Annotated in this window: 37 protein-coding genes and 1 other RNA gene; 25 read left to right on the top strand and 13 right to left on the bottom strand. The window is 42.2% G+C overall.

What is annotated here, in order from left to right; translation table 11 throughout:
• Nucleotides 1–240 precede the first annotated feature (240 nt).
• From JXL83_02305 to JXL83_02290, 4 genes are all read left to right on the top strand, one after another.
• Entirely contained in the window at nt 241–522 is a 282-nt protein-coding gene (locus tag JXL83_02305; GenBank protein MBN2362944.1) for a BrnT family toxin, read from the top strand.
• A complete protein-coding gene (locus tag JXL83_02300) occupies nt 515–796 on the top strand; it encodes a hypothetical protein (protein ID MBN2362943.1) in 282 nt (93 codons plus the stop codon). The genes JXL83_02305 and JXL83_02300 overlap by 8 nt, the downstream gene beginning before the upstream one ends.
• 73 nt (nt 797–869) lie before the next feature.
• Nucleotides 870–1487, top strand: a complete 618-nt coding sequence (locus JXL83_02295; GenBank protein ID MBN2362942.1) for a hypothetical protein — start codon at nt 870–872, stop codon at nt 1485–1487.
• 30 nt (nt 1488–1517) lie between these two features.
• Nucleotides 1518–1670, top strand: a complete 153-nt coding sequence (locus JXL83_02290; protein ID MBN2362941.1) for a T9SS type A sorting domain-containing protein — start codon at nt 1518–1520, stop codon at nt 1668–1670.
• Between the two features lie 17 nt (nt 1671–1687).
• On the opposite strand, the gene JXL83_02285 is transcribed toward JXL83_02290, so the two are convergent.
• Nucleotides 1688–2506 (bottom strand): hypothetical protein, encoded by an 819-nt coding sequence (locus tag JXL83_02285; protein ID MBN2362940.1) that lies wholly within the window; start codon nt 2504–2506, stop codon nt 1688–1690.
• 204 nt (nt 2507–2710) lie between these two features.
• Between JXL83_02285 and JXL83_02280 the strand changes: the two genes are divergently transcribed.
• Complete coding sequence (locus JXL83_02280) at nt 2711–3691, top strand: diguanylate cyclase (GenBank protein MBN2362939.1); 981 nt, start codon at nt 2711–2713, stop codon at nt 3689–3691.
• Nucleotides 3692–3707: 16 nt separating this feature from the next.
• Here the strand turns inward: JXL83_02280 and JXL83_02275 are convergent, their stop codons facing one another.
• On the bottom strand, nt 3708–4760 hold the full coding sequence (locus tag JXL83_02275) for a class I fructose-bisphosphate aldolase (GenBank protein ID MBN2362938.1): 1053 nt from the start codon (nt 4758–4760) through the stop codon (nt 3708–3710).
• 94 nt (nt 4761–4854) lie between these two features.
• Here JXL83_02275 and JXL83_02270 point away from each other — a divergent pair, with 94 nt between their 5' ends.
• Nucleotides 4855–5535: an SOS response-associated peptidase gene (locus tag JXL83_02270; protein MBN2362937.1), complete on the top strand. Its 681-nt coding sequence runs from the start codon at nt 4855–4857 to the stop codon at nt 5533–5535.
• An 81-nt stretch (nt 5536–5616) separates the two neighbouring features.
• Here JXL83_02270 and JXL83_02265 read toward each other — a convergent pair whose 3' ends face one another.
• The 3 genes from JXL83_02265 to JXL83_02255 form a co-directional block, all read right to left on the bottom strand.
• On the bottom strand, nt 5617–5832 hold the full coding sequence (locus tag JXL83_02265) for a hypothetical protein (GenBank protein MBN2362936.1): 216 nt from the start codon (nt 5830–5832) through the stop codon (nt 5617–5619).
• 4 nt (nt 5833–5836) lie between these two features.
• A complete protein-coding gene (locus JXL83_02260) occupies nt 5837–6412 on the bottom strand; it encodes a biotin transporter BioY (protein ID MBN2362935.1) in 576 nt (191 codons plus the stop codon).
• Nucleotides 6413–6510: 98 nt separating this feature from the next.
• Nucleotides 6511–6795, bottom strand: coding sequence for an RNA-binding protein (locus JXL83_02255; GenBank protein MBN2362934.1), 285 nt, complete (start codon nt 6793–6795; stop codon nt 6511–6513).
• A gap of 427 nt (nt 6796–7222) precedes the next feature.
• Here JXL83_02255 and JXL83_02250 point away from each other — a divergent pair, with 427 nt between their 5' ends.
• The gene (locus tag JXL83_02250) at nt 7223–9010 is read left to right on the top strand and encodes a chloride channel protein (protein MBN2362933.1); all 1788 of its coding nucleotides are present in this window, start codon (nt 7223–7225) and stop codon (nt 9008–9010) included.
• A 21-nt stretch (nt 9011–9031) separates the two neighbouring features.
• On the opposite strand, the gene JXL83_02245 is transcribed toward JXL83_02250, so the two are convergent.
• Entirely contained in the window at nt 9032–11020 is a 1989-nt protein-coding gene (locus tag JXL83_02245; GenBank protein MBN2362932.1) for a hypothetical protein, read from the bottom strand.
• Between the two features lie 156 nt (nt 11021–11176).
• Here JXL83_02245 and JXL83_02240 point away from each other — a divergent pair, with 156 nt between their 5' ends.
• From JXL83_02240 to JXL83_02170, 15 genes are all read left to right on the top strand, one after another.
• Complete coding sequence (locus JXL83_02240; protein ID MBN2362931.1) at nt 11177–13390, top strand: DUF3160 domain-containing protein; 2214 nt, start codon at nt 11177–11179, stop codon at nt 13388–13390.
• 29 nt (nt 13391–13419) lie between these two features.
• Nucleotides 13420–15024 carry a bifunctional metallophosphatase/5'-nucleotidase gene (locus JXL83_02235; GenBank protein MBN2362930.1) on the top strand — a complete coding sequence of 535 codons (1605 nt, stop codon included), beginning with the start codon at nt 13420–13422 and terminating at the stop codon, nt 15022–15024.
• Nucleotides 15021–15722, top strand: a complete 702-nt coding sequence (locus tag JXL83_02230; GenBank protein MBN2362929.1) for a gamma-glutamyl-gamma-aminobutyrate hydrolase family protein — start codon at nt 15021–15023, stop codon at nt 15720–15722. The genes JXL83_02235 and JXL83_02230 overlap by 4 nt, the downstream gene beginning before the upstream one ends.
• A complete protein-coding gene (locus JXL83_02225; protein MBN2362928.1) occupies nt 15719–16213 on the top strand; it encodes an NAD(P)H-dependent oxidoreductase in 495 nt (164 codons plus the stop codon). The genes JXL83_02230 and JXL83_02225 overlap by 4 nt, the downstream gene beginning before the upstream one ends.
• Nucleotides 16210–17133, top strand: a complete 924-nt coding sequence (locus JXL83_02220; GenBank protein MBN2362927.1) for a hypothetical protein — start codon at nt 16210–16212, stop codon at nt 17131–17133. The genes JXL83_02225 and JXL83_02220 overlap by 4 nt, the downstream gene beginning before the upstream one ends.
• Nucleotides 17118–20366 carry a UvrD-helicase domain-containing protein gene (locus JXL83_02215; GenBank protein ID MBN2362926.1) on the top strand — a complete coding sequence of 1083 codons (3249 nt, stop codon included), beginning with the start codon at nt 17118–17120 and terminating at the stop codon, nt 20364–20366. Before JXL83_02220 ends, JXL83_02215 begins: the two co-directional genes overlap by 16 nt.
• On the top strand, nt 20353–23241 hold the full coding sequence (locus tag JXL83_02210; GenBank protein MBN2362925.1) for a PD-(D/E)XK nuclease family protein: 2889 nt from the start codon (nt 20353–20355) through the stop codon (nt 23239–23241). Before JXL83_02215 ends, JXL83_02210 begins: the two co-directional genes overlap by 14 nt.
• Nucleotides 23242–23279: 38 nt before the next feature.
• On the top strand, nt 23280–24689 hold the full coding sequence (locus tag JXL83_02205) for a PqqD family peptide modification chaperone (protein ID MBN2362924.1): 1410 nt from the start codon (nt 23280–23282) through the stop codon (nt 24687–24689).
• Nucleotides 24670–25113, top strand: coding sequence for a radical SAM protein (locus tag JXL83_02200; GenBank protein MBN2362923.1), 444 nt, complete (start codon nt 24670–24672; stop codon nt 25111–25113). The genes JXL83_02205 and JXL83_02200 overlap by 20 nt, the downstream gene beginning before the upstream one ends.
• A 186-nt stretch (nt 25114–25299) precedes the next feature.
• Nucleotides 25300–25695 carry a DUF402 domain-containing protein gene (locus JXL83_02195; GenBank protein MBN2362922.1) on the top strand — a complete coding sequence of 132 codons (396 nt, stop codon included), beginning with the start codon at nt 25300–25302 and terminating at the stop codon, nt 25693–25695.
• Nucleotides 25676–26320: an endonuclease V gene (locus tag JXL83_02190; protein MBN2362921.1), complete on the top strand. Its 645-nt coding sequence runs from the start codon at nt 25676–25678 to the stop codon at nt 26318–26320. The genes JXL83_02195 and JXL83_02190 overlap by 20 nt, the downstream gene beginning before the upstream one ends.
• A 36-nt stretch (nt 26321–26356) precedes the next feature.
• Nucleotides 26357–29734 (top strand): tetratricopeptide repeat protein, encoded by a 3378-nt coding sequence (locus tag JXL83_02185; GenBank protein MBN2362920.1) that lies wholly within the window; start codon nt 26357–26359, stop codon nt 29732–29734.
• Nucleotides 29735–29751: 17 nt separating this feature from the next.
• Complete coding sequence (locus JXL83_02180; protein ID MBN2362919.1) at nt 29752–31470, top strand: metallophosphoesterase; 1719 nt, start codon at nt 29752–29754, stop codon at nt 31468–31470.
• 15 nt (nt 31471–31485) lie between these two features.
• On the top strand, nt 31486–33855 hold the full coding sequence (locus JXL83_02175) for a TonB-dependent receptor (protein MBN2362918.1): 2370 nt from the start codon (nt 31486–31488) through the stop codon (nt 33853–33855).
• A 45-nt stretch (nt 33856–33900) separates the two neighbouring features.
• Nucleotides 33901–34047, top strand: a complete 147-nt coding sequence (locus tag JXL83_02170; GenBank protein ID MBN2362917.1) for a DNA alkylation repair protein — start codon at nt 33901–33903, stop codon at nt 34045–34047.
• 24 nt (nt 34048–34071) lie between these two features.
• Here the strand turns inward: JXL83_02170 and JXL83_02165 are convergent, their stop codons facing one another.
• The 5 genes from JXL83_02165 to JXL83_02145 all read right to left on the bottom strand — a co-directional run bounded on the left by JXL83_02165 (nt 34072) and on the right by JXL83_02145 (nt 39380).
• Entirely contained in the window at nt 34072–35400 is a 1329-nt protein-coding gene (locus JXL83_02165) for a T9SS type A sorting domain-containing protein (GenBank protein ID MBN2362916.1), read from the bottom strand.
• 12 nt (nt 35401–35412) lie between these two features.
• Nucleotides 35413–35955 (bottom strand): hypothetical protein, encoded by a 543-nt coding sequence (locus JXL83_02160; GenBank protein MBN2362915.1) that lies wholly within the window; start codon nt 35953–35955, stop codon nt 35413–35415.
• A 115-nt stretch (nt 35956–36070) separates the two neighbouring features.
• Entirely contained in the window at nt 36071–37399 is a 1329-nt protein-coding gene (locus JXL83_02155; GenBank protein ID MBN2362914.1) for a T9SS type A sorting domain-containing protein, read from the bottom strand.
• Nucleotides 37400–37411: 12 nt separating this feature from the next.
• The gene (locus JXL83_02150; GenBank protein ID MBN2362913.1) at nt 37412–37954 is read right to left on the bottom strand and encodes a hypothetical protein; all 543 of its coding nucleotides are present in this window, start codon (nt 37952–37954) and stop codon (nt 37412–37414) included.
• Nucleotides 37955–38018: 64 nt separating this feature from the next.
• Nucleotides 38019–39380 (bottom strand): MATE family efflux transporter, encoded by a 1362-nt coding sequence (locus JXL83_02145; GenBank protein ID MBN2362912.1) that lies wholly within the window; start codon nt 39378–39380, stop codon nt 38019–38021.
• A gap of 100 nt (nt 39381–39480) precedes the next feature.
• On the opposite strand from JXL83_02145, the gene JXL83_02140 reads away from it, so the two are divergent.
• The 3 genes from JXL83_02140 (at nt 39481) to JXL83_02130 (ending at nt 42677) form a co-directional block, all read left to right on the top strand.
• On the top strand, nt 39481–39795 hold the full coding sequence (locus JXL83_02140; GenBank protein MBN2362911.1) for an MGMT family protein: 315 nt from the start codon (nt 39481–39483) through the stop codon (nt 39793–39795).
• A 15-nt stretch (nt 39796–39810) separates the two neighbouring features.
• On the top strand, nt 39811–41508 hold the full coding sequence (locus JXL83_02135; GenBank protein ID MBN2362910.1) for a sodium-dependent transporter: 1698 nt from the start codon (nt 39811–39813) through the stop codon (nt 41506–41508).
• Nucleotides 41509–41741: 233 nt separating this feature from the next.
• Nucleotides 41742–42677: a DNA recombination protein RmuC gene (locus JXL83_02130; protein MBN2362909.1), complete on the top strand. Its 936-nt coding sequence runs from the start codon at nt 41742–41744 to the stop codon at nt 42675–42677.
• Here the strand turns inward: JXL83_02130 and JXL83_02125 are convergent.
• On the bottom strand, nt 42617–43006 hold the full coding sequence (locus JXL83_02125; protein ID MBN2362908.1) for a DUF1232 domain-containing protein: 390 nt from the start codon (nt 43004–43006) through the stop codon (nt 42617–42619). The two genes, JXL83_02130 and JXL83_02125, sit on opposite strands and share 61 nt — an antisense overlap.
• Nucleotides 42958–43306, bottom strand: a transfer-messenger RNA (tmRNA) gene (ssrA, locus tag JXL83_02120). The genes JXL83_02125 and ssrA overlap by 49 nt, the downstream gene beginning before the upstream one ends.
• Between the last annotated feature and the right edge of the window lie 175 nt (nt 43307–43481).

Below are 43481 nucleotides of genomic sequence, written 5' to 3'. Positions count from 1 at the left end.
GCCGCTTTCATCCAACCTTTTTTTGGGATAACAATAGACCAATCCATTTATACTGTCCATTAAAACTAATTTTGAACCAACAGCCCCTGTTATTCTACTTATTAAACCTGTCCCTTTTATACTGTTTTGTCAAATCGTTTTGGAACCAACGTCCCCCTTTTCGAAAGAATAAACCTTAAGATTAATGTATATTGAATTTAATAACATTGACAATGTATATACATAGTAATAAAATAATATATGAATGTTTATAATTGGAATCAAGAAAAAAATGAAAAACTTAAATTTGAAAGAAATATAAGCTTTGAGGAAATTATATTGGCAATTAATGAGGGAAATTTAGTTGATGTATATGAACATCCAAACCAGAAGGATTACATAAATCAAAAAATTTATGCAGTGAATGTTAATAATTTTATATATTTAGTGCCATTTGTTAAAAATGATAATGAAATATTTCTTAAAACTATAATACCAAGTAGAAAAGCAACTAAGATTATTTTAGGAGGTAAACATGAATAGTAAATTAAAATATGATAATGAAGAATTAAAAATATTAAATAACTATGAAAATGGAAAATTAAAACAATCAAAATCATTTAAAGAAGATATAAAAACAGCAAAAGAATATGCTAAAAATACTATTTCAAAATCTAAGCATATTAGTATAAGACTATCCGAAAAAGATATACAAAAATTAAAAATAAAATCAATTGAAACAGGAATTCCATATCAAACATTAATAGGAGCATTAATTCATCAATATACTGAAAATAAAATTAAATTAAAAATTTAAGAAGCGGGTGAACTAGATATAAAAAAGCAGCCGTGATACAACATTAAGATCAACTAAACCGAAAGAAAAAAAGATTAAACTCACAAAGAAAATAACCGAAACTGAATTTGATAATGGATATTGGTATTCTGACGAGATAAAAGCCTTTGCCAGAGAAATCGGCATAAAATATATCGGCAAACTTCGCAAAGACGAATTAGAACAACTAATAAAATATTACATCAGGAATGGACGGGTAAAAAAATCAGACAGAAAGAACGTTGTAAAACGTGGGAAAAAAGACATTGAAATCGGACTGACAGCTTCATTGCCGGTTATCAATTATACGAGTAACAAACAGACAACGGATTTTATAAAAACAGAAGCAGACAAACTTGTAAGAGGACTAAAAATAAAATCAGGAGTCTGGTATCGTCTAAACCGTTGGCGTGATCGACAAATTACAAATGGAAAAAGAATAACTTATGGAGACCTGATCAACCAATTTATTATACTCAATCAGACAGAGGGGAAATTTGAAAAGGTTGATGTCGGAAGATATATAAATTTTATTTCTGACTATTTGGCAAACGAAAAACGTGCGACAAGACAACAGGCTATTGACGAATGGAAAAAACTAAAAAAATTGAACGCCGAAAAGAGCTATAAATCCTGGAAGCAACTAAGGAAAAATATACGCCCGAACCGCTAAAATCCGGTATGAGTTTACCGTCGCAGAAATTTGGGGTCAGGAAGAGAAATTGAATCCTCTTACAGAGTCCAAACAGAAAACAACAGAACAAGCATTGTCGTCAGAAATCTGAATCCCGGTGTTTACTTTTTCAGGATAGAGGGTGAAAGAAAATTACATGAGGGAAAGTTTGTAATTTTATAGTTATTCCAAGAGATATTTCAAGGAACTATCCTGATTCCCCTTGATCTCGGTGAATTGTCAAAGACTTCTATCACATGAAAGACGAGAGCCATTGATTTTTCAGGTGAAATACCGTGTATGAAGTCGTGGACGGTGTTTATGTATTCGACCGTATTTCTTTCGTATTCGGAAAGGTTGGGATCTTCCGGATGTATGATCTGAGCGACGGCTTTTATCTCATAAGACGGTATGTCGAGAAAGACGATTGAAACCAACGGGCATGCAATTATGTTAAGGAAAGTGTGGGTCCTGAATTCTTCAGTGGTGTAAAGTTCGAGACTGACCTGTTTAGTTTTGTCGAAGATGTCCGGATTGCTGTAAAGTGAATCGAGGATGTCGAGTTTACGGATGAAAGAAGAATCGAAATTATCTGTCAGAAGTTCTGACACTTCTTCAATGAATTCCTCTTTCGGAAGGAACCCGAGACCTTTTACGGCGTTGTTAATGCTGATTCTGGTGTCTTCCCTTTTTCCGCCGTATGAAGCGATCATACCTGAATGAGGGCCCGAAAGAGGCGGCATCTCCCCGTTTTTCCACATTTGAAGGGCTTCTCTCCTGCTCGCGATGTTCCACTCCATAAATTTTTCAGACAGGTTATTTACAGTTAATTCGATCCATTCATTTTCGGTCAAGACTCTGATAGTACCCTCCGGGAGCCTTGTGAGGTCAAGGTTGTCCTGAATGTAATATGGATGCAAATTTTCAGAAATATCGAGCGATGTCGGCATGCCCGATTCTGCCTGCGAAACAGTGGCGAAAATCATCAAAACAGGGAAAAAACAAAATACTTTCTTCATTGCACCCTCCAATGGAAAAGTTTTCGTTATTCTATCACACAGTCAGGTCTATTTCATGTTTAACATAAACTGCTGAAACGGAAAATAAAATATTTTTGAAGAGACTGTTTCCCAATTGACGATAAAAAAGATAAAATTTACAAAATAATGTGAAGTCAATTTTTACGACTCACGCCGGTCAAATATAATTATTGATTGGATACGATGGGCATAGAAAAAGATATATTCGAATTCAGAAACTTTTCTGTCCTTCTGACAGATTCGGAGTTGACAGTACTGAATTGCGGCAAAGACTTTCTAAAGATAGCCGAAGGAAAGTCTGAAAGCGGCAAAAATGTAAAAATTTCGGATTTGTTCGGACCCAAGAACAAAGAATATATTGAGACAGCTCTTGAAAAAATCATGGCGGATGGCAAAGAATCCCAAATCGAAATAAAATATGAAAAAGACAACCGCGAAATGACCGCGATCATGAAGATTATTCCTTTTAAAATTGAAGCAGGTTTTTCAGGCTCAGTATGCTTTATTATTGACGCCACTTCGATAAACAGAATGTGGACTAAAAATTTAGAAGAACTTAAAAGCACATTGAATGAAAGAGTGGAAAGAAGGGCATCAAATCTCGCCAAGACCAATCAAAAACTGCAGGAAGAACTGAACAGAAAAATGGAAATAGAAGAAGAACTTAGATTTTTCGCCTCTACGGACGACCTGACAGGCATTTATAACAGACGCGCGGGTCTTTTATTTCTCGAGCACAGGATAAAGGAATCTTTTAAGGAAAACCTTCCATTTTTGATATGTTTTGTCGACGTCAACGGACTGAAAAACATCAACGATGATTTTGGACACAACGAGGGAGACAATCTGCTTGTCAAACTCACAGAGATTCTCAATGCTTCGATAAGGGAATCTGACGTCGTGTTCAGGCTCGGAGGAGACGAATTCATAATAATTTTTCAGTCCCTGGCGCTTGAAAAAACCGATCTTATCTGGAAAAGGATTAGAAAAAATTTAGACACTCACAACGCAAAAGAAGAAACGAAATACAACATAACAGTCAGTTACGGATTCGCAGTGTTCGATCCTCAGAACCCAAGGAGCATTGAAGAGCTTATCTCGTTCGCCGACCTTCAAATGTACAGAAAAAAAGAAGATTTTTACAAAAACTACGGGCAGAGATGAAAGGGAGAAAATCTCATCACGCTATGGAGACGTCTTCGCACAGATAGACGTCCTGTATGGCGTTCAGCAGACTGACTCCTTCTTCCGAAGGTTTTTGAAAAGCTTTTCTGCCTGAAATCAGCCCCATACCTCCCGCTCTTTTGTTTATTACGGCAGTTTTAACTGCTTGAGACAGATCATTCTCGCCTGATGCTCCGCCCGAGTTGATAAGCCCGATTCTGCCCATGTAGCAGTTGGCGACCTGATATCTCGTCAAATCTATTGGATGTATTTTTGCGAGAGTGGAATAAACATCTTTGTGGGTTTTTCCGAATTTTAAGTCTCTGAATCCGCCGTTGTTCTCAGGTTGTTTCTGTTTGACTATGTCCGCCTCAATGGTTACGGCGAGATGGTTGGCTTGTCCTGTAAGGTCTGCGGAAACGTGATAATCTGTTGACTGGGTTTTAAAGCTCTCATTCCTGAGATAAGCCCACAAAATAGTGACAAGGCCAAGTCCGTGGGCGTGTTCGAACGCCTCGGAAATCTCGGTTATCTGTCTTCTCGATTCCGCGGATCCGTAATAAACAGTTGCTCCGACAGCGATTGCTCCCATATCGAAAGCCTGTTCGACGGAGGCAAAAAGCGTCTGATCGTGGATGTTTGGATATGTCAAAAGTTCGTTGTGGTTAATCTTTACTATGAATGGAATCTTGTGAGCGTACTTTCTCGCCACGGAACCGAGGACTCCGAGAGTGGAAGCGACGGCGTTACATCCTCCGGCTATCGCGAGTCGGACAATGTTTTCAGGATCGAAGTATTCGGGATTCGGAGCGAAAGAAGCGCCGGCAGAATGCTCTATACCCTGATCTACGGGCAGTATGGAAAGGTATCCCGTTCCGGCCAATCTTCCTGTGTTGAAAATCTGCTGAAGATTTCTCATTACGGTCGTTGGTCTGTCGCTTGCAGAAAACACTCTGTCTATGTAATCGTTTCCTGGAAGATGAAGGTTCTCTTTTGGGATGCCTGAACAGCGGTAGTTCAGGAGGTTTTCCGCTTCGCCGCCGAGACATCGAATTATTTTTTCAATCATGCGGCCTCCTTTTATTTTGAAAATAACCCTACATTTCGGTTAAAATTCTAATACGCTTTCTGATACAATTCAATGACTTAAACCGGAGATGAAAATGTGCGGAAGATTTGCTGTAAAAAGCTCGCTGGCTCAACTGAAAAAGGATTTTGATGCCGCGATGGCTGAAAGTTTTGACGCCCAATCCGTCAAAACACCGTCTTACAACGTGGCTCCCGGACAAAATGTTCTGATTTTGGTTTTTGAGGGAAACCGGAAAATAAAGTCTGCGAAGTGGGGGCTTGTTCCTTCCTGGTCGAAGGAACCGAAAACGTCTTACAGTATGATAAATGCCAGAGCGGAATCTCTGGCCGTAAAACCTTCTTTTTCCGGAGCTTTCAGAAACAAAAGATGCATAGTGATGGCTGACGGATATTACGAATGGAAAAAAACGGGAAAAGAAAAAACGCCGTTCTATTTGTTTAATAAAAACGGTGAAACCATGGCTTTCGCGGGTATATTTGACGTCTGGACAGACGGGAAAGGTGTTTTTTTGCAGACTGTTTCAATTGTAACAGTCGAAGCAGGTGCCGGGATAAGATTCATTCATGAAAGAGCGCCGGCAATTCTCGGCAGAAAAGACCTGGACGTCTGGATAGACAACGGAATTTTCGACAGGGGGAAGCTGGACAGTGTGTTGAATAATGAAGAAGGAAAAAGCCTGGTTTTCCATGAAGTGTCGAAAAAAGTCAATTCACCTTCATTCGATTCACCCGAATGCATCGCCCCGCTGGAGTGAATATAAAGGAAATGCGACCCAACTGATTCGATTTACGGGCAAAGGATAAAATACCTCGTTACAAATTGATCGCAATTAATTTTATTTGTCCTTTTTAATGTCTTCGAATTTGCCTTCCTCGGCTTTTTTATCAAGATTTTTAAATATGCTCAAAGTTTCATCGTCATTGTTCCGGCGTTTAATTTTTCCGGAAGCGTCTTGTTTTATTCTCGATGAAAAGAGAAAATACAAGAACAAAAAACCGATGATAAATAGAATGATCGCAATGACTGTAGTACAGCTTATTATCGCCGGCATTTTGTTATATACGTTCTCCTCTGCCGACAAGTTTCCACGCTGAAGGCAGGATCAAAGACGCCAAAGCTATTTTAAGAAGGTCGGAAACGACAAATGGAAGGACTCCGATTTGCAAAGCCCTGGAGTATCCGGTGTAAATTCCAAGCCAAGCAAAGCCGAAAGCGTAAATAACCGCGTTTCCTGTTATCATCAGGGCGGCGGTTTTGAGGATGTTCCTGTCGAATTTTTTCTCGGCGAGATATCCTGCTGCGTAAGCGGCGAAAGCAAAACCCGCCAGATATCCGCCGGTAGGACCCGCCAAATGAATAAATCCGGCCGTCCCGCCGGAAAAAACAGGCAGGCCGAGGACTCCCTGAGTTATATATAAGATGACGCAAGATGCGCCTCTTTTGGAACCAAGAGCGGCGCCAAGCAGGAGGACCGCGAAAGTCTGGAACGTGAATGGTACGGGGCTGAAAGGGACAAAAACGAAAAACTGAGCGCTGGCTGTCAGTAACAGTGTTCCTGCGATCAAAAGTGCTGTTTCAAAAAATATTGCCCTGACGTTAGTCTTTTCTTTAATAATTCCTGCCAGTGTCATTATTTCCTCCGTATTGGTTGAGCTGATTTTTAATTATACACAAAAAAAAAGAGAACTCAATTTTTTTGAGTTCTCTTTGATATATTTAAATACCGGAATCAGTTTCTGTTGTAATTCCTCCTGTAATTATCTCTCGTCGGCCTTTCTTTTTTCATCGGCCTGGCTTCATTGACCTTTATGACTCTGCTTTTGAATTCTCTTCCATCAAGAGAATCCTTGGCGTTCCTGGCTGAATCCGGATTAGCCATTTCCACAAAACCGAATCCTTTGCCTTCGATTATACTGACCTGCTTGACTTCTCCGAATTGCTGGAAAAGCTCCTGCAGTTCTTCTTTAGTAGCCGAATAAGCCAGATTACCAACATACAACCTGCATTCTTGCATCAAAACCTCCGTATGCAAAACAACATAACCTGTTTAAAATGTTTTCAAGGGAGAATATTGGAGATTACCTGACTTAAAAACATAATTAAACTTGCCTACAATATGTAATTTCTACCATTTAATGAAATGTTTGTCTAACTGTATTTTTAAGACCCCCGAAGAATTTTCAAAAATTCCATTTCATCAAACATCTGAAGCCTTTTCCCGGTTTCCGCCTTCGTGTGCGGATGAGACATAAATATTTTTGAAAATAATGAAGATTCCCAGCTCGCTTTTATGTTTGTTTGGCGGATTTCATGTGTTATCCTGTAAATTATCGTGTTGCTTGGAAAATGACTTTAAAAAGCAGGCAGAAACGAAAAGAATAGGTTAATTAACGTAATGTCTGAAAGATGAGGTTTTAAATTTTATTGCGGGAAAATAGTAATTGAAGAAAATTACAGTTAACCTTAAATTGATAAAAAGAAAACTCACCGGAAAAAAGAGCCGCTCAAAAACCTCAAAATACGTCGGTATGAATATTATGGCGGCTATAACCGGTATTGTATGCGGAATCATTGCCGTCTGTTTCCGTTTTCTAGTCAATGTTTTTACCGATCTGTTTCAGGTTAAAATAAATGCCTCTCTGAATTCCTTCTATCCCTTTCACATAATTTTTCTTCCGGCTCTGGGAGGAATTTTGTCGGGTTTACTGGTTTATTTTTTTGCGAAAGAAGCAAAAGGGCATGGTATCCCGCAGGTTATGGAAGCTTTTGAAATGTTCGGCGGAAAGATAAGAAAAAGGATTGTCGCTGTAAAAGCTCTGTCTTCTGCCGTGACTATCGGATCAGGTGGGTCGGCTGGAAGAGAGGGACCCATAGTCCAGATGGGAGCAGGAATAGGATCGGCTTTCGGCCAATTTTTTAAGCTCAACGTATATCAGACCCGCATTCTCCTCTCGTGCGGTGTTGCCGGTGCCGTATCCGCGACGTTTGACACTCCTGTCGGAGGCGTGCTGTTTGCCATTGAGCTGATAATAAGGGAATTTAAAACAAAATCTTTCGTCCCGATAGTTATCTCATCTGTCTTCGCGAGCCTTACGTCCAAATTATTCCTTTCTCTTATAGGTCAAAAACCTGAATTGATTTTTACTCTTCCTCCATACAACATCGTCAGCAATTGGGAATTTTTATTCTATATAATTTTGGGTCTAATATGCGGAGGAATAGCTTTTTTATACGTGAAGTCCGTTTACCTGTCTGAAGACGTTTTCGGAAAAATGAATTTCTCAGAATTCCTGAAACCGGCTGTAGGCGGATTATTTACAGGAATAATTGGCGCCATTTTACTCGTGAAAACAGGACATCTTCTGGTTTTTGGCAACGGATACGACACTATAAATCTTTTAATGAATGCGCGTTTGTCGCTTTTTGTAGTAGCATCGCTTGTTTTCCTTAAAATTGCAGCCACTTCTTTTACGATAGGTTCAGGGGGATCCGGCGGCGTTTTTGCCCCTTCTCTTGTAATTGGAGCCATGGCCGGAGGCAGTTTGGGAATCGTTCTTAATCAGGTGTTCCCTTCGATTACAGCAAGTTTCCAGGCTTACGCGATTGTCGGAATGGCGGCCGTTTTCGCCGGAATGAGCAGAGCGACGATGACGGCGATAATCATGGTCTTTGAAATGACGGGCAACTACAACATAATAATGCCGCTGATGCTGTCTTGTGTCATAAGTGATATTGTCGCCATCGTGACTCTTAAAGGCAGTATATACACAATAAAGCTCAAAAGACGGGGAGTGAACATCGAACACGACATGGAAGTCAACGCTCTTGAGACCGTAACGGTGGAAGAGGTGATGAAAATTGATGTCGTCACCGTTAATGAAGACTCCTCGATCGAAGATGTGGAAAAATTGATAATTGAAACAGGTTACGGAAAATTTCCGGTTGTCAAAGATAATCGGGTTACGGGAATCATCACAGAAAAAGAGATGGCGTCCGTAAAAGAAAACAAATCTTTAAAAGTATCAGATATTATGAGAAGGGAAATAATTGAAATCTATCCGGATGACACCCTTGAGGACGTACTTACTAAAAACGAATTCAGGGCGTCTCCTCTCTACATAGTAGTGAGCAGAGATGAAGGCGCGAAATTCGAGGGAATTTTGACGCGATCCGACATATTTTCAGCTTACAGAGAAAAAAAAAGATCTCTTTTCAAAAAAAACTTCTGATTGTTTTCCGTTTTGACTATTTCATGATTTTGTAAAAGAGACGAACCACTGGCGTTTTTTGCGTGCAGGGTGGAGTGAAGTCCAAAGAACGTCCGGAAGATACTGAACCGTTTCACAGTAACCGCAGACGGCATTTCTCGGCGTTTCAACAGTTATGGTAAGAGGAGCGCCGCACTTTACGCACGTAATTGAAACAGGTTTTGTCTGACCAAGTATTTTTGTTTCGTCGCTCTGTTTTTCAGCGCAAAACAGCTGATTGGCGTCTTGTATCCAGTTGAATTGTTCGGGGAGAGGGAATGAAGGATTGTGCTCCCTGCAGGACGGACATTCGACGAACGAGTCTTTTCCGGCAGGATACAATTCGACGTCGAGTTCTGTTCCGCATTTCAGGCATTTCGGCAAAGACGCTGTTTTCTCGACAGTCAGATCGTTATACGTCAGCTGTCTTGTTATACCGGTGGATGACGTAATAACAGTTTTCCAGAAATGAACGTCGAGATCTATGTTTGAAAGACATGATCCGCATTTTATAGAACTGAACAATCCGTTGACGAATACCGGCTGACTGCAGTAAGGGCATTTCATTTCTATTTTAAAACCGAAATATCCGGGTTTCAAATCTTCAAACCTCGATCTCGCCTCCTCTTTGACTTTAGGGTCTGTCGCGTTCCGGAATATGTCCCACAAAACGTGTCTTTGAGTTATTGCTCCCACGGCGAGGACGGAAATGGATTTCTTCGGGTAGTTCATGGCGAGGTTTTTCAGCTGGTCCGTATCGGCAATCTTCATTATTGCGGCTTTACATACGTAAATGTCATTTTCTTCCCTGACAAGATCGGTCAAAAAATCATCTCCGGGAGACGTCAAGGTTTCGACAGAGGCTATGCGTCCCGAGGGATGTGCCGCCGTTCTCGACAAGTACTTTAGAGTGTCCTGGTCGTCTATCAGTGAAGCCAGACTGCGGGCGGAGGAAAGAAAAACTTCTTCGGCCAAAAGCCGCGATATGACCGGAATGTTTTCCTTTTTAAGTTTTTTCGCGGCAAAGGTTTTGACGTTTTCATTCGCAGATTTCTTTATTATGTCAAACAAAGTTTCCTGGCGCGCGGTTTTTTCGGCTATTGACATGAGAATCGAGTCGTTTGTTTCCCTGTCGGCCCGTTCTGACAGGAAATTTTCGTCCGGTTCGGTTTTAAGGATGGCTTTGGCTCTGATTTCATCGTTTTTCGCTTCGCGGGCAATTTTTTTAAGGTGTGTTTGCAGGGGTTTTTTTGAAAAAATGTCCCCTGCAATAGAGTGGTTGTCGGTATTGAGAGCTATTTCGAGCAGGACGTTTTCGTCTTCGATTTTCCTGACGGAGTGACTGTGAATGGAGCTGAGGGAGTTGTCGAGCGCGAAAGAGCGGAGAGTAGCCGGGTCCGAAATGTTTGCTATGGCCGCTATTTTAGCATCCGTTACCGGGTCGTTCAGGACAATTTCTTCAAGAATCTTCAAATTGCCGATTTTTGATATATTTTTTATTCTGTATTTTAAAGAGCTGTGTTTCCACTTCGGCCTGAAAAAATCCCTGAGCTTCCAGTTGCCCGTGAATTTGCTTTTCTGCATGTAGAAGAAAAGAAAGATTAACAGCCACGAAGTTGTCCATGCCAGAAAGGGCAGGGGGTCAGCTGAAATCTTTGAAAACAGAGTTTCCAAACCCGACATGAACGATGCGGGTCTGATGACGCTGTAATAACCTAATCCCCCCAGAGCCATAACTGCAAAACCTATTGCGCCCTGCCCGATGGCGACGCAAAGCGCCGCGGCGAATTGTCCCATTGAAAAAAAACCCGCGGAAAACTGCGCCAAGGTGAATAATCCTATGCCGAATTGGCCTATGAAAATGACGCCGGTGCCGAATTGCGCTATGGTTATGACGCCGGTGCCGGCAAAACCTATTGAAAAAAAGCCCCTGGCGAAAAAGCCCGCCGAAACAAGAGGCATTCCGAATATTTTTACCTTTGAGCTCCACATTTGATCCTCGTTTGTGAAAGTACCAAATGATTATATAACAAACCTGCTAAAAAAAAATTAAAACTCGGTTTCATAAAAAGCGGCTGTAATTTGAAAACCTATGATTTATAATCTTAACCGGAGTTATATGAAAATAGTTAAAATAAAGGAGAATGTATGCTCAAACGAGGATTCGTATTTTCCGCCGCAGTCATTTTCTTCTTTTCTTGCAGTAATAACATTCCCGAAACCAATCTCCACGCTCTCGATCTCAAACCTGTGAAAGACGTCTCTGAAAAAACCGATTTCACCGAAATAGGTATATCTTCGGATTTCGGAGAAACGTTTTACGAAAAAGTTTCCAGCGACGTGAACCCGCGCATGATGGGAGCCGGACTTCCTTTCGATGAAAACGCGATTATCAACTTGAACGAAGTGCTGTTATTTTCAGGGCTGTCCGGTGTACCGGCTGAACTTCTTGAAAACGGATTCATTGTTACTTCTTCCCTGTATCTGACGGACAATCCGGTCAGTGCTTTCGAGGTTATCGAAAGCTCGAATCAGCCTGTTTTCGTTTCATCGGGAATTGCACTTCACCTGATGCACATATTTTTTGACAATTCATTGAAACACGTCGAAGAAAATTTTCTTTACGCTGACCTCGTAAAGATATTGATTTATCTCTACGAAACAAACTTGCGCAGGGAGAACTTTTTAGCGGCCGCTTATTCAGGAGTGGCTCTGAAACTTCTCGAACCGTCGCATGAACTGGACCCGATCATCGCAGAGATAGTGGAAAAGGAAGTACAGCTGATTGAAGCTCATGAAGGTTTTGCCGAGAGCAATGTTTTCGGTTACAAAGAGGATTTTTCTCAGTACGTCCCCAGAGGGCATTATCCGTCGAGCGATTCCCTAAAAAGATATTTTAAGGCGATGATGTGGCTCGGAAGAATGACTTTCCCTCTAAAAGGAAATCAGAGCGGACAGGAGATGTATCTCGTCAGCGAAGAAAAAGCGATTTACATGACGGGCACCGCGCTTCAGATGGTTTCGGACCTCTGTTCGGGGACGGCGCCGGACGGCGAAAAGTATATAGACAAATGGTGTAAAATATATTCTGTTACGGCTTTTTTCGCCGGTTTTGCCGATGACATGTCTGTTCCAGAGTATCTCGGAGCGGTCAAGGAGACTGAAAGCGGCGAATTGACAGCGGGAGATTTATACAACCGTGATTTTTACGGAAGATTTTCGGGTATTTTGATTAAAAATTATCTTGATTCAAAAATTTACAGCGGAACCGGGGCTCTTGTCGCCATGCCTGATGAAACCGGAGAATTCGACACGAATGAACTGATGAAAACACAGGAGATAACAGCCGGCTTCAGGCTTTTCGGTCAAAGATACGCTTTCGACAGCGAAGTGCTCGGCAGAATGGTGTTTCCGACAATAGGACCGAACAGATCAGGTGAGAGAAGGTTTATGCCGTCAGGGCTGGATGTGGCCGCCGTATTCGGAAGTCAGGCGGCTTACAAAATACTGTGCGAGAACGGAGACACTTTCTATTCAAATTACAATAAGAACCTGAATGATCTGAAGGACAGAATTCTCGGATTCGAACAGAAGGTCTGGCATGAAACGCTATACAATAACTGGCTTTTGTGTATTTATCTGCTGATGAAAGAGAGAGGGGAAGGATACGCGGATTTCATGACCACTGAATTCTGGCAGAAACATTCTCTGTCGAATTTTCTGGCTTCATGGGCGATGCTCAGGCACGACAATATTTTGTACGTCAAGCAGAGTTACACAATGGAAGCCGGATGCGCACCGAACAACGGGCATGAACCGCCGCTGCCGCCTTCGGCTGGATTTGTCGAGCCTGTTCCGGAAGTCTATGCCGAAGTCATCGCTGTGCTGACTATGCTCGAAAAAGCTTTAAAATCGTACGGCTATTTTGACGAGGCTTTGACGTGGAAATTCAGCAGGGCTCGGTCAGTTATGGAAAGAATAAAAGAAATATCCGAGAAAGAACTCGCAGGAAAACCTTTAAGCGCTGAAGACGCCGATTTCCTGAAATATTTTTCTTCGAGCCTTCAAAACGCCCTGTCCGACGGAGGGGACGTAACAGAAGGAGTGGAAACAAGCCTGATAGCAGATGTTCACACGGATCAGAACAGTTCGTCCGTCCTCGAAGTCGCTTCAGGCGATCTCGACCTCGCAATAATAGTGTACGCAAGGCCCGACGGACACATTGAAGCTGCCCTGGGTCCGGTACTCAGTTACTGGGAATTCACGTGGCCGATGGGAGACAGACTGACTGACGAGAAGTGGAGGGAATTGACAGGCGATAAAGCAGTGGAAAGACCTGATTGGATTTATATAACTCGATGAAATAAACGGTCTATAACGGAGGCTGATATATGAAGAGATTTATTGCGGCCCTCGCGCTTTGGGTTTTACTGACAAGCGCAGCTGCTTCAGAAACTGTAAAAATTGCCATTGCGGCGACTTCGGATCTCCAGAGCGTAATTTTGCCTTATGAAATGACCAAAGATGGACAAAAATTCACTGTGGGAGGTTTTGAGAGGATATCGGCTTTCAAAAGTAACCTCGAATCCGACACTTGTTTTCACGGAGTTCTTTTGGTGTCTTCAGGAGACGATTTTATAAATCCTCTTTTTTCCATGTTCAATGGAGAACCCGAAGTTACCGGCATGAATATGTCGCGTTACGACGTATATTGCCCGGGGAATCATGAGTTTGACAACGGAGCGGAGGTCTTCGCAGAAGCGATGAGAAAGGCTGATTTCGATCTGATTTGCGCCAATATGACTTTTTCAGACACAAGTCTTCAATCGAGAATAAAACCTTACACGATAAAAGAAATCGGAGGAATAAAAATAGGATTTTTCGGACTGATGACACCGGATTTTTTCAAACTGACAAACCCCGGCGATTCACAGGTTTTTATGCCGTTTGACCTGCTTGATGCAGCCGAAAAAGCTGTCTGTGAGTTAGAGATTGCCGGATGTTGCTGCATAATAGGCTTGACGCATACGGGTTTTACTTACGACAGTATCTTGGCAATGAATGTCGAAGGAATAGACGCTGTCATAGGCGGGCACGACCACACAGAGTACTGCGTTGAAGTCAACGGTGTTGTCCTTGTCCAAAACGGTGCACGAGCACAGACGATAGGCACTCTCGTGCTGAGTTTCGAGGATTCAAATCTATTCTCGATAGATTTTAGATCTCAATTACTTGATTCTACTGCCGGATCTGACGAAGAAGTGAGAGAGATCATGCTGGAATTTCAAGAAAAGTACAAAAGCGGTTTGTCTACACCATTAGGGGTCTCAATGGTTCCGTTTGACGCGACGAGAGCAGTTGTAAGAGGCAGAGAGTCCAACATCGGGAATCTGATTTGTGATTCGTGGTTGAGGTGGTTTCAGGATGCTGACGTCGCCTTCCTGAACGGAGGTTCCATAAGAGGAGACATGATATATCCTGCCGGAGAGATCACATACGGGACTGTGCTGGAAATACTCCCTTTCAGGAATGAACTGATAAAAGTCGCAATGACTGGCGCTGAAATCAAACAGACTCTCGAAGTCTCGGCTTCCGGACAACTCGGTGCTCAGTTTGACTGCCCGGATTCTATGCGCGCTTCATACGGAGGATTTCTTCAGGTCGGAGGAGTCAGATTTGAAATAGACACGCTTAAACCTTCTTTCTGCGCTGTCTATTCCGGCAGGGAAGTTTTGCGCGTACTCGAACCTGGAGCCAGGATTGACAGTGTCGAAATATTTCAGGAAGGAAAATGGAACCCTCTGGAACCCGAAAAAATCTATACAGTAATAGTCAGCGACTGGTTGGCAGGAGGAGGAGACGGACACTTTGTTTTTCTCGGCGATTCCATTGAAAAACAGCCGACTTCTGTTTATGCTCCGGATCCGTTCCTCGATTTTTTCATTAAAAACCGGTCAGTAGAAGCGCTGACAGACGGAAGAATCAGGATCAAATGATGTTGAAAAAAGCTTACGTAGTGGATCTAAGTCTCGGGCAGGATTTTTTCGATTATTTCAACAAAGACATAGGCGGTTATTTGAAAACCGTATACGTAAACGGATTCGAAATGAAATATCCTGATCTCTGTGAAGCTTCTCTCGTCGTTATCTCAGGCTCGCAGTATTCCATAAACGACGATTACGAATGGCTCGATTACGCCGTGGAATATTATCTCCGGTGTTTTGAAAAATCGATTCCCGTGATAGGCATCTGCTACGGGCATCAACTCATTGCCAGGGCTCACGGAGGCAAAGAAGCCGTTGGAAAAGCCGAATCACCTGAGATGGGCTTTATTGAAGTCAAAGTTCTCGAAGACGGACCGATTTATTCGGGATTGCCTGGCCGCTTCAAGGTCATCGGAGCACATTACGATGAAGTCAAAATCGTTCCTGATGACTTTAAAAGGACGGCTGAAAGCGATAAATGCAGGGTCCAGTCCATGTTGAACGCATCCAAAGCAGTTATGGGGATTCAGTTCCACCCTGAAATGAAAGGCTCGACTGCAAAAAAGCTGTTTACCGACGAAATACTGAAAATGAAGGGATACGGAATAGATCTGGAAAAGGTTATCTCAGAAATGCCGGACGATAGATTTGGTGCGGAATTGATCTTTAAAAACTTTATAGATGAATTTGTAAAAAGAGGAGAAAGATGAAAACTTTGATAGTGTACTATTCGCTCGAAGGCAACACCGATATGATTGCCAAAGCGATGGCTGAAAAGATAAACGCCGATCTTTTGAGAATTAAACCTGTGAATGACTACAAACCCTCGGGGGCTGGAAAATATTTCACAGGCGGGACTTCAGTGCTGTTCAAAAAAAAACCGCCCCTTGAGACCATATCCATTAATCCCGGAGAATATGACCTGATAATCATTGGATCTCCGGTTTGGGCCGGATCTTTTGCACCGCCTCTCAGGACTTTCTTTTCAAAAGATTATTTGAGCGGAAAAAAGACGGCTCTTTTTTGCTGTCACAGAGGAGGGAAAGGCAAGATATTCCAAAACATGGAAAAAGCACTCACAGGCAATGAGATTTTGGGCAGTGCGGATTTTGAAAATCCTCTCGCTGAAAACACGGATCTGGAGTCGACAAGAGCCAAAGAATGGGCAGTCAGCATGGCTGAAAAGGCAGAAGGCAAATGAATAAAAAAATCTACATAATCCTGGCCGTCTTGATTTCAGCGGCATGTTGTTTTTCTGCGGACTTTTCAGGAAACTGGCAGACTACATACGGAAGAATGATACTTGAACAGAGCGGCGATGAAGTCAAAGGGGGGTATTTTTTCAGCGGATACTGTGAAATTTCAGGTAAAATAGACGAGAACGGAAGGTTTAATTTCAGATACGTCGAACCTTCGGCGGTCGGCGAAGGATGGTTCGAACTTTCATCCGGCGGCGGAGCATTTACGGGGAAATGGAGGCAGGACGGAACGGTTGTTTGGTACGACTGGACCGGTACGAGATCTTTGCCTGAAGACACTTCAAAAATCTGGCTCGTAGTTCTCGAATCCGAGTGGCAGGAATCCATGAACGAGGATGAATACTCGTTCGGAGACATGCTGGAAGCCTTTTTCGCACGCCTCAGTGAAGTCGAGGTCAGGCAGAGATTCGTCCACGACAAGAGAGATCTCATAAATTTCTGCGCTGAAACCGCGATTCTTCCCGGGAGAGTGTGCATCCTTTTCGCAACGCACGGAGAGAAAGAAGGTTTGGTTCTCAGAGACGGTATCGCCGGAGCAGATGAAATTGTCGACGCCCTTAAGCCCTGTGAAAATCTTTTGCTCATTCATTTCAGCTCGTGCAACATTATGTCGGGGGATATACCGGACAGGATACTGCGTTCGCGAAGAGACTGGAATGACGGACTTGTCGTGTCCGGCTATGTCCAGCCCGTCGATTGGGCCGGAAGCGCGGTTTTTGAATTTTACTACCTGAATCTTATATTAGAGAACGGCTATACACCGAGAGAAGCCGCAGAAACAGCTGAGCACATTTTCAGATTTTCCGGGACTGCCACAGTAAAAGGAGTGGAAGGTCTCGGGTTCAGGTGGAAAACTCCGTAGTGCGGGAAGAAAAAAACAAACTCAATCTTAAAATAGTTGAGGCTTCGGCCGGTTCGGGAAAGACGACAAAGCTCGCCTCCGAATACCTATCAAAATTGTTCCTGTCTTTCAGGAACCTCATCCTTAAAAGAAATCCCGGCGATGATTTTACTTCTGAAAATATCGAGGAATTCAGAAAAACACTCAATTCCGTAATCGCAGTGACTTTCACGAATCCCGCTGCGAACGAGATGGGTGAAAGGATACTCGGCTATCTTTGGAAGTTTTCGGATATTGATAGCAATTACGACGGCGCGATTATGACAGTTTTCGATGAAGTTTCTGAAAGATGCGGTTTTAAAGCAGACGAAAGCAGAAAAATAGTCGCAACCTGGTCGAAATTTTTTCTCGAGCTCATAACGACATGCTATTCAGACTACAACACGGGAACGATAGATTCCCTGTCAGCTAAAATACTGAAAGTGGTCTCTCCGGAGATTCAAGGGATAAAGGCGGATTTTAAACTCAAAGATAATATCAAAGAAGATTTGGAAGATTTGGTGCGCGATTTTCTCATAACAAAAGTCGAAAACAACTGGCGGGAAGTGGAAACTTCTATTGAAGAAATCGTGCAATTAGACCCCCGAGGAAATTTCAATTTAGACAAAGCATTAATAAAAAAAATTGCCGGCATATTTAGTTTAAAAAATGAGAGCTCAAAAATAATTGAAATTAAGAACCTTGAAAATAAGCTTTGGAAAGCATTTTACGGCAGTGTTTCGCTGTGCAAAAAGTATTTGGAGGTCATTGAAAAGCACTACGGTAAAATTAATCACAATACATTTTCAGAATCTGCAGGGCAGTCTCTCAGATCTATAATTCATGATGACCGAAAAACATTTGAACAACTTATTAAAATAGCCGAAAAATCCTTTGTTTCAAAAAGTTACGACTACATTATCAGGGTCAAAACGGGAGATGATGTAAAAAAAGAAATAAAAGATGTATTCGATCCGTTTTCAAAGTCGCTCAAAGAATTCGTATACATATATTCCTCCCTGAAAGTGGCTGCGATTTCTAATCTGACGGAAGAGTTCACGGTTCATTTTTCCGGAAGGAATAAAAACACAGTATACCTGCAGGAGATATTCTCCCTTATTAAAAACTGCCTCACTGAAGAATCTCTTCCTTATCTTTATCTTAAACTGTCTGAAAGGTTTTCTCATTACCTCATAGACGAATTTCAGGACACGAGCACGGCTCAGATAAAAATGCTGGCTCCTCTGGCGAGCAACGCCGTCGTTTCGGAAAAAGAGAACAGCTCGCTTTTTATTGTCGGCGACAGAAAACAGGCCATATATCAATGGCGCGGCATAGAAAGCGGGATGCTCGATCAGGAGAAAGTGCTGGAACTTTTCGAACTAAAGGAAAGCGCGGGAACTGCCGGCACCTACAGAGAAAATCTGGATTACAACTTCAGGAGCGACAGGGAAATCGTCGGTTTCAACAATTCCTTCTGGAAAAAAGAGAATCTTGATATGTTGGGTGTTTTCGGATTGGAAAACGAGTTCGACGGGAATTATTCAAACACGGAACAAAAACTTCCGGCTTTTAAAAATTTTGACGCAGGTTATGTCGAAATCTCTGTTGTCGAAAAAAATGACGATTTAGAAAATCCCGCTTATTCGAGAATTCATGAGACGATAGTTAAATTAAAAGAATCCGGATGGAAAAACGGCGACATTGCAGTACTTTTGAGGAAAAACGACCATATTAAGGAGCTGTTTGAATATCTCTCTGAAAAAGGGCACGAATGCATAACTGACGAGGCAATGTATTTGACAAACGATGCCTTGATCAGGGAGATCATTTCATTCATCAGATTTCTAGATTTTCCTCCGGACGATCTCAGTTTTTTCGAATTCGCCGGCAGCAGATTACTCGGAAAAGCCGCCGAATCTTTAGGAATTAAATACCGTCATCGCGACGATTTGTATTATAAAGCCCAGAGACGGTTTTATTCGGTTTTCAGAGACGAACACGGCGAAGTGTGGAACAGATTTGTAGATCCTTTTTTCAAGTCTGTGGGTTTCATGACAGCTTACGACATTTTTCAGGACATGATTTACAGATTCAGGATTTATGAAAATTTTCCCGAGTCATCCTTCTTCATAATCAAGTTAGGAGAGACACTTCACGATTTGGAGGTTTCACAACGAACATCAATTTCATCTTTTCTCTCTTTCATAGAAGACATCTTGTCAGAAAAGAACCGGACCTTTTACATCGACATACCTCAGGGAGAGGATAAAATCAAACTATTGACGCTGCACAAATCAAAAGGACTCGAATTCAGCAATGTAATACTGGATATTTCCGAAGAATTAAAAGGTAATACCGACAGCATATACACTGATGAAACCGGAATTAAATATATTAAAAAGGAGTGGGCGGGTCTGGACGAAAGACTGGGAAACGTTTACCGGAAAAGTATCGTCAAAGACAACTCGGGCGAATTTAACCTGCTTTACGTAGCGATGACAAGAGCAAAACACGGTTTGTTTATGATAGGGAAAAGAAAAAAGAGCGGAGAAAATAAAACGGGCATCAACAGAATCAACTGTTTTCAGGACATTGTTTTAGAGAACAGGCATATCAAGGAAAAAATTGACGGAAATAATTTATTGTCATTCGGAACACTCAATGAAAAAAAAATAAAAACGGAAATTGACTCAGAATTCCTTGGGATTCCTTCAAAAAAAACGCCGGTTTTCAGCATGAACAAGGAGTATCTGGTTTACAAAACCGGTGAAATCAAATCTGACAGACAGAAAAGAGGAGAAACGATACATGAAACTCTTTCGTTTCTCGGAGTTTATAAAAGCGGTGAAAAATTCGAGGAAGACTTGAAAGAAAGACTCGGGCTGAAATTGCTGAACAAAAATGAAAGAAAAGAGATGATCTCTTATCTTTTAAAACCTGAAATTTCAAAATATTTCGTAGGTGATATTGAACTCTTTAATGAACGGGAAATCTTGTCTGATTCGGGTGAAATTTACAGGCCCGACAGAATTGTAGTTGGAAAAGACGCAATGGCGGTTGTTGATTTCAAGACGGGAAGCGAGAATGAAAAAGAGCATTCCGAACAGATAAAAAAGTATAAAAAAAAGCTCGAAGAAATATATACGGGACGAAAAATTGAATGCGTATTGATATATCTCGACGAAAAGAAGGGCGTCTTTGTCAAGAATTGAAATCATTGATTTTTCCGAAGACCTTGTAAAAAGAACGGCCGAGGAAATATTGAACCTGGGTAAAGAATCCTCCAGGGTTTATGTTGTTTTTCCATCCAAAAGATTCGAGTTCTTTCTCAAAGATGAATTTGCAAAGAGGATAAAGAAAACCTGTTTTTTGCCTCAAATGAAGACCATAGACGAGTTTGCCGTAAAACTGTATCAACTCTCGGCGCCGGCTTTTACAGCGGCGAGTGAGATGGAATCCTCTTACATTCTATATAAAACAGTTAAAGAAATATTCATAGATAATAAAATTTACGCAGGAAAAGAAGACACTGAAAGCTTTTCCTCGTTCTATCCCTGGGCGCTTAAGATTATGGCGTGTGTCGAAGAGATACTCGTCGAGTCCGAAAAGATCCCGGAGCAAAACAGTCTTTACGAAAAATTCTCTTCACTCGGCGAATACAGCATCGAATACAGAAGTTTTATCGAAAACATGCCGAAAATAATTTCCGGTTTTGTAAAGTCTCACGAAGACAGAATGAAATTTACGAGAGGAATGACTTACAGAAAAATAAGGTCGAAAAGCATAATGAATAAATTTGAATTACTCGGCGCCGAATCCTTTGTCTTTGCGGGTTTCAACGCCTTGAACTCGAGCGAAAAGCTGTTAATCAGGAATGTTCTGGACAGATACGAAAATTCACTTTTTGTTTTGAGAACTGAAAGATCGAAAAAAACGACAGCCCTGTCTCCTTTCAGAACAGCTTATGAAACGGTGGAAGGATTGAAAGACATCTGCGACAGCAATTTGAAAGAAGCCGGTAAGTTCGATTATTCGAAAATCCTGAAAAAAATAAAAATATATCCGTGCTCGAATGTCGAACACGAAATGATACAGATTTTTGACGCTTTGGCTGAATATTTGAGAGAAAATAAAAATGGAGATTTGACAAAAATAGGAGTTTTACTCCCGGAACCTTCGAACCTGATGTCTTTTGTCAATAACGTAGTCGCGAGGTTCGACCTCGAAAAAGAAAAAATACTGTTCAATATAACATTAAATTACCCGTTCCAGAGAACACCTCTGTTCCAGCTATTGGACACCTTGTTGAAGATAACCGAAAATATAAAAAACGGTATGGTGCCATCTTGTCTTTATCTGGATATGATAAGGCATCCATACGTAAAGCTTTCCGGACATGGTGAAGACAAAAACCTTTTGAGGGTGGAATTGCACAGATTCGAAGAGTTGTTGGTGGAAAAAAACATACTTGAGCTGGAAGTTGACGGAAAAGGCGGATTTAAAAACATTGAGAAATGGAACGAACCTTCGGAACTTTTCAGAAAGATCAACAGGATTTATATGCCGCGAAAAGATGAAAATCTCACGGAACTGTGCGGCAGACTGATAGAATGTCTAGATATAATTTCCTCTGAAAAGTATTCTTATTTGTTTTTCGGAGATTTTATCTTGTCTGCGCGGGAAGCTTTGATTGAAACAAGCGGTTTTTTCGCAGAATACCCTGAAGCGGCGGACAGCGGCTGTGCAAAAAACAGCGCTAATCTCATAAGGCACAAACTTTCTCTTGTCCCCGTAAGGTTCAAAGGGACACCCCTGGCGGGAATTCAGGTGATGGGAGCTCTCGAATTCAGGAACATTAACTTTGACGCGGTTTTCATTGCCGATTGCATCGAAGGCGTAATGCCCGATGTTTCTAAATACGATCCTCTTCTGCCGGGCGATATTAAGGAATTATTCTCGATGAGACATTACGGCGACTGGGAAAGTATATACGCGTCGAATTTCTTTTCCGTGCTTGCTTCAGCAGGATCAGTAAAAATATTCTATCCGGAAAAACTCGGTGGACAGGTAAAAAAGCGAAGCAGATTTATCGAGACGCTTTTTTATGAATCAGACAATGATTCCAGGGAGAATATTATAACGAAAAAAAAGCTCCGGTTCTCGCTGACACCGGTTGAAAAAACCCGTAGTGTGAAAAAAACAGACGAGATAAAAGAAATGATGCTTGAAAAAGGTCTGTCTCCGAGCTCTTTCGAAGATTATATTTCCTGCCCGCTTAAATTTTATTTCAAGAGGATTCTCAAACTCGAAGAAAGGGAGTCCCTGGAAGAAAATCCTGACGCCGCTGAGATCGGAACGGTTGTCCACGAGGCTCTGAAGGAATATTACGGTAAAAAAACGTATGACATCTCTGAGATGAAAAAAATTCTGACAAATATTTTCCATAAAAAGGGAATTATTTCCGATGAAGGACTCGGAAAAATAAGATTCTGGGCGATGAATAGAATTGTAACGAATTTTCTCGAGTGGGACAGAAAAAACATCGAGGAAAACAAAATTGAAATAATCGCCTTGGAAGAAGAAATATCGGAAGAATTTCATTGCGAAAGTCTGAAAGTCGGTTTTCGGGGAAAAATAGACAGAATAGAACGATCAGAAAATGAGATTATAATTTGCGATTACAAGTCAAAAAAAAGTGAGTCATTGTTTCATAAAAACTTTTTACAATACGAGGCTCCTGAATTTGTTGATCTTGACCCTGATAATTACAGGAAAAAATTCAGAGAGCTGAATAAAATATGTAAATGTTTTCAGGTGCTTGTTTATATAAGAATGCGGTCTAAAATGGGGAACGGAATCGGGAACATAAACGGGAAGTATTATTTTCTCAGAGAATCTTCGGATAAAATCGAAAATAAAGTTTTTAAAGAAAAAAAGACTGTATTGGAATACTACAATAAATTCAACGGGATATTTGAAAGCGTTCTGAGAGACATCTTTTTTAACGAGGAATTTTTAGCCACACCGTCAAAAAAAAGCTGTTCGTACTGTTCCTTCAGGAATCTCTGCGAAGTGAATAAGAATTAACTTGAATCATTTCGTCGAGGCTGTAAAATAATCTGGTGTTGAAAAAATACTATTGTTCCGACGATTCAGTTTCAGTAAGGCTTTTGGGAGACAATTCGGCGAGCCTTTTTCATCCGGACACAGGCGCGAGAAGATATCTCAACTCAACCGGAATATTTATCTGGAGAATGCTCGACGGAAGCAACTCTTCAAAAGACATTGAAAATGCGCTGAAGGATGAATTTGACACTTCTGAAAAAGAAGACGTCGGGAAAGAAATATCCGAATTTCTGGAAAGTCTTGTTTCCGGAGGATTCGCACATTCAAAAAACGCCTCTGAAAAGGTTCCAAGAAGAGAAGATTTTATCCATTCCGGTGAATCACCGAAATCTATAGACGTGTCCGTGACAAAAAAGTGCAACCTGAAATGCAAATACTGTTTTTATGAACGGGAGATGAAAACCCGGGATGACTTGTACATAAATGAGTGGTCTGACTTTTATTCTGAATTGAAAAACCTCGCCGTCGAAGAAATTTGCCTAAGCGGAGGGGAGGTTTTTGTAAGAGAAGACATCTGGGAGCTCATTGATTCAGTTGTAGAAAACAACATGAGATATTCGATACTGACAAACGGGACTCTCGTAAACGAAAAAAGCATCGAAGAATTCTTCAAGGGTAAAAGAGCCGCGCGTTTATCTTACATGCAGTTTTCGATAGACGGTTCGTGCGAAGAGATACACGATTTGTCGAGAGGTCAGGGAAGCTTCAAAAGAGCTGTAGGGGGCTTGAAGCTGGCGAAAGAAGCCGGCCTGAACATCGCTGTAAGGCTTACAGTCAACAGGCACAATTTGGAAGATCTCGAAGACGCGGCGAAATTTCTTCTCGAAGACCTTGGCGTTCATTCATTCAGCACCAACGACGCCATGCCGATGGGAGCGGGTTGCTGGAACAAGGAAGACATAGCCCTGAATCCTTTTATGCAGGTCGAAGCCATAAAATTGCTGGGGCACCTGGAAGAAAAATACGACAGTAGAATAGTGGCTCAGGCCGGTCCTCTCGCCAAATGGCACCTTTACAGAAAAATGGAGAAGATGAAAAAATACGGAATAAAACCGGAACCGGGTATGGATTACCTGACCGCCTGCGGATGCGTGTTCAGCAAGCTTGCGGTTCATCATGACGGGACGATAGTTCCCTGCAACATGCTTCCGGACATAGAGCTTGGAAAGATAAACAGAGATTCCGTCAAGGATATATGGATGAATAGTCCGGTCCTGAAAAAGATGAAAGAAAGAAGACTTGTGCCAATGAGTGCCGTTCAAGCCTGTATGGACTGCGAATGGAACATGTTCTGCAACGGCAGTTGTCCTGCCCTGGCCGGTGTGAGCGCAGAAAATTTCATATTGCCAAGTATGCAGGACTGCTACAGGAAACTTAAGGAAGAAACCGGTGCCGAATTCTTCGAGTAACACCCGGCCTCTGAGAACCATATACATGTATTTGACGGGAAGCTGTAACTTAAAATGCAGGCATTGCTGGATAAATCCTCATTTCGAAAAAAATGCCGGAAAATGTCTTCCTTGGAACGAATTAAAGAAGATAATCCAGGACGCAAAGGAAATAGGTCTTTCATCTGTAAAGCTTACCGGAGGCGAACCTTTTCTTCACCCGGAAATACTCGGAGTAATAAAGGGACTGAAAGAAATGAAATTAGGAGTCACGATAGAAACCAACGGCACTCTAATTGATGAAGAGGCACCGGAGCTGCGGGGAACCTTAGAAATTGATATTATTGAATGCCGCGACACGCTGGATTGTAATTTGAGACAGATCCTTTATACGGATAAATCATCAAAAGACGGTAAAAATGGTATTAGAATTTTCTCTTCATAATTTTTTTTCACGCCGCGATTTCGGGATTTTCGACAAACTTTAACAATTATTCAATATGACGAAAATTATTTTCAAAACAGTGAATTCAGAACGGTGAAAAAAAGCCTTGAGATAAAGACAAAACTCTCAGGGAAAAAAGAAAAATTCTGTTGTGAGTTATTACTTGCACGGAAAAATTTTTCTGTTTTGAAATATGTTATTGACAGAAATATATCAGTTTCAAAAGTCAAGCTTGAACCATACGACATAACAATTGCTTATTATTGGCAGAAGAAACCGTATGTTCTCTACAGATGGTTTTCTAACGACGGCAGTTTTAAAGCCGATTATTTCAACGTGGCCGACTCGATCATAATAACGGAAGGGAAAGTAGAGTGGAGAGATCTCGAGCTGGACGTACTTTTCTACCCCGACGGTTCCCACGAAATTCTCGACGCCGATGAAATTCCCGCGAAGATCCCTGAAAGCCTTGCCCTGTACATAGAGAATGCAAAAAACACGATAATAAGAGATTATAAAGAAATAATTTATAACGCCATGGTTAATTCAGGAGATATTTCTTTTGGACTGCGCGAGACTTAAATCAATTCAGGAAAAACTGCGAACACGTGTGTCTTTAAAATGTTTTACAGGCAAGATGGAATTTGTCGCCGGTTTCGACTGTGCGTTCGAAAAGGATATGATTATCGGAGCGGTGGTGCTGATGAAATATCCTGAATGTGTAACTGTTGAAAAGAAATTCGACATTCGTAAAGCGGAATTTCCATACTTACCCGGATTTTTGTCTTTCAGAGAGATCCCCGCGCTCATAGCGGCTTTCAGAAAACTCGAAATAAAACCCGATCTTTTGATAGTCGACGGACAGGGTATATTACATCCGAGGTTTTTCGGCATCGCCTGTCATCTCGGTGTCATTCTCAATAAACCTTCGATTGGTTGCGCCAAGAGCAGGCTCTGCGGAGAATACGAAGAACCCGAAACGAAAAGGGGCGGTAAAAGCCCGGTCATATTAAACGGAAAGACAATGGGATATGCCTTGAGGACAAAAGATGGCGTAAAACCGGTTCTCGTGTCTCCCGGACACATGATGACTCCTCTCAGGGCGGCTGACATAGTTTTGAAACTGTCTTCATACAGACTTCCGGAACCGGTAAGAATCGCAGATATTTTTTCAAAGGAATGTAAAAGTATCAGACATTTCTTATAATAATGATCGAATAAAAAGAATATAATTATTACTGATATGATTTTCGATGACATAGATAAACTGATAAACGATTCTTTTTTACGAGGGAATCAATCACAGTCTTCATGTTTAAAACTTCTGGACGGCGAGAGAAGAGACGTAGGAATACTCTTTGCTGATGTGAATGGATTTACTGCCATATCAGAAAAACTTGATCCTGAAAAAATCAGACTGCTGGCCGACAAACTGATGCAAGTTCTAACCGCATGTGTCAAGAATTACGGCGGATATGTAGATAAATACGAAGGAGACAGGATAATGGCTCTTTTCGGCGCAAAAAAGGCGAGTGAAAGAGATGCCGAGAGAGCCATCATGTCGGGTTTTGAAATGATCGATAAGGTAGCGACGTTCAACAGAATAATAAAAAATGACGATGAGTACAGAGATTTCAACATTTCTTTGAGGGTCGGAATAAATTACGGATTGGTGACCACAGGCAAGATAGGAGAGAAGAGAGAAGGTGATTTCACGGTTTACGGAGATTCAGTAAACATTGCATCTAGACTTGAAGAAAGAGCTCCTTTGAACCGAATACTTGTTCCTAATATGCTTGCGGATTCTTTGACGGACTGTTTTGAATTTGAACCTTTCGGCGATTTAAAACTGAAAGGCAAATCAAAAAAGATTGAGACCAGCTTGATAAAAGGCATAAAAAAATGTGATTTTAGAGGTGATAAATTCTTCAATACTTTTGTCGACAGAGAAAAAGAGCTTTCGGATATAAAAGAAACAATCAATAAATCGAAGACAACGAAGTCCGGTTTCTCAGAAGAAAACAGGTTCTATTTTATTTTCATATCGGGACCTTCCGGAATAGGAAAATCCAGACTAGTAAATGAACTCATCAAATCCGATTTGAATGGAGAAGAAATCCTTTTCGGGATTTGTTCTATGGTGAAAAAAACGCGATTTGGATTTGTCGACGGTCTGATTCGGGAAAAATTGGGTATTAATATAGAAGACAGAAAAGAAGAGGTAGAAAAGAAAATTTCAAATTGGATTCATTCCTGTATGGCGGATGAACGAATAAAACACGAAATGATAGGGCTGTTTTTTGCCAAAGAGAGAGATGTCCAAAGTTACGGAAATTCGGAAAACGATTTTATATCGTCGCGTCAGGCGCTTGTGAATTTTATAAAAGCAACAGCTCAGCACGCTTTTATAAAATCGAGCTCATTGATTGTCATCGTTGAAGATTTCCATGAGTCGGATGAATCCGATGTTTCGGCTTTAAAATCTGTGCTGGATGCTTTGAAATTCAGATCGGAAGACGAACACACGGGTTCGTATGTATTTATATTTACATCGCGCGATAAAAATCATGATAATTTTGGCCTGTCTGGCGCAGTGGTGAAGAAAATCGAAATGGAACCTCTGAATGAGACCTATTCTGAGAAACTGATTGATTCAGCCACAGGTAAAAATATATTTGAAGACGTCATAAAAAACGAGATTATCAGGAAAGCTGAGGGAAATCCGCTTTTTCTGGTTGAATTGTGTAAACTGGCAAAAAGCATCAAAAGAAATGATTTTATGGAAAATGATACTTTTCCGTCGTCCCTGAAGTCCCTCATGCTGTCGAGGCTGGATAATTTCGAAGAAGAAAAGAGAATATTACTTCAGGTGCTTTCAGTTTCAGGCGAGCACTTTGAAAATGATTTGATAGATGAAGTTGTTAAAACCATTGGATTTCGGGATGAAACTGCTTCTTTGTTGACTGATTTGGAGAATGAGGGCGTCATATACCGGACTGAAAAAAGTGTTTTCAGATTTTCCAGTATGTTTTTCAGAGACGCTGTTTATGAAACTCTTCTTATAGAAAACAGAAAGATAATTCATAAGGCTTACGCAGAAGCTATGATAAGAAAACGGCAGAATAAAAATGAAGAATACTGCGGTGAAATTTGCCGCCACTATTTGAAAACAGACGAAAGCGAAAGAAAAATCGAATATCTTGAAAAAGCCGGGGAGGTCTTCAAAAAAAGATTTGAAATCCTCAAGGCACGGAAATATTTCGGGGACCTGGATAAAATTCTCAGAGACAAAATCATAAAGGATGGCAGTTACAAACCCTTGTATGTGAAGAATCTTCTGGATCTGTCCGGAGTCCAGAGCATTATAGGAGAAAGGGAAAGCTCTGAAGCAAACGGTGAAATCTCTCTGAAAATTATAAGAGAAAATGCTTACAAAAAATACGAAGGCGAGGCTCTTGAAAATCTTGCGAGAATCAAACTGAATTTAAACAAGACGAACGAGGCTGATGTTTACATAGAAGAAGCGCTTGAAATTTATAAAAAGAACAAAAAGTATGTAAAAACGGTTAATGTGGAGTCACTTAAAGGTGAATCGCTTTTTTTGAAAAACCGTTTCGTTGAGGCTCTGGATTGCTTCACCAGAAATCTGAGAAGCGCCAGGAGTTTAAAAAATGACGAAGCTGTGATAAAGGCATATTTCAACATGGCCCGTGTTTATTTGAGAATGAACGGGTTCTTGAAATCGCTGACGTATAATTTGAAGGCTTTTCAGCTGTCAGAAAAAGACAACGATAAACTAATGATGTCCAGAATATTGCCGAATTTAGGCATCTGTTACAGGAATCTCGATCGTATTGATGAAGCATTTGAAGTGTACGAGAGAAGTTTGAAAATGGCAAAGGAAACGGGCGACAAAAAAATGATTGCGACTGTTTACGGAAACTTGTCTGTTCTTTATCTTAAAAATGAAGACTTTATAAAGTACATGGAGTGCCTGAGAAAACAGTTACTTCTCAATTTTGAACTTCACGACAAAATCGGCATGGCTTATGCTTTGGCAGGATTTGGGAACTATCACAGTTTTCTTGGAAAAAACCACGAGGCGGTTGTCGCTTACAATAAGAGCGCTGAAATAGCGTCAGATTTAAGTTTAAAAATACTTCAAATAAATTCGTTTTACAATCTTGCATCCTTATATTTCAAGATGGAAAAAATGACCGAAGCGCATGAATATATAGAAAAGTCAGAAAAAACGGCGTCTGAAATTGGAAACCGGGAATGGATTTTCATGTCTGAAATAGTAAAAAGGAGAATTGAATTTTTGACGGCAAAAAACTCCCGGGAGAAATTGACTTCTTTTAAAGAAACGGAGAAAATGCTGGATACTTACACGAACAGAGAAGCGAGAGCTGAAGTGCTTTACAGATTGTGGGAGTTTTGTTTGACGGGACAAGGTTCGATCGGAATTCCAATGGAAAAAACGGAAAAATACAGAAAAGAAGCGTTGAAATTGATATGTGAAATCAACAAAAAAAAGAAAAGGAAAGACTACGAATTCAAATTGAGAAATCTTGAGAAAGGTGCTGTTATAAAGGATAAAAACTACTACAGCCTATACTGAACTTATTAGGAGGACACGTGAAAAAACTTTTGGCGATTATTTTCTTTGCTTTCCTGGCAACGAATGTTTTTTCTGCTGACATTCACTTTGCCGTCATGGGAGACAGAACAGGCGGGCACGTTGAAGGCGTGTTTGAAAAAGCTCTGGTTCAGGCCGACATGCTCGATCCGGACCTAATAATTAACGTCGGCGACCTCATTGAAGGTTACAGCGAAAACGAGCAGGAAATTACGGAAGAATGGAACGAACTGCTCCCTCACATAAGAAACCTGTCGTGCCCTTTCTATTTCACGCCGGGAAATCATGACATAACAAACGACGTTCAGGATGCGATTTACAGGTCAATGGTCGGAGAACCGTATTATAGTTTTGACCATGGAAAGTTTCATTTTATTGTTCTGGACAATTCGCGCCTTGAAAATTCATCGGAATACTCCCGCGATCAGATTGAATGGCTCGAAGAGGACCTGAAAAAAAACAGCGAAGCCAGTCAGATTTTTGTTTTTTATCACAAGCCATTCTGGTTTGAAACACTTTCTCAGGGGCAAGATGAGCCTCTTCACGATCTTTTTGTCAAATACGGAGTAGACGCGGTTTTTACGGGCCATTACCACATATATTTCAGCGCCGAAATTGACGGAATAAAATACACCGGCGTAGGCAGTTCCGGGGCTGAAACCCATCTGGGAATTCTCGGTCCTGCTTATCATTTTCTTATGGTCAGTGCGGACGATAAAAATATTGAGATAGCCGTAATATCTCTTGAGGGCGTTCATTCCTGGGACCAAGTGACCGTTCCTGACATTCAACTCGCCGACAAAGCGGTGACGGAAGGTGTTGAAATAATGTCGCCGGTTCAGGTTGGCGGCGATCTTTCCGTAGTCGACGCCTCCGTGAGAATTACGGTGAGAAATCTTTTGCCCGGCTTGCCTTTGAGTGACACTTTGAAAATCGATCTTCCCGAGGGTTGGGCGGCTTCGTTTTCAGAAAAACCAGTATACCTCGAACCGGGAGATTCGGTCTCTTTTGAAGCTATTTTCAACAACTCAGGAAATCTTTATCCTCTTCCTTCGCTGAGTATAAATTATCCCGTGAGAAGTGATATGAGTTTTTCGCTTGCCAAAAATTTGAGAATTCAAAGAAAGGCTTATGCCGTCAGGGTGGACAATCCGATGACAATAGACGGAGTGGGGGATGAAAACTGCTGGAAAGAGCCTGTGACAGTGTTTTTTTCAGGCGGAGAGATTTCTTCCACTGCTGACGATGTCAAATTTTATTTTGCTTACGACACGCAAAACCTTTATCTATTGGCATTGTGTCATGAAGAAGACATGAGTTCCATAATCGCCGAAAAAACGATTCGCGACGAAAATATTTTTTCGGAGGACTGCGTCGGTTATTTTATTATGCCCGACACCGGAAAAGAATGCATGTACCAGATTTACTGTAATACGCTGGGCACGCTGTACGACGCCTTGCTCGTAAAAAATGAATCCGGTTCTTATGAAGGGGACAATGAATGGAACGGAGAAATCGAGAGCGCCGTTAATGTGCTTGACGATTACTGGGTCTTCGAAGCAAAAATTCCGGTTTCTCAGTTTGAAGGACTTGTCCTGAATTCAGGAGATGTGATGTTGTTGAATTTCAGGAGAAAACAGCCGGGAAGCGCGAACGCCGACTGGCAGACTCCGATTGAATATGATCCGGCGACTTTCGGAATATTGATAATGAAATAAAAATCCGGAGGGAAATTGAAGAAATTAGCATTAATATTTTTGTTAATAATTTTTGCGGCAGGCGCTGTTTCTGCGGCAGTTTCCATTTCAGGTAAAGTAATAGACACTCACACACATCAACCCGTGATTGGAGCCAGTGTAGCTGTGTTCGACATAGACGGCAACATATTGACCGGAGTGATAGCCGGAACTGACGGTTCATATTCTATCGAAGGATTGTCCGTCGGCAGTTACAACCTCAGGGCGATGAGAATGGGATATAAAACTCTTTTCAAAAGCAGAATCTCCGTCAGGCCCAACATAACGACATACGTCGATTTCGAACTCGAAGAGGAACTGATTCAGATGGAAGGAATAACCGTAAGGCCGAAATTTTTTGAAAAACCAGAAGACGCAGTTGTTTCGACGAGAAGTATGGATTTCGAGGAAATAATTTCTCAACCAGGAGGGGTATACGATGTTCAAAGAGCCGTACAGGCTTTGCCGGCCGTCGTTTCCGGATCGGATCAGAACAATGAGATAATTGTCAGAGGCGGCAACTACGGCGAGAACCTATTTCTCATAGACAACATGGAAATGCTCAATCCGAATCATTTCGGATGGCAGGGAACCGGTGGAGGTCCTGTCAGCGTCATAAATACTGATTTCATAAGAAGTATTGATTTCATGGCCGGCGCTTTTCCCGCGAGGTACGGAGACAAAGCTTCGAGCGTTCTCGACATCACTTTGAGAGAAGGCGCCAGAGACAAGATGCATTATAAATTTGACATGAGCATGGCCGGTGCTGGAGGAACAGTCGAAGGGCCTTTGGGAAACGGAAGTTTCCTTTTGTCGGCGCACAGAAGTTTTTTGTCTCTTATAGCTTCAAGCTTCGGATTGACAGCCGTTCCGCATTACTACAATGTCCATTTCAAAGCTGTGTATGATCTTTCGTACACGAGGAAGCTTACGTTTCTCGGAATATACGGAAAAGACTGGATCAGAATAGAGAGCTCTGATGAAGCGGACGAAGAGATATACGATGATATAAAGACGATAGAAGCCATATCCGATCAATACACTGTTGGAGCCAGTCTTAAATCACTGTATTCACTGGGTTATTATAATTTAACGCTTTCCAGGACGTACAGCACTTGGAACCATGACATAATAGACACTCTCGACAGGAGATACCTGTTCAACGACTCCGACGAGGGAGAAAATACAGCAAAATTCGACCTGAACATCAATTTCGCAAGGCACACTAAACTCGCTGTGGGGGCGTTCGCTAAAAATGTAATATTTCATTACGAGACATGGGCGAGACCGGACACCCTTTTCATATACGATTCATCGGGCAACATCGTAGACACAACCGACTATATCACCGTCATAGACGTTGACGAAGAAGCGGATTCCTGGAAATACGGAGGCTATGTCCAGTTGAGACACGATGCCGGTTCATTTCTCACGCTGGGGCTTGGCCTGAGATATGACAAATTCGATTACACGGAATTCGATTGCATTTCACCGAGGCTTTCATTGACTTTTCACCTGACTCCCGCAACAGATCTCAACGCCGCATACGGAATTCATTATCAATCCCCGCAATGGTACGAGCTCGCTTTCGATCCGCAAAACCATTTTTTGAAAAGCAAATACACTGAACAGGCAGTCGTTGGAATCGAACATCTTTTTGCAGACGACATAAAAATCACTGTGGAAGGCTACTACAAACATTACCGGGACGTTCCTATTGACAGGTCTTCCACAACTTCCGATCCGAACGACTGGGACGGCGTTTTTATAAACGAAGGAGAGGGATACGCCAAAGGGATCGAATTTTTTCTTCAGAAAAAAGTCATGAAGAATTTCTGGGGCACGATCAGTTATTCATATTCGGTTGCGAGAGCTTTCGATCCGCGCGACAACGACAGGGAATACAGTTGGGATTTTGATTACGGAAACGTTTTTACAGTTATAGCCGGTTATAAAAAAGATTTCATGAAGGATTCCTGGTACCGGAATTTTTCCAAGACGCTTTTGTATAAAATTATCTCGTTCCTACCTTTCGTACCGGCTGACGAATCAGGATACACTCTGAAATACAGATATCTTGGCGGCAAACCATACACCCCCGTGACTTATCATCCTGAATGGAGAAGGTGGGTAACAGATCCGAATCAGCTCTATAATTCGGCGAGAGTGGCGCCTTATCAGAGGTTCGACATCATGCTGTCAAACAGGTGGTATTTCAAATCATGGAACCTTGTCTATTATTTCGAGGTTGAAAACCTTTTCAATCATCCGAATGTTTGGGATTATTATTACGCCGAAGACGGGGATGTTGAAAGCGTATATCAGATGGGCAGAATGGTAGTCGGAGGAGTCGTTTTTGAGTTCTGAAAAAATAACACTGAACCGAATCAGAAAAGAACTCAGGCAAAACGCATGTTCCGGGAAAGCAGGAAAGACAAACCTGTCCTCGAAAAATTCCTGGATGAACACTGCACGAAAATGCCCAGAACTATGCTCAGATATTCAATTGAAAAATTTAACGACGACAGAAGGAAATACTACCTGAATAAAAAAAGGTAAAAAAGGGGGTTTTCACCCCCTTTTTTATTCAACAAAGATCATTTTTTCCTGGTCCGAATTTTCGCCAGCCGATACTTTAACAAAATAAACGCCACGGGGAAGTCCATTTCCCTGTTCATCTTTCCCGTTCCATTCAATAGTCACTAATCTGTCAACGCCGGATGCGCCGAAAGTGAATTCGCGGACTGTTCTTCCTGATATGTCGAATATTTCGGCTCTTGAAATAACGTTTGTGGGTGCCGTGAAAGTTATCAGAATTCGTTCGGTGAACGGATTGGGGAAAGCAGAAATCGGATTAACGGGACCCGTCTTGATCGGAATTTCCTCGGCAGAATTTGCCTCTTCTCCGAAGAATCTCATTATTGAATCCAGCAAAGCTGATCTGGTTGATACGCCCGAATAGTCGGTGAGCATACCCAGTTCGCAACTCATGCCTACTGTCTTGTAATCGGCAGTCTGGTTTGCGACTCCGCAGTTGTAATTGTCGTTCGGATCTCTAAGTATTCTGAATCCGTTTCCCACGGGATTCAAACAGTCTATGAAATTGCTTTCTCCCGCGTATCCGAAATTCATGCCTGCAGTGAAAGCCCCGGAAATACCGTACACCGGTCCGAGGTTGTTTGAAGCTTCGCCGGAAGATTGTATGCCGAACAGCGGACCGAAATTACAACCTCCGGCAAGAGGGTCGTTAAACCATACATCTCCGCCTTCCATAAATACGTTTCCGCCGGAATTTATGAAATTTACAAGAGCCGTCTCGTAATCGCTGCCCGGTTGTATGATTGTATTGTCGGGCCAGACTCCGAGGCAGATGAAAAGCGACTTGAAATAGGACAGATCGGAAGGCAGTTCTACTGTGTAAACGCCTGAATAACCGAGCGTGGAAAGAACGCTGTCTATGATGAATCCGGATACGGGAGTAGGATCTGTATTGAGGACGAGATAATCGTACATGCCGATTGTCAATGTCAAAGGCATAGTATCGCAGTAAGATCCGTCTCTGAGAATCAGTTTCAGAAGCGCCTCCCTCCCTTCCTGCGCCGATGAGGAACAGACGACGGTGAACGGATCAGATGAATTCGTCTTGGAACTGTCTATTGCTATTACCCCGTAAATTGCGCTGTTGTCTGTTACAGAAACATCCGGATCGTCTGAGACAAGAGTTGCCGTCAAGGTGGAGAAATTCACCCCGCCTATGTTTTTCAGAGTGACTGTCAGATCGGCTGTTTCTCCCGGATCGAGATGTCCGTCATTGTTTCCGGTCAGATCCAGGACTGTTTTGCTGATGATTGAGACGTACGGGTTCGGACCGCTATACGAAAGAGATATATTGTCGGCGGAGACCTCCGCCAATTGCGAAGCGCCTCAACAATTATAAGAAGTGTCGAGAAGCTCTATTCTGATTTTTTGGACATTATCAGGATTTATTCCGGAAAGATTGGTTAGTTCGTCGCTCAAATTGAAAGTGTAATAATGCCACATGGAGTCTGTAGCCTCCATCAGATGTATCGTCGGAGTGCTGATCCACGGACAATAGCTTGTCCTGTCGCATATTCTCGTCTCACCGAGCAGGGAGTTTTCAGCGTCTATATATCCTATCACCAGAGCCGCTGCCGACCAGGATGTCGACGTGGCGCTCGCGAATAATTTAATATCAGCTGAAAAAACGATGTCTGTTGTCGGAACGAACGCAATCTGGCCCAGAATTACGTGCCCTCCGCCGGTAGGTTTGATGACCTTGACTTCGAAATCGGGATCCGGGTCAAAATTTGTTCCGCGGATTATTTCAGCGCCCCAGGCATTGATGAACTGTTCCCATCCCAAGGAAAGATCCTGTTCAAAATTCCCGTTTATCATATAATGAGCGGAGTTGGATCCGATTAGTAAAGAAAAAAGTATGCCAATCATGCTAGGCTCCCGCTATGTGATTTTTAAACTGCAATATCATTCGCTTTCTGCTGCCGGCGCAAATAAACGGAAAAGAAATCAGTGAAAAGAAAAAGGGGGCAGTGGCCCCCTTTTATTATTTTACCAAAATCAGTTTTTCTGAACCCGAACTTTCTCCGGCTATGACATTGACAAAATAGACGCCCTCCGGCACTTCAATTCCGTTTCCGTCTTTACCGTCCCAATTTACCGTGACTATCCGGTCGTTTTCCGATTGTCCGAAGGAAAACTCTCTGACTATTCTTCCCGAGATGTCAAATATTTCCATTCCGGATGTAACTCCGGACGGAGCTGTGAAACTTATAGTCACATGTTTTACGAACGGGTTCGGGGTGATCATGAGAGAAGTCGGCGATGGATTTACAACAGGTTGTTCGGCGACGGCGTTCAATCCTTCCAGGAAGAAGGTCATTATAGAGTCGAGTAAATCGGATCTGGTCGAAGCGTCAGCTGCATCTGTGAGCATTCCGAGCTCGAAACTCGTGCCGACGGTTCTGTATGTTGAGGTTTGATTAGCCACTCCGCAGTTGTAGTTGTCGTTTCCGTCACTGAATATAACTGTACCGGTTCCGGTGGCGTTTATCTGGTCTATGTAGCTGTTTTCACCGCCGTAGTTGAAATTCATCGTCGCAGTGAAGGTGCCTGAAATGCCTACAACAGGTCCGAGATTACCTGATCCGTCAGCGACAGGTTGTATACCGAACATCGGTCCGAAATCGTGACCTCCGGTCCCGATATCGTAGTACCACATGTCGCCGCCCTCCATGTAAACGCTTCCGCCGTTATTGAGGAAAGCCACAATAGAGTTCGCTATTTCGCCTCCAGCTGAAACTACTGTGTTGTTTGGATAAATTCCGAGGCATACGAACAAAGTCCTGTATATGGAGAGATCGGAAGGAAGAGACGCGGTGACGGTTCCCGAATATCCGAGAGCGTCCAAAATACTGTCGATGTTATTTCCGGACTGAGGGGTGGCGTCGAGATTGAGTACGAGGTAAGAATAATGTCCCGCAACTATTATAAATTCAAGTGTGTCATAATAACTTCCGTCGTTAATCACAAGGCCGAACGAGGCTTCATGCCCTTCGGGAGTTGAAGCGTTGCAAGTCAAAGTGAAGGGATCCGAATTGTTAGTTTTTACACTGTCTATCATGAGAGCGCCGAATACACCTGTGTTATCGGTTATGTTGATGTAGGGGTCTGTTGATATCAAATGTGAAGAGACGTTGGTGAAATTGACCCCGCCGGCATTCCTTATAGTTGCGGTGAGATCTATCGTTTCTCCTGGGTCGAGTCTGCCGTTGTTGTTTCCGGCATCGTCGTCTATGGTTGTCTGAACAAGGACTATGTAAGGGGTTGAGCCTGTGTAAGACAGTGTCACATCGTCGGCGGAGACCTCCGCCAATTCTGAGCCCCCTCAACAATCGTACGTTGAGTCAAACAGGGCAATTTCTATATTTTTTACGTTGTCTGGATTTACAGCCGTGAGATTTGCAAGTTCGGTGTTGACGTTGAAAGAATGATTGTGCCATTGGGAATCCGGAACTACTATCAAATGCATTGTCGGTGAGTTTGCCCAAGGACAATACCCGGTCTTTGCGCAAATTCTCGTCTCACCGAGAATATTTCCGTTCTGGTCCAGGTACTTCAGAATGAGCGCCGATCCAGCCCAGGCAGTCGAAGTGGCCACAGCGTAAATTTTTGCGTTGGCTGAAAAAACCAAATCGGTTGTCGGAACCGAAATTGTCTGTGAAAGAAGGGCGTACCCTCCTCCTGTGGATTTACCGACTCGAACTTCGTAATTGGGATCAGGATCAAAGGCGGTGGAACGGGTTATGCTTGCTCCGGCTCCGTTTAAAACCTGTTTCCATCCCGTGTTGAGATCCTGCTCGAAGTCGCCGTTTACTACGTATTGAGCGGTGTTGAAACCGATCAACAACGACAACATTATTGATAGCATAAACAAACCTCCCCTATTTGAAGATTATTCATTTTAGAGACAATTAATAAAAAACGCAACGATATTATATGCACGGGGTCGGGGGTACTGAATGTCGAGACCAATCCCCTTTTTTGTAGTAGAAGGCTAATATCGTGGATTCAATGAGAAGTGAAAATCCAATTCCAATCCAGACGCCTGTATAATCAAGTCCCAGATACTTTGCAAGAGCGTATGAGAGCGGCAATTTTATTATCCAGTTTGAGACAACAGAAGCTATCAGCGGCGGTATGTTGTAACCGGAACCTCGGTGTACGGCGCTGAAAGTGGCAGAAAGAGGATAAAAAACGAGCGAAATCCCTATCACTTTCAAATAAGAAGAACCGCTGAGAAGCACGTCAGGATTTGTATTGAAAAAGGCTATAATTTTATCAGAAAAGAGAAACATGAAAGCGCAAGTGAAAATCTGAACTGAATAACCCATTTTCAGGGACCTCATGGCGGCTTTTTTAGCCTTTTTCGGGTCTTTCTTTCCCAGTAATTGTCCTACAAAGGTCTGTACGGCGATCATGAGTCCGTCCATGTATATAAATGTTATTCCTATCACTCTGCTGCCTATGCCGAAAGCCGCAATGGATGATGTTCCGTATAATGCCACTATTCTGTACATAAGTGTTCCGGTTATCGGTCTCGTGATACCGTAAAAAAAAGCGGGCACTCCTGTTTTGAAGAATTGAGAGAAGATTTTCGTGTGAACGGCAGGGACGATGAAACCGAATTTTCTGAAGAAAAACAATAGATAAATGGAGAAACCTGCGAAAAGTGAAAACACTGACGCAATAGCGGCTCCAGCTGTTTCGAGTCTCGGGAAAAAAGACCAGCCGAACACGAGAAACGGGTCCAAAATAATGTTTATCACAAGAGCGATGAAAGTAATTTTCATTGGAGTCTTTGAATCGCCAATGCCGAAGAAAGCGTTGTTGAAAATTTCAAAAATGAAAATAACGGGAAAACCTGTGAGCATAATATACAAATAGACCGCACCTTCTCTGAGAACATTGTTTTCGGCTCCGAAAAAACCGAGTATTTGCCTGGCAAATATAAATGAAGGGACGACAATCAAGACCGATATTATCAAAGATGAAAATAGTGATAAAGATATGCTGTTTTTGAGCAAATCACTGTCGCCGGATCCTGCGGCCCTGGATACAAAAGCCACGGTGCCTGACGAAACCAAAGCAATCGAGGACATCAACAGCCAGAAAAGTGAACCGACTATGCTGACGGCGGCGACGGACACGTGACCTAATTTTCCTATCCAGAACATGTCGACCGTATTGAGCAATGTGAATCCGAGAGAAGAGACCATCACGGGCCATGATAACGTCCATATATTTAGATAGGATATGCTTTCAGGATCAAATTTATTTGTGTCGCCGTTTTTCAAAAAGACCTTTCCCGAATTTCAGGAGACTATACATTATTGCGATTTAATTCTTTTAGGTTATAATGTTTCAACTGAAACATAAAGGATTTTCGACCGGTAAATGGAAGAATTCACTCTCGTAGTCGCCGAAATTATTAAAATGATCCCGGCGGGAAAAGTCATGACATACAAGCAAATAGCTTTTTGCGCCGGATCACCGGGGTCGGCACGACAAGTGGCCCGAATACTTCATTCCTGCAGTGAAAAGTATTCTTTGCCGTGGCACAGAGTCATAAACTCCATGGGCAAGATCTCTTTTACTGAAAAAAGAGCTTACTCCCTGCAGAAAAAAATGCTTTCAAAAGAAGGAATCGTGTTTGACAAAGAAGGGAAAATTGATCTTGAGGAATTTTCTTTCAAACCTTTCAGAGATTAAACGGAGGGATGAAAAATGAGCAGGGAAAAAGGTCTTTGGGATTCAAGAACTGCTTTTATTCTGGCGGCAATAGGCTCAGCGATCGGTTTGGGAAATATATGGCGCTTCCCGTACATTTGCTACAAATACGGTGGCGGTTCTTTTTTGATAGCTTACATTGTCGCTTTGTTTGTGGCGGGAATACCTCTTCTTCTTCTTGAATTCGCCCTCGGATACAAAATGGCCGGTTCCGCTCCTTTCGCTTTTTCCAAATTGAAATTCCTGTTTAGGGGAAGCGCCGAAGAAACGGAACAGGCGGAAAAAAAAGGAAATTTCCAATGGGTCGGCTGGATAGCTCTTTTTATTGGTTTTTTCATTACCTGTTACTACGCAGTTGTGATGGGATGGTCATTTGACTATCTTTGGTATTCGGCAAAAATGTCGTGGTCTCAAATCGGCCCAGAAAAATTTTTCTACGAAAACGTTCTGCATTTGACTGACGGTGTTTTTAATTTGGGCAGATTACAGGTTCCCGTGATCATAGGACTTATTCTGAGCTGGGTGTGGATAATTATTTCCATATGGAAAGGAGCGAAAACTGTCGGAAAAGTAGTTTTTGTCACAGTAACTCTTCCGTGGCTCCTTTTAATAGTATTTGTCGTCAGGGGAGTTTTTCTTCCCGGAGCCATGGAGGGAATAAAATATTATCTCATTCCGAATTTTTCGATGCTGTTGAATTTCGAAATTTGGCACGCAGCGTTCTCGCAGGTGTTTTTTTCATTGTCGATCGGATTCGGTATTATGATAGCATACGCGAGTTTTTTGCCGCCAAAATCAGACATAGCCAACAATGCGGTAATAATCGCTCTCGCTGACGCCGCGACGGCTTTCGTGGGAGGATTTGCCGTTTTTTCAGCTCTCGGATATTACGCGAAGTTGAGCGGAGTTTCCGTGTGCGATGTAATGCAGTCAGGTCCGCATCTGGCATTCGTCACTTATCCTGAAATAATATCAAAACTTCCGCTCGCGCCTGTTTTTGGAGTGTTGTTTTTCCTGATGCTTCTCACTCTCGCCATTGATTCGGCTTTTTCGCTGGTCGAAGGTATAGTAGCGGGTCTCATGGATAAATTTAACACAAGCAGAACCAAGACTAACCTTGGAGTCGCCGCCGCCGCGTTCATTGTAGGACTCCTTTTCACTACTGGAGCGGGACTTTACTGGCTCGATATAACGGATCATTTCATGAACAATTTCGGTCTTTTTACTGTCGGTTTTCTGGAATCTCTTGTCATCGGTTACGCAGTTTGCCCCGAAGATATCCGAAATTATATAAATTCCCAGTCGGAAATAAAAATTGGCAAATGGTGGATATATTCCGTGAAGTATTTCATTCCAATAATATCTCTCGTTCTTCTGTTTTTCTCTGTAAAATCGATTTTATTCTCGAACTACGGAGGATATCCCGCTCTCGCGGTTTTCTTAGGGGGATGGATGCCCCTTCTGATAGCAGTGATAGGAGCTTATTACCTTTCGACTAAAAAAATTCCTTGGAAAGCAATATTATTCACTGCTGTCATTGTCTCCGCGATTTGGGTCATGAAGAAATATGACCTGCTCGGAAACATCAACAGAGCGATTCCCGAAGACATTCTTGCCGCTATAATTTTCGTCTTCACGGCTTTCGTGCTATTGGGCGGTATAGTGTATTTTCTTGTTTTGGCAAAAAAGAGATAGTTTTGCCAAATTTATTATATTGTTCACTCGGTCTGAGCGCGGTCTCGGTTTTACTGCTTTTGTTCGTATTGCTCAAAATATTCAAAAAAACTTCGGCGGAAAACAAATCCCTTTTCGATTCTTTTTTACGCGAGAACCAGGCCGCCGAAAAAAGACTTCTTGATGAATTAAGCAGATCCCGACAGGAAAATGACAACAAACTCGAAAACATAAGAAACTCGCTGGGTGAATCTATGAAAGTTATGCGGGAGGACAACTCTAAAAGCATTGAAACGATAAGAACGACGGTGGAAGAAAAACTGCAGGGAACACTCGAAACAAAACTGACGGAATCTTTCGGTCTTGTCAGCGAAAGGCTTGAACAGGTCTATAAAGGTCTCGGAGAAATGCAGACTCTGGCATCAGGAGTTGGGGATTTGAAAAAAGTCCTGTCTAACGTCAAGACCAGAGGTATTTTGGGCGAGGTCCAGCTCGAAAATATTTTGGAGCAGGTCATGGCTCCTGAGCAGTACGTCAAAAATTTTTCACCAAAAAACGGCAGAGAAGCCGTCGAATTCGCCGTTTTACTTCCCGGAAGGGACGAAACCGGAGAAGATAAAATTTTACTGCCATTAGACGCGAAATTTCCTCTTTCAAACTATCAGAAACTGGTTGAAGCACAGGAGAAGGCCGACAAAACGGAAGTTGAAACGTTGTCGAAAGCACTCGACGCCGACATAATGAAGTCGGCAAAAGATATTCACGATAAATACATATTTCCCCCCGTGACGACGGATTTTGCGCTTTTGTTTCTTCCAGTCGAGGGTCTTTTTGCTGAAATAGTAAGAAAACCGGGGCTCATAGAAAAAATTCAAAGAGAGAACCATGTAGTTGTTGCCGGACCGACGACTCTTTGGGCTATTTTAAGCAGTCTGCAGATGGGTTTCAGGACTCTGGCCATACAGAAAAGATCGTCTGAAGTCTGGCATCTTCTCAGCGCAGTAAAGACAGAATGGACTAAATACAACGACGTGCTCAGTAAAATTCAGAAAAAACTGGACGAGGCTTCCAGTTCAGTATCCGAAGCCGAAAAAAGGACGAGAGCGATAGGGAGGAAGCTTACAGAAGTTCAGGAATTACCTCGTAGAGAAGCGGACGAAATACTCGAAATCGCCAGCCCGGACGCCTGATTTTCCGAGGCTTTTATACGGCATCTGTCCAGTATTTTTTTTGGTATCATCTTGTATGAAACATAGACAGCAGCGCTGATTATTATGACATCGTCGAGATATCCAATTGCAGGAATAAAGTCAGGTATTATATCTATGGGATTTAAAGCATAAACTATTACCATGCCGAGAAAAACCTTTGAATACCAAGGTACTTCAACATCTTTGAAGGCATAATAAAGAGTTAGAATTTCTCTTTCGAGTTTTTTGGTTTTTTCTTTAAATCTATTATTTTTCACTTTTATGGAGGCGGCGGGAATTGAACCCGCGTCCGAGATAGTAGCCTTCAAAACACCTACACGCTTATTCCGGAATTTGTTCTCATCCCGAAAACCTCCTCCGGACAAGATTTTTTCGGGACCAGCGCTATTTGTTTCCCCCGTCCCCCCGCGCAAGGTTCAGTGGGTAGCCTGTCTGCGCGACCCCTGACATTCTCCACGACAGGCGACAGAGAAGCAGAGGAGCCGCTAAATTAAGCGGCTAGTGAATAACTGCTGTTGGCAGTTGATTTTTTGCCGTTTTTTGACGAGCATCGGCAGCCCGGCGTGCAGCTCTGAGACATTCAGTCCCGTCGAAACCTTTTCGCCCCCTTATATCTTATAATATAAACCTAAATAATAGAAAGTCAAGTAGTTGCGGTTTCATTAACCTTGACACTCAATAGTTGTATGATAGAATGTTTTCTTTAAAACGGAGAGATGTCCGAGAGGCCGAAGGAGCACGATTGGAAATCGTGTAGGGGGTTAGTAGCTCCCTCGTGGGTTC

This window comes from candidate division WOR-3 bacterium, assembly GCA_016934535.1.
Classification (GTDB): Bacteria; SDB-A; SDB-A; order SDB-A; family SDB-A; genus JAFGIG01.
This window is presented reverse-complemented; position numbering and strand designations above follow the sequence as displayed.

Coding starts and splice junctions, on each gene's coding strand:
- JXL83_02130 (MBN2362909.1), top strand. CDS start 41,742: ATGAAAGTTATGCGGGAGGACAACTCTAAAAGCATTGAAACGATAAGA.
- JXL83_02240 (MBN2362931.1), top strand. CDS start 11,177: ATGCTCAAACGAGGATTCGTATTTTCCGCCGCAGTCATTTTCTTCTTT.
- JXL83_02225 (MBN2362928.1), top strand. CDS start 15,719: ATGAAAACTTTGATAGTGTACTATTCGCTCGAAGGCAACACCGATATG.
- JXL83_02220 (MBN2362927.1), top strand. CDS start 16,210: ATGAATAAAAAAATCTACATAATCCTGGCCGTCTTGATTTCAGCGGCA.
- JXL83_02170 (MBN2362917.1), top strand. CDS start 33,901: ATGTTCCGGGAAAGCAGGAAAGACAAACCTGTCCTCGAAAAATTCCTG.
- JXL83_02160 (MBN2362915.1), bottom strand. CDS start 35,955: ATGATTGGCATACTTTTTTCTTTACTAATCGGATCCAACTCCGCTCAT.
- JXL83_02255 (MBN2362934.1), bottom strand. CDS start 6,795: ATGCAAGAATGCAGGTTGTATGTTGGTAATCTGGCTTATTCGGCTACT.
- JXL83_02305 (MBN2362944.1), top strand. CDS start 241: ATGAATGTTTATAATTGGAATCAAGAAAAAAATGAAAAACTTAAATTT.
- JXL83_02275 (MBN2362938.1), bottom strand. CDS start 4,760: ATGATTGAAAAAATAATTCGATGTCTCGGCGGCGAAGCGGAAAACCTC.
- JXL83_02235 (MBN2362930.1), top strand. CDS start 13,420: ATGAAGAGATTTATTGCGGCCCTCGCGCTTTGGGTTTTACTGACAAGC.
- JXL83_02150 (MBN2362913.1), bottom strand. CDS start 37,954: ATGCTATCAATAATGTTGTCGTTGTTGATCGGTTTCAACACCGCTCAA.
- JXL83_02185 (MBN2362920.1), top strand. CDS start 26,357: ATGATTTTCGATGACATAGATAAACTGATAAACGATTCTTTTTTACGA.
- JXL83_02285 (MBN2362940.1), bottom strand. CDS start 2,506: ATGAAGAAAGTATTTTGTTTTTTCCCTGTTTTGATGATTTTCGCCACT.
- JXL83_02270 (MBN2362937.1), top strand. CDS start 4,855: ATGTGCGGAAGATTTGCTGTAAAAAGCTCGCTGGCTCAACTGAAAAAG.
- JXL83_02140 (MBN2362911.1), top strand. CDS start 39,481: ATGGAAGAATTCACTCTCGTAGTCGCCGAAATTATTAAAATGATCCCG.
- JXL83_02300 (MBN2362943.1), top strand. CDS start 515: ATGAATAGTAAATTAAAATATGATAATGAAGAATTAAAAATATTAAAT.
- JXL83_02135 (MBN2362910.1), top strand. CDS start 39,811: ATGAGCAGGGAAAAAGGTCTTTGGGATTCAAGAACTGCTTTTATTCTG.
- JXL83_02245 (MBN2362932.1), bottom strand. CDS start 11,020: ATGTGGAGCTCAAAGGTAAAAATATTCGGAATGCCTCTTGTTTCGGCG.
- JXL83_02280 (MBN2362939.1), top strand. CDS start 2,711: ATGGGCATAGAAAAAGATATATTCGAATTCAGAAACTTTTCTGTCCTT.
- JXL83_02260 (MBN2362935.1), bottom strand. CDS start 6,412: ATGACACTGGCAGGAATTATTAAAGAAAAGACTAACGTCAGGGCAATA.
- JXL83_02265 (MBN2362936.1), bottom strand. CDS start 5,832: ATGCCGGCGATAATAAGCTGTACTACAGTCATTGCGATCATTCTATTT.
- JXL83_02230 (MBN2362929.1), top strand. CDS start 15,021: ATGATGTTGAAAAAAGCTTACGTAGTGGATCTAAGTCTCGGGCAGGAT.